62 protein-coding genes and 1 pseudogene (1 of these 63 only partly in view) are annotated in these 55569 nt (G+C 65.4%); 8 read left to right on the top strand and 55 right to left on the bottom strand.

What is annotated here, in order from left to right; all coding sequences use genetic code 11:
* The 3 genes from LGN10_RS26635 to LGN10_RS26625 all read left to right on the top strand — a co-directional run.
* Nucleotides 1-655: the 3' portion of an SDR family NAD(P)-dependent oxidoreductase gene (locus LGN10_RS26635; protein ID WP_226225564.1), read on the top strand. Its footprint begins 122 nt before the window's first position; only the last 655 of its 777 coding nucleotides appear in the window; the start codon falls outside the window, past its left edge; the stop codon is at nt 653-655.
* Between the two features lie 127 nt (nt 656-782).
* Nucleotides 783-2045: an MFS transporter gene (locus LGN10_RS26630; RefSeq protein ID WP_226225562.1), complete on the top strand. Its 1263-nt coding sequence runs from the start codon at nt 783-785 to the stop codon at nt 2043-2045.
* A 25-nt stretch (nt 2046-2070) separates the two neighbouring features.
* A complete protein-coding gene (locus LGN10_RS26625) occupies nt 2071-3354 on the top strand; it encodes a D-amino acid dehydrogenase (RefSeq protein WP_226225560.1) in 1284 nt (427 codons plus the stop codon).
* Nucleotides 3355-3454: 100 nt separating this feature from the next.
* Here LGN10_RS26625 and thpR read toward each other — a convergent pair whose 3' ends face one another.
* From thpR to LGN10_RS26600, 5 genes are all read right to left on the bottom strand, one after another.
* Nucleotides 3455-4021, bottom strand: coding sequence for an RNA 2',3'-cyclic phosphodiesterase (thpR, locus tag LGN10_RS26620; RefSeq protein WP_226225559.1), 567 nt, complete (start codon nt 4019-4021; stop codon nt 3455-3457).
* A complete protein-coding gene (locus LGN10_RS26615) occupies nt 4018-5508 on the bottom strand; it encodes an alanine/glycine:cation symporter family protein (RefSeq protein WP_226225557.1) in 1491 nt (496 codons plus the stop codon). Before LGN10_RS26615 ends, thpR begins: the two co-directional genes overlap by 4 nt.
* Nucleotides 5509-5816: 308 nt before the next feature.
* A complete protein-coding gene (locus LGN10_RS26610; protein WP_059640198.1) occupies nt 5817-7283 on the bottom strand; it encodes a glutamate synthase subunit beta in 1467 nt (488 codons plus the stop codon).
* Nucleotides 7284-7368: 85 nt separating this feature from the next.
* Nucleotides 7369-12072, bottom strand: a complete 4704-nt coding sequence (locus LGN10_RS26605) for a glutamate synthase-related protein (protein WP_059577297.1) — start codon at nt 12070-12072, stop codon at nt 7369-7371.
* Nucleotides 12073-12360: 288 nt separating this feature from the next.
* Nucleotides 12361-13074 carry a transposase gene (locus LGN10_RS26600; RefSeq protein ID WP_027783329.1) on the bottom strand — a complete coding sequence of 238 codons (714 nt, stop codon included), beginning with the start codon at nt 13072-13074 and terminating at the stop codon, nt 12361-12363.
* Nucleotides 13075-13267: 193 nt separating this feature from the next.
* Here LGN10_RS26600 and LGN10_RS26595 point away from each other — a divergent pair, with 193 nt between their 5' ends.
* The gene (locus LGN10_RS26595) at nt 13268-13999 is read left to right on the top strand and encodes an OmpW/AlkL family protein (RefSeq protein WP_059577302.1); all 732 of its coding nucleotides are present in this window, start codon (nt 13268-13270) and stop codon (nt 13997-13999) included.
* A 176-nt stretch (nt 14000-14175) separates the two neighbouring features.
* Here LGN10_RS26595 and ugpQ read toward each other — a convergent pair whose 3' ends face one another.
* From ugpQ to LGN10_RS26535, 12 genes are all read right to left on the bottom strand, one after another.
* Entirely contained in the window at nt 14176-14946 is a 771-nt protein-coding gene (ugpQ, locus tag LGN10_RS26590) for a glycerophosphodiester phosphodiesterase (protein WP_060315522.1), read from the bottom strand.
* Between the two features lie 26 nt (nt 14947-14972).
* The gene (locus tag LGN10_RS26585) at nt 14973-16058 is read right to left on the bottom strand and encodes a sn-glycerol-3-phosphate import ATP-binding protein UgpC (protein WP_059640200.1); all 1086 of its coding nucleotides are present in this window, start codon (nt 16056-16058) and stop codon (nt 14973-14975) included.
* Nucleotides 16059-16090: 32 nt separating this feature from the next.
* Nucleotides 16091-16936, bottom strand: coding sequence for a sn-glycerol-3-phosphate ABC transporter permease UgpE (gene ugpE / locus LGN10_RS26580; RefSeq protein ID WP_059577311.1), 846 nt, complete (start codon nt 16934-16936; stop codon nt 16091-16093).
* The gene (ugpA, locus tag LGN10_RS26575) at nt 16933-17817 is read right to left on the bottom strand and encodes a sn-glycerol-3-phosphate ABC transporter permease UgpA (protein ID WP_226225555.1); all 885 of its coding nucleotides are present in this window, start codon (nt 17815-17817) and stop codon (nt 16933-16935) included. The genes ugpE and ugpA overlap by 4 nt, the downstream gene beginning before the upstream one ends.
* A gap of 96 nt (nt 17818-17913) precedes the next feature.
* Nucleotides 17914-19248 carry a sn-glycerol-3-phosphate ABC transporter substrate-binding protein UgpB gene (ugpB, locus tag LGN10_RS26570; RefSeq protein ID WP_059577316.1) on the bottom strand — a complete coding sequence of 445 codons (1335 nt, stop codon included), beginning with the start codon at nt 19246-19248 and terminating at the stop codon, nt 17914-17916.
* A gap of 88 nt (nt 19249-19336) precedes the next feature.
* Nucleotides 19337-20545 carry a deoxyguanosinetriphosphate triphosphohydrolase gene (locus LGN10_RS26565; protein ID WP_413227164.1) on the bottom strand — a complete coding sequence of 403 codons (1209 nt, stop codon included), beginning with the start codon at nt 20543-20545 and terminating at the stop codon, nt 19337-19339.
* 40 nt (nt 20546-20585) lie between these two features.
* Nucleotides 20586-21665, bottom strand: a complete 1080-nt coding sequence (aroB, locus tag LGN10_RS26560; protein WP_226225554.1) for a 3-dehydroquinate synthase — start codon at nt 21663-21665, stop codon at nt 20586-20588.
* Nucleotides 21662-22216, bottom strand: coding sequence for a shikimate kinase AroK (gene aroK, locus LGN10_RS26555; protein WP_059577324.1), 555 nt, complete (start codon nt 22214-22216; stop codon nt 21662-21664). Before aroK ends, aroB begins: the two co-directional genes overlap by 4 nt.
* A 40-nt stretch (nt 22217-22256) precedes the next feature.
* On the bottom strand, nt 22257-23882 hold the full coding sequence (gene pilQ / locus LGN10_RS26550) for a type IV pilus secretin PilQ (protein WP_124658853.1): 1626 nt from the start codon (nt 23880-23882) through the stop codon (nt 22257-22259).
* Entirely contained in the window at nt 23879-24745 is an 867-nt protein-coding gene (locus LGN10_RS26545; RefSeq protein WP_226225552.1) for a pilus assembly protein, read from the bottom strand. Before LGN10_RS26545 ends, pilQ begins: the two co-directional genes overlap by 4 nt.
* Nucleotides 24742-25404: a fimbrial protein gene (locus LGN10_RS26540; protein WP_226225575.1), complete on the bottom strand. Its 663-nt coding sequence runs from the start codon at nt 25402-25404 to the stop codon at nt 24742-24744. Before LGN10_RS26540 ends, LGN10_RS26545 begins: the two co-directional genes overlap by 4 nt.
* Nucleotides 25404-26327 carry a competence protein ComA gene (locus tag LGN10_RS26535; protein ID WP_226225574.1) on the bottom strand — a complete coding sequence of 308 codons (924 nt, stop codon included), beginning with the start codon at nt 26325-26327 and terminating at the stop codon, nt 25404-25406. The genes LGN10_RS26540 and LGN10_RS26535 overlap by 1 nt, the downstream gene beginning before the upstream one ends.
* A gap of 220 nt (nt 26328-26547) precedes the next feature.
* On the opposite strand from LGN10_RS26535, the gene LGN10_RS26530 reads away from it, so the two are divergent.
* Complete coding sequence (locus LGN10_RS26530; protein WP_059640220.1) at nt 26548-28941, top strand: penicillin-binding protein 1A; 2394 nt, start codon at nt 26548-26550, stop codon at nt 28939-28941.
* An 80-nt stretch (nt 28942-29021) separates the two neighbouring features.
* On the opposite strand, the gene cyaY is transcribed toward LGN10_RS26530, so the two are convergent.
* Complete coding sequence (cyaY, locus tag LGN10_RS26525) at nt 29022-29348, bottom strand: iron donor protein CyaY (protein ID WP_226225551.1); 327 nt, start codon at nt 29346-29348, stop codon at nt 29022-29024.
* Between the two features lie 36 nt (nt 29349-29384).
* Between cyaY and lptM the strand changes: the two genes are divergently transcribed.
* Entirely contained in the window at nt 29385-29663 is a 279-nt protein-coding gene (lptM, locus tag LGN10_RS26520; RefSeq protein WP_081066463.1) for an LPS translocon maturation chaperone LptM, read from the top strand.
* Between the two features lie 81 nt (nt 29664-29744).
* On the opposite strand, the gene msrQ is transcribed toward lptM, so the two are convergent.
* The 5 genes from msrQ to LGN10_RS26495 all read right to left on the bottom strand — a co-directional run bounded on the left by msrQ (nt 29745) and on the right by LGN10_RS26495 (nt 35887).
* The gene (gene msrQ, locus LGN10_RS26515; protein WP_059577342.1) at nt 29745-30431 is read right to left on the bottom strand and encodes a protein-methionine-sulfoxide reductase heme-binding subunit MsrQ; all 687 of its coding nucleotides are present in this window, start codon (nt 30429-30431) and stop codon (nt 29745-29747) included.
* A 20-nt stretch (nt 30432-30451) separates the two neighbouring features.
* Nucleotides 30452-31447 (bottom strand): protein-methionine-sulfoxide reductase catalytic subunit MsrP, encoded by a 996-nt coding sequence (gene msrP / locus LGN10_RS26510; RefSeq protein ID WP_226225550.1) that lies wholly within the window; start codon nt 31445-31447, stop codon nt 30452-30454.
* A gap of 159 nt (nt 31448-31606) precedes the next feature.
* On the bottom strand, nt 31607-32797 hold the full coding sequence (gene ccsB / locus LGN10_RS26505; RefSeq protein ID WP_059577345.1) for a c-type cytochrome biogenesis protein CcsB: 1191 nt from the start codon (nt 32795-32797) through the stop codon (nt 31607-31609).
* Nucleotides 32798-32801: 4 nt separating this feature from the next.
* Complete coding sequence (locus LGN10_RS26500) at nt 32802-35015, bottom strand: cytochrome c biogenesis protein ResB (RefSeq protein WP_059577348.1); 2214 nt, start codon at nt 35013-35015, stop codon at nt 32802-32804.
* 218 nt (nt 35016-35233) lie between these two features.
* A complete protein-coding gene (locus LGN10_RS26495) occupies nt 35234-35887 on the bottom strand; it encodes a c-type cytochrome (protein WP_059640224.1) in 654 nt (217 codons plus the stop codon).
* 214 nt (nt 35888-36101) lie between these two features.
* On the opposite strand from LGN10_RS26495, the gene yihA reads away from it, so the two are divergent.
* Both yihA and hemB read left to right on the top strand, forming a co-directional pair.
* Nucleotides 36102-36761, top strand: a complete 660-nt coding sequence (gene yihA, locus LGN10_RS26490) for a ribosome biogenesis GTP-binding protein YihA/YsxC (RefSeq protein WP_059640226.1) — start codon at nt 36102-36104, stop codon at nt 36759-36761.
* 253 nt (nt 36762-37014) lie between these two features.
* Nucleotides 37015-38013: a porphobilinogen synthase gene (hemB, locus tag LGN10_RS26485; RefSeq protein ID WP_059640228.1), complete on the top strand. Its 999-nt coding sequence runs from the start codon at nt 37015-37017 to the stop codon at nt 38011-38013.
* Between the two features lie 131 nt (nt 38014-38144).
* Here the strand turns inward: hemB and dsbD are convergent, their stop codons facing one another.
* The 32 genes and pseudogenes from dsbD to LGN10_RS26325 form a co-directional block, all read right to left on the bottom strand.
* Complete coding sequence (gene dsbD, locus LGN10_RS26480) at nt 38145-39992, bottom strand: protein-disulfide reductase DsbD (RefSeq protein ID WP_226225549.1); 1848 nt, start codon at nt 39990-39992, stop codon at nt 38145-38147.
* Nucleotides 39985-40311: a divalent-cation tolerance protein CutA gene (gene cutA, locus LGN10_RS26475; RefSeq protein ID WP_059640232.1), complete on the bottom strand. Its 327-nt coding sequence runs from the start codon at nt 40309-40311 to the stop codon at nt 39985-39987. The genes dsbD and cutA overlap by 8 nt, the downstream gene beginning before the upstream one ends.
* 202 nt (nt 40312-40513) lie before the next feature.
* Nucleotides 40514-40909: a 50S ribosomal protein L17 gene (gene rplQ, locus LGN10_RS26470; protein ID WP_006477175.1), complete on the bottom strand. Its 396-nt coding sequence runs from the start codon at nt 40907-40909 to the stop codon at nt 40514-40516.
* Nucleotides 40910-41058: 149 nt separating this feature from the next.
* Nucleotides 41059-42036, bottom strand: coding sequence for a DNA-directed RNA polymerase subunit alpha (locus tag LGN10_RS26465; protein ID WP_006477176.1), 978 nt, complete (start codon nt 42034-42036; stop codon nt 41059-41061).
* 124 nt (nt 42037-42160) lie between these two features.
* Nucleotides 42161-42784, bottom strand: a complete 624-nt coding sequence (gene rpsD, locus LGN10_RS26460; protein WP_059577365.1) for a 30S ribosomal protein S4 — start codon at nt 42782-42784, stop codon at nt 42161-42163.
* Between the two features lie 154 nt (nt 42785-42938).
* A complete protein-coding gene (gene rpsK, locus LGN10_RS26455; RefSeq protein WP_004197937.1) occupies nt 42939-43340 on the bottom strand; it encodes a 30S ribosomal protein S11 in 402 nt (133 codons plus the stop codon).
* Between the two features lie 28 nt (nt 43341-43368).
* Nucleotides 43369-43734, bottom strand: a complete 366-nt coding sequence (gene rpsM, locus LGN10_RS26450; protein ID WP_006400641.1) for a 30S ribosomal protein S13 — start codon at nt 43732-43734, stop codon at nt 43369-43371.
* Between the two features lie 38 nt (nt 43735-43772).
* Nucleotides 43773-43889 carry a 50S ribosomal protein L36 gene (gene rpmJ, locus LGN10_RS26445; protein ID WP_004199844.1) on the bottom strand — a complete coding sequence of 39 codons (117 nt, stop codon included), beginning with the start codon at nt 43887-43889 and terminating at the stop codon, nt 43773-43775.
* Nucleotides 43890-43909: 20 nt separating this feature from the next.
* Nucleotides 43910-44128 carry a translation initiation factor IF-1 gene (infA, locus tag LGN10_RS26440; protein ID WP_004521905.1) on the bottom strand — a complete coding sequence of 73 codons (219 nt, stop codon included), beginning with the start codon at nt 44126-44128 and terminating at the stop codon, nt 43910-43912.
* Between the two features lie 7 nt (nt 44129-44135).
* Nucleotides 44136-45485 carry a preprotein translocase subunit SecY gene (secY, locus tag LGN10_RS26435; RefSeq protein WP_006482915.1) on the bottom strand — a complete coding sequence of 450 codons (1350 nt, stop codon included), beginning with the start codon at nt 45483-45485 and terminating at the stop codon, nt 44136-44138.
* A 42-nt stretch (nt 45486-45527) separates the two neighbouring features.
* Nucleotides 45528-45962, bottom strand: a complete 435-nt coding sequence (rplO, locus tag LGN10_RS26430; RefSeq protein ID WP_006482880.1) for a 50S ribosomal protein L15 — start codon at nt 45960-45962, stop codon at nt 45528-45530.
* A gap of 26 nt (nt 45963-45988) precedes the next feature.
* The gene (gene rpmD / locus LGN10_RS26425) at nt 45989-46171 is read right to left on the bottom strand and encodes a 50S ribosomal protein L30 (protein ID WP_006400644.1); all 183 of its coding nucleotides are present in this window, start codon (nt 46169-46171) and stop codon (nt 45989-45991) included.
* A 15-nt stretch (nt 46172-46186) separates the two neighbouring features.
* Complete coding sequence (rpsE, locus tag LGN10_RS26420; protein WP_006482895.1) at nt 46187-46705, bottom strand: 30S ribosomal protein S5; 519 nt, start codon at nt 46703-46705, stop codon at nt 46187-46189.
* Nucleotides 46706-46719: 14 nt separating this feature from the next.
* Nucleotides 46720-47085 (bottom strand): 50S ribosomal protein L18, encoded by a 366-nt coding sequence (rplR, locus tag LGN10_RS26415; RefSeq protein ID WP_006477183.1) that lies wholly within the window; start codon nt 47083-47085, stop codon nt 46720-46722.
* Nucleotides 47086-47097: 12 nt separating this feature from the next.
* Entirely contained in the window at nt 47098-47628 is a 531-nt protein-coding gene (gene rplF, locus LGN10_RS26410) for a 50S ribosomal protein L6 (RefSeq protein ID WP_006477184.1), read from the bottom strand.
* Between the two features lie 18 nt (nt 47629-47646).
* On the bottom strand, nt 47647-48042 hold the full coding sequence (gene rpsH, locus LGN10_RS26405; RefSeq protein ID WP_006477185.1) for a 30S ribosomal protein S8: 396 nt from the start codon (nt 48040-48042) through the stop codon (nt 47647-47649).
* Nucleotides 48043-48056: 14 nt separating this feature from the next.
* Nucleotides 48057-48362 (bottom strand): 30S ribosomal protein S14, encoded by a 306-nt coding sequence (gene rpsN / locus LGN10_RS26400; protein ID WP_006482884.1) that lies wholly within the window; start codon nt 48360-48362, stop codon nt 48057-48059.
* Between the two features lie 7 nt (nt 48363-48369).
* Nucleotides 48370-48909 carry a 50S ribosomal protein L5 gene (gene rplE, locus LGN10_RS26395; protein WP_006482882.1) on the bottom strand — a complete coding sequence of 180 codons (540 nt, stop codon included), beginning with the start codon at nt 48907-48909 and terminating at the stop codon, nt 48370-48372.
* 16 nt (nt 48910-48925) lie between these two features.
* Complete coding sequence (rplX, locus tag LGN10_RS26390) at nt 48926-49234, bottom strand: 50S ribosomal protein L24 (RefSeq protein WP_006477187.1); 309 nt, start codon at nt 49232-49234, stop codon at nt 48926-48928.
* 9 nt (nt 49235-49243) lie between these two features.
* Complete coding sequence (gene rplN, locus LGN10_RS26385) at nt 49244-49612, bottom strand: 50S ribosomal protein L14 (protein ID WP_006482918.1); 369 nt, start codon at nt 49610-49612, stop codon at nt 49244-49246.
* 309 nt (nt 49613-49921) lie between these two features.
* Nucleotides 49922-50194 carry a 30S ribosomal protein S17 gene (gene rpsQ / locus LGN10_RS26380; protein ID WP_006477189.1) on the bottom strand — a complete coding sequence of 91 codons (273 nt, stop codon included), beginning with the start codon at nt 50192-50194 and terminating at the stop codon, nt 49922-49924.
* Nucleotides 50191-50385, bottom strand: coding sequence for a 50S ribosomal protein L29 (gene rpmC / locus LGN10_RS26375; RefSeq protein ID WP_006400652.1), 195 nt, complete (start codon nt 50383-50385; stop codon nt 50191-50193). Before rpmC ends, rpsQ begins: the two co-directional genes overlap by 4 nt.
* A 9-nt stretch (nt 50386-50394) precedes the next feature.
* Nucleotides 50395-50811 carry a 50S ribosomal protein L16 gene (gene rplP, locus LGN10_RS26370; RefSeq protein ID WP_006482873.1) on the bottom strand — a complete coding sequence of 139 codons (417 nt, stop codon included), beginning with the start codon at nt 50809-50811 and terminating at the stop codon, nt 50395-50397.
* 2 nt (nt 50812-50813) lie between these two features.
* The gene (gene rpsC / locus LGN10_RS26365; RefSeq protein ID WP_006482899.1) at nt 50814-51614 is read right to left on the bottom strand and encodes a 30S ribosomal protein S3; all 801 of its coding nucleotides are present in this window, start codon (nt 51612-51614) and stop codon (nt 50814-50816) included.
* 11 nt (nt 51615-51625) lie between these two features.
* Nucleotides 51626-51955 (bottom strand): 50S ribosomal protein L22, encoded by a 330-nt coding sequence (gene rplV, locus LGN10_RS26360; RefSeq protein WP_004199272.1) that lies wholly within the window; start codon nt 51953-51955, stop codon nt 51626-51628.
* A 12-nt stretch (nt 51956-51967) separates the two neighbouring features.
* Nucleotides 51968-52243 (bottom strand): 30S ribosomal protein S19, encoded by a 276-nt coding sequence (gene rpsS / locus LGN10_RS26355; RefSeq protein WP_004199273.1) that lies wholly within the window; start codon nt 52241-52243, stop codon nt 51968-51970.
* A 10-nt stretch (nt 52244-52253) separates the two neighbouring features.
* Nucleotides 52254-53081, bottom strand: a complete 828-nt coding sequence (gene rplB, locus LGN10_RS26350) for a 50S ribosomal protein L2 (RefSeq protein ID WP_034209733.1) — start codon at nt 53079-53081, stop codon at nt 52254-52256.
* Nucleotides 53082-53083: 2 nt separating this feature from the next.
* On the bottom strand, nt 53084-53398 hold the full coding sequence (gene rplW / locus LGN10_RS26345; protein ID WP_004199275.1) for a 50S ribosomal protein L23: 315 nt from the start codon (nt 53396-53398) through the stop codon (nt 53084-53086).
* On the bottom strand, nt 53395-54015 hold the full coding sequence (rplD, locus tag LGN10_RS26340) for a 50S ribosomal protein L4 (protein ID WP_006477192.1): 621 nt from the start codon (nt 54013-54015) through the stop codon (nt 53395-53397). Before rplD ends, rplW begins: the two co-directional genes overlap by 4 nt.
* The gene (gene rplC / locus LGN10_RS26335) at nt 54015-54665 is read right to left on the bottom strand and encodes a 50S ribosomal protein L3 (RefSeq protein ID WP_006482922.1); all 651 of its coding nucleotides are present in this window, start codon (nt 54663-54665) and stop codon (nt 54015-54017) included. Before rplC ends, rplD begins: the two co-directional genes overlap by 1 nt.
* 178 nt (nt 54666-54843) lie before the next feature.
* Nucleotides 54844-55155 (bottom strand): 30S ribosomal protein S10, encoded by a 312-nt coding sequence (gene rpsJ, locus LGN10_RS26330; RefSeq protein WP_004199280.1) that lies wholly within the window; start codon nt 55153-55155, stop codon nt 54844-54846.
* 287 nt (nt 55156-55442) lie between these two features.
* Nucleotides 55443-55569, bottom strand: a pseudogene (locus tag LGN10_RS26325) (elongation factor Tu); the annotation flags it as partial.

Below are 55569 nucleotides of genomic sequence, written 5' to 3'. Positions count from 1 at the left end.
CGGCGCGGACGATGCGGCACGCGCGCGACTCGCAGACGTCGCCCATGCGTGCACGGCGGCCGGCGCGGAATGCCTGACACTGACCGGCGATCTCGGCGAGCCGGGTGTTGCCGCCGCGCTCGTCGACGCAACCGCCACGCGCTTCGGCGCGCTCGACCAGCTCGTCGCGAACGCCGGTTTCGCCGCACGGCAATCCTTTTCCGATCTTTCCGCGGACGCGCTCGCGTCCGCCTTCGCGGCGATGCCCGGCGCGTTCTCCGCGCTCGCGGGCCGCGCGCGGCCGCTGCTCGAAGCGTCGGCCGCGCCGCGGATCGTCGCGGTCAGTTCGTTCGTCGCGCACCGCTACCGCGCCGATGCGCCGTTCGCGGCCACCGCCGCCGCGAAGGCCGCGCTCGAATCGCTGGTGCGTAGCGCGGCCGCCGAATTCGCCGCGCACGGCATCACCGTCAACGCGGTCGCGCCGGGTTTCACGCGCAAGGATCACGGGCCGAGCGCCGGCAACGCCGCCGCGTGGGCGCAGGCCGAACAGGCGACGCCGCTCGGCCGGATCGCCGATCCCGGCGACGTCGCCGCGCTGATCGCGTTCCTGCTGTCGGACGCGGCGCGGCAGATCACCGGCCAGGTCATCCACGTCGACGGCGGCCTGACGCTCTGACGCGTCGCCCTTCCGTCCGCCCTTTCCGCACGAACCCGAAGCCGCCTTTTTGGCGGGCAGGATCGCGCCCGTAAAATAGCCGCGACGCGGCAGCGCGTGACCAGACGAGGCGACAGGGGCGGCAAGCATGCAGGCATTCCAGTGGTTCAACGAACTATCGACGCGCGAACGCCGGACGCTGTATGCCGGCTTCGGCGGCTATGCGGTCGATGCGTTCGACTTCATGATCTATTCGTTCCTGATTCCGACGCTGATCGCCACCTGGGGCATGACGAAGAGCGAGGCCGGGATGATCGCGACGAGCTCGCTGATCTCGTCGGCGATCGGCGGCTGGGTCGCCGGCATCCTCGCCGACCGCTACGGCCGCGTGCGCGTGCTGCAGTGGACGATCGCGACGTTCGCGCTGTTCACGTGCCTGTCCGGCTTCACGCATTCGTTCTGGCAGCTTCTTGCGACGCGCACGCTGCAGGGTTTCGGTTTCGGCGGCGAATGGTCGGTCGTGACGATCATGATGGCCGAGACGATCCGCTCGCCCGAGCATCGCGCGAAGGCCGTCGGCACCGTGCAGAGCAGCTGGTCGTTCGGCTGGGGCGCGGCCGCGATCCTCTACTGGGCGTTCTTCGCGCTGCTGCCCGAGCAGGTCGCGTGGCGCGCGTGCTTCTGGATCGGCATCGTGCCCGCGCTGTGGATTCTCTACATCCGCCGCAACGTCAGCGATCCCGACATCTACACGGCCACGCGCCGCGCGCGCGACGAAGGCCGCGTGTCGGGCCATTTCCTCGAGATCTTCTCGCCGCCGCACCTGCGTGCGACGCTGTTCGGCAGCGCGCTGTGCACCGGCATGCTCGGCGGCTACTACGCGATCACGACGTGGCTGCCCACCTATCTCAAAACCGTGCGCCACCTGTCGGTATTCAACACGAGCGGCTATCTGGTCGTGCTGATCGTCGGTTCGTTCGTCGGCTACGTGGTCGGCGCGATCCTGTCCGACCGGCTCGGCCGCCGCGCGTCGTTCATCCTGTTCGCGGTCGGCTCGTTCTCGCTCGGCATGGCGTACACGATGCTGCCGATCACCGATACCGCGATGCTGCTGCTCGGCTTCCCGCTCGGCATCGTCGTGCAGGGCATCTTCGCGGGCGTCGGCGCGTATCTGTCGGAGCTGTATCCGGGCGCGATCCGCGGCTCGGGCCAGGGATTCTGCTACAACCTCGGCCGCGGGCTGGGCTCGTTCTTCCCGATCCTCGTCGGCGCGCTGTCGCAGTCGATGTCGCTCGTGAAGGCGATCGGCCTCGTCGCGGGCGGCGGCTACCTGCTCGTGATCGTCGCGGCGCTCGTGCTGCCGGAAACGCGCGGCAAGTCGCTCGCCGACGATCCGGCCATCGCGTCGTGAGCCCCCGTTTCGTTCCGGACACCGCATGCACGCGATCGTTCTCGGCGCCGGCGTGATCGGCGTCACCACCGCCTGGCACCTGCGCGAAGCGGGCTGCGACGTCACCGTGATCGAACGCGAGGCCGACGTCGCGCAAGCGACGAGCCTCGGCAACGCGGGCGTGATCGCGCCCGGCTACGTGACGCCGTGGGCCGCGCCCGGGATGCCCGGCAAGATCCTCAAATATCTGTTCAAGCCCGCGTCGCCGCTGATCTTCAGGCCCACGCTCGACGCCGCGCAGTGGCGCTGGATCGCGCGCTGGCTGCGCGAATGCGAATTCGAGCGGTTTCGCGTGAACAAGCAGCGGATGCAGCGCATCGCGTATTACAGCCGCGCGTGCCTGCATGCATTTCGCGAACGTCATCCATTCGACTACGGCGCGAGCCGCGGCTACCTGCAACTGCTGCGCGGCGCCTTCGACGTCGAGATGGCGCAGCCCGCGCTGAAGGTGCTGCGCGACGCCGGCATCGCGTTTCGCGAACTGGATGCCGCCGGCTGCACCGCGATCGAACCGGGCCTGCGCTGGGCGCGGCAGGCGCCCGTCGGCGGTATCTACCTGCCCGACGACGAAGCAGGCGACTGCGCGCGCTTCACGCGCGAATTGCGGGCGCTGTGCGAAGCGAACGGCGTGACGTTCCGGTTTCGCACCGCGATTCGCGCGCTCGATGTCGCGGGCGGCAAGGCGCGCGGCGTGCGGGTCGACTCGCTCGACGCAGACGCCGCCGCCCGGCGCGATGCGCTGCTCGCCGCCGACGCGATCGTCGTCGCGCTCGGCGTCGACAGCGCGGGCCTGCTGCGGCCGCACGGCATCGACGTGCCGCTGTATCCGGTGAAGGGCTATTCGGCCACGCTCGCGGTCGTCGACGATGAAAAGGCGCCGTGCGCCGCGCTGATGGACGAATCGCTGAAGACCGCGATCACGCGCTTCGGCCCGACGCTGCGCGTCGCCGGCACCGCGGAGCTCGGCAACCGCCGGCTGGCATTGCGGCAGCAGGCGCTCGACACGCTGATGAAGGTGCTCGACGACTGGTTCCCGCACGCGGCCGATCGCGCGTCGGCGCGTTTCTGGGTCGGCCGCCGGCCGATGACGCCCGATGGCCCGCCGCTGCTCGGCGCGAGCGGGATCGACGGCCTCTGGCTCAACGTCGGCCACGGCTCGACGGGCTGGGCGATGTCGATGGGGTCGGGAAAGGTGGTCGCGGATCTCGTCACCGGACGGACGCCGGAGATCGATCTGGCCGGGCTGACGCTCGCGCGCTACGGGCGCTAGCCCGGACCTCGGGCAGCATTGGCGACGCGATGCCGCGACACGCCTGGCTGCGACATCACCGCAAGCGTGACCGGCCCGCGCGAGGCATCGCCGGTCCGGCTCAACCCGCCGCCGCGCCGTCCGCCCGTGCAATCGGCACCGACACGATCGGCCGATTCGACACACCTTCGTGCGACAGCCGGCTTTCGAACAGGGTGAGCGCGTCGAACCGCAACGCGACCGGCCGTTTCACCGCACCGCCGTGCGCCGGCTGTCCGAGCGCATCGTGCGGCAGCCGCGCGAGCGTCACGTGCGGGCGGAACGGCCGCCGGTCGGCCGGCACGCCAAGCTCGCGCAGCGTCGCCGACAGCCCGGCATTCAACGCCGCGCACGCCGGTTCGGCGGCCAGTTCCGCGACGATCAGCCGTGCGCGCGGCAGGCTCGGCCACCACGCGATCCGTTCGACCGGCATCGACGGCAGCGCATGCTCGGCCGCGAGCGCCGGCAAGCAAGCGGCCAGCGCGTCGCACCGCGCCCGTTCGATCGCGCCGACGAACGCGAGCGTCATATGCAATTGCGCAGGCAGCGGGCGCCGCGCGCCATGGGTGACCGGCAACGCGTGCAGCGCGTCGCGCGATGCCGCATCGGGCATCAGCGCGACGAACACGCGCAGCCGGTCGCCGTTCATGACTCGTTCGCCACCGCGCGCGGCGCGCGCGCCACATCGGCCGACGCCGGACGCTGCGGCAACGGGCCGTGCTCGCCCCACACGTCGGCCGGCAGCACGCGCGCGAGTTCGGGGATCGTGTTGCGCGTGAACACCGGATCGGCGACGCCTGCCGCACGCTGGCGGCGATAGTCGGCCCACGCGGCGTGCGCGTACTTGCCAAGCGCGAGGATCGCGATCAGGTTGATGATCGCCATCAGCCCCATGCTCGTATCGGCCATCGCCCATACGAGCGGCAGTTGCCCGACGCTGCCGAACATCACCATGCCGAGCACGGCGATGCGGAACAGCGGCAGCACGCCGCGCCGCTTCGTGATGAATTCGACGTTGCCTTCCGCATACGCGTAGTTGCCGATCACCGACGAGTACGCGAAAAAGAAAATCGCGACGGCCATGTAGATGCCGCCCCAACCGCCGACGTGGCTCGAGATCGCGCGCTGCGTGAGCGCTGCGCCCTCCATCCCGGTGCCGAGCGCGTACTGGCCCGACAGCAGGATCACGAACGCGGTCGCGCTGCAGATCACGATCGTGTCGACGAACACGCCAAGCATCTGAATCAGCCCCTGCACGACCGGATGCCGCACGCTCGCGGTCGCGGCCGCGTTCGGTGCACTACCCATGCCGGCCTCGTTCGAGAACAGCCCGCGTTTCACGCCCATCGCGACCGCCTGGCTGACCGCATAGCCCGTCAGGCCGCCCGCCGCCTGCTCGAGCCCGAACGCGCTCTTCACGATCAGCGCGATCACGCCCGGCACCAGCGCCGCGTGCGTCGCGACCGCGTATACGGCCAGCGCGAGGTAGCCGATCGCCATCACCGGCACGATCACCTGCGCGACCGACGCGATGCGGCGAATGCCGCCGAAGATGAGCGGCGCGGTGAGCAATACGAGGCCGAGGCCGACCGTCTCGCGGCTCCAGCCGAATGACGTGTGAAACGCATCGGCGATCGCATTGGCCTGCACCGCGTTGAACACGAAGCCGAACGCGAGGATCAGCGACAGCGAGAACAGCACGCCGAAGCCGCGCGAGCGCAGGCCCGTCTGGATGTAGTACGCGGGGCCGCCGCGATAGCTGCCGTCCGGGTGCGACACCTTGAAGATCTGCGCGAGCGTCGCCTCGACGAACGCGGACGACATCCCGACGAGCGCGGTCATCCACATCCAGAAGATCGCGCCCGGCCCGCCGACCGTCAGCGCGACCGCGACGCCGGCGATGTTGCCGGTGCCGACGCGGCTCGCGAGCCCGGTCGCGAACGCCTGGAACGACGAGATGCTGCCCGGCTCGCCCTTGCTGCCGACCAGCTTCACGCTCAGGAGCAGCGCCTTCAGCTGGATCATCCGGAACCGCAGCGTGAACCACGCGCCCACGCCGAGCAGCAGCGCGATCAGCACGTAGTTCCACAACACGCCGTTGACGGCGTCGATCAGCCCTTGCACGAATGCTTCCATCCAGAATCCTTGTAAATAGGGTCAGTCATGTGCGGCGACCGCGCGAATGCGGCCGGAGGGGCGACATGATATGACAGTTTTCAAGGATTATTACAAAATGAAAGAAATTGAGATGACGAAAAATCGACGCCGGATGTCATCAGATTAGGCGACGCTATGGGCAAATGACGAGGAGGGCCGGCATCGCGGACAAGCGCGCGGCCGGCCTCGGAAGCTGAAGAACATCGGCCCCGCCATGCGCAGACCATAAAAAAAACCGGGCGCCCTCTCGGACGCCCGGCTTTCACGAAACCCGCTCGCGCTTCGACTCAGCGCGGCAGTTCCGAATGCCCCATCAGGTACGCATCGACCGAGCGCGCGCACTGGCGGCCTTCGCGGATCGCCCACACCACGAGCGACTGGCCGCGACGCATGTCGCCTGCCGCGAACACCTTGTCGACCGACGTGTAGTACGAACGATCGCCTTCGGTCGCCGCGCGCGCATTGCCGCGCGCATCCTTCGCGACGCCGAACGCGTCGAGCACCGGCGCCGCCGGCTGCGTGAAGCCCATCGCGAGCAGCACGAGGTCGGCCTTCATCTCGAACTCGGAACCCGGCACTTCCTGCATCTTGCCGTCCTTCCACTCGACGCGCACCGCGATCAGCTTCTCGACCTTGCCGTTCTTGCCTTCGAGACGCTTCGTCGCGACCGCCCAGTCGCGCTCGCAGCCTTCCTCGTGCGACGACGACGTGCGCAGCTTGATCGGCCAGTACGGCCACACGAGCGGCTTGTTTTCCTCTTCCGGCGGCTGCGGCAGGAGCTCGAACTGCGTGACCTGCTTCGCGCCGTGACGGTTCGACGTGCCGACGCAGTCCGAACCCGTATCGCCGCCGCCGATCACGATCACGTGCTTGCCCTTCGCCAGCAACTGGTCGGGGAGCTTGTCGCCTGCGTTCACGCGGTTCTGCTGCGGCAGGAAGTCCATCGCGAAATGCACGCCCGCGAGCTCGCGGCCCGGCACCGGCAGGTCGCGCGGCGTTTCCGAACCGCCGGCGATCACGACCGCGTCGAATTCTTCCTTCAGCGTGTCCGGCGAAATGGTTTCCTTCGCGAGGCTGCCGATCGACTCGGGCAGCGGATCCTTGCCGATGAACACGCTGGTGCGGAACGTCACGCCTTCCGCCTCCATCTGACGCATGCGGCGGTCGATCAGCCACTTCTCGAGCTTGAAGTCGGGAATCCCGTAACGCAGCAGGCCGCCGATGCGATCGTTCTTCTCGAACACCGTCACGTCGTGACCGGCACGCGCGAGCTGCTGCGCGGCGGCGAGGCCTGCAGGGCCCGAACCGACGACCGCCACCTTCTTGCCCGTCTTGTGCGCGGCCGGCTGCGGCTTCACCCAGCCTTCCGCCCAGGCCTTGTCGATGATCGCGTGCTCGATCGACTTGATGCCGACCGGGTCGTCGTTGATCCCGAGCGTGCACGCGGCTTCGCACGGCGCCGGGCAGATGCGGCCCGTGAACTCCGGGAAGTTGTTGGTCGAGTGCAGGACTTCGATCGCCTGCTGCCAGTCCTGGCGGTAAACGAGATCGTTGAAGTCCGGGATGATGTTGTTGACCGGGCAGCCGTTGTTGCAGAACGGGATGCCGCAATCCATGCAGCGCGCGCCCTGGACCTTCGCGTCCGCGTCGGTCAGTGCCGCGACGAATTCCTTGTAGTGCTTCACGCGCGTGAGCGGTGCTTCGTACGCCTCGTGGCGGCGTTCGAACTCCAGAAAACCGGTTGCCTTGCCCATAAGGTGCTCTTCTGTTCGGTGTATCAGGTGGGGGAGCCGCGCGCGGCCGTCAGGCGCGCGCGGCATTCGCTATGTCGTTCGTCGCTCAGGCGGCCAGCACTTCCTTCGCCGCCTTCTTCGCACCGATCTCGCCCAGCGCGCGCTTGTATTCGTGCGGGAACACCTTCACGAACTGGCGGCGCGCCGCGTCCCAGTTTTCCAGCAGCGACTTCGCGCGCGGCGAACCCGTGAACTGGAAATGACGCTCGACGAGCCCCTTGAGCAGCGCTTCGTCCGTCGTGCCTGCGTGCCAGAGCGCGCGGTCGACCGTGCGTTCCTGCTCGGCCTGCTGCAGCACCGGCTCGAGCGCGACCATCGACTTGTTGCACTTCGCCGCGAACGTGCCTTCCGGATCGTAGATGTACGCGAGACCGCCCGACATGCCGGCCGCGAAGTTGCGCCCGGTCTCGCCGAGCACGACGACCGTACCGCCCGTCATGTATTCGCAACCGTGGTCGCCCGTGCCCTCGACGACCGCCGTCGCACCCGAGTTGCGCACGCAGAAGCGCTCGCCGGCCACGCCGCGGAAGAAGGCTTCGCCTTCGATCGCGCCGTACATCACCGTGTTGCCGCAGATGATGTTTTCCTCGGACTTGCCGCGGAAGTCGTTGGTCGGACGGATGATGATCCGGCCGCCCGACAGGCCCTTGCCGACGTAGTCGTTGCCGTCGCCGACGAGGTCGAGCGTCACGCCCTTCGCGAGGAACGCGCCGAAGCTCTGGCCGGCCGTGCCCTTCAGCTGGATGTGCACCGCGTCGTCGGCCAGGCCGTCGTGGCCGTGCTGCTTCGCGATCACGCCCGACAGCATCGCGCCGACCGTCCGGTTCACGTTGCGCACCGGCTGGATGAACGACACGTGCTCGCCGTTCTCGATCGCGGCCTTCGCCTTCTCGATCAGCACGTGGTCGAGCGCGCGTTCGAGGCCGTGATCCTGCACGTCGACGTGACGGCGCGCGACGTCCTCGCATTCTTCCGGCTGGTAGAACACGCGCGAGAAGTCGAGGCCCTTCGCCTTCCAGTGCTCGATGCCCTTGCGCGTATCGAGCAGGTCGGCGCGGCCGATCAGGTCGTCGAACTTCGCGATGCCGAGCTGCGCCATGATCTCGCGCACTTCCTCCGCGACGAAGAAGAAGTAGTTCACGACGTGCTCGGGCTGGCCCTTGAACTTCGCACGCAGCACCGGGTCCTGCGTCGCGACGCCGACCGGGCACGTGTTCAGGTGGCACTTGCGCATCATGATGCAGCCCTCGACGACGAGCGGCGCCGTCGCGAAGCCGAATTCGTCCGCGCCGAGCAGCGCGCCGATCACGACGTCGCGGCCCGTCTTCATCTGGCCGTCGGCCTGCACGCGGATGCGGCCGCGCAGGCGGTTCAGCACCAGCGTCTGCTGCGTTTCGGCGAGGCCGAGTTCCCACGGCGTGCCCGCGTGCTTGACCGACGACAGCGGCGACGCGCCCGTGCCGCCGTCATGGCCGGCGATCACGACGTGATCGGCCTTCGCCTTCGCGACGCCGGCCGCGACCGTGCCCACGCCCACTTCCGACACGAGCTTCACGGAGATGCTCGCGCTCGGGTTCACGTTCTTCAGGTCGTGGATCAGTTGCGCCAGATCCTCGATCGAGTAGATGTCGTGGTGCGGCGGCGGCGAGATCAGGCCGACGCCCGGCACCGAGTAACGCAGCTTGCCGATGTATTCGGACACCTTGTGGCCCGGCAGCTGGCCGCCTTCGCCCGGCTTCGCGCCCTGCGCCATCTTGATCTGGATCTGGTCGGCCGACGCGAGGTACTCGGCGGTGACGCCGAAGCGGCCCGACGCGACCTGCTTGATCTTCGAGCGCAGCGAATCGCCGTCCTTCAGCGCAATGTCGCTGACGATCTCGTCGCCGATCACCGACTTCAGCGTCTCGCCCGCCTTGATCGGAATGCCGCGCAGTTCGTTGCGATAGCGCTTTTCGTCCTCGCCGCCTTCGCCGGTGTTCGACTTGCCGCCGATCCGGTTCATCGCGACCGCGAGCGTCGCGTGCGCTTCGGTGCTGATCGAACCGAGCGACATCGCGCCCGTCGCGAAGCGCTTGACGATCTCCTTCGCCGGCTCGACGTTTTCGATCGGGATCGCCCTGGTCGGCTCGACCTTGAACTCGAATAGGCCGCGGAACGTCATGTGACGCTTGGTCTGGTCGTTGATCAGGTGCGCGTATTCCTTGTACGTCTGGTACGAGTTGCTGCGCGTCGCGTGCTGCAGCTTCGCGATCGAATCCGGCGTCCACATGTGGTCTTCGCCGCGCACGCGGTACGCGTACTCGCCGCCCGCGTCGAGCATGTCGCGCAGCACCGGGTTGTCGCCGAATGCGTCGCGGTGCAGGCGGATCGCCTCTTCCGCGACTTCGAACAGGCCGATGCCGCCGACCTTCGACGCCGTGCCCTTGAAGTACTTCTCGACGAGGTCGCTCGACAGGCCGAGCGCTTCGAAGATCTGCGCGCCCGTGTACGACATGTACGTCGAGATGCCCATCTTCGACATCACCTTCTGCAGGCCCTTGCCGACCGCCTTCGTGAAGTTGTAGACGGCCTTCTCCGGCGACAGGTCGCCCGGCAGCCCCTCGGCCATCTTCGCGAGCGTTTCCATCGCGAGGTACGGGTGCACGGCTTCCGCGCCGTAGCCCGCGAGCAGTGCGAAGTGGTGCGTTTCACGTGCGGAGCCCGTCTCGACGACGAGGCCCGTGCTCGTACGCAGCCCTTGCTGGACGAGGTGCGTGTGGATCGCCGACGTGGCGAGCAGCGCCGGAATCGCGACGTGCTCGGCATCCGTCTTGCGGTCCGACACGATCAGGATGTTGTAGCCCGACTTCACCGCGTCGACGGCTTCCGCGCACAGCGACGCGAGGCGCGCCTCGATGCCTTCCTTGCCCCACGCGACCGGGTAGCAGATGTTCAGCTCGTATGCGCTGAACTTGCCGCCCGTGTACTGGTCGATCGCGCGGATCTTCGCGATGTCCTTGAAATCGAGCACCGGCTGCGACACTTCGAGCCGCATCGGCGGGTTGATGTTGTTCGTGTCGAGCAGGTTCGGCTTCGGGCCGATGAACGACACGAGCGACATCACCATGTTCTCGCGGATCGGGTCGATCGGCGGGTTCGTCACCTGCGCGAACAGTTGCTTGAAGTAGTGATAGAGCGTCTTGTTCTTGTTCGACATCACCGCGAGCGGCGAGTCGTTGCCCATCGAACCGACGGCTTCCTCGCCCTGCTGCGCCATCGGCGCCATCAGGAACTTCAGGTCTTCCTGCGTGTAGCCGAACGCCTGCTGGCGGTCGAGCAGCGCGGCGCCCTGCGTGCGGCCGGCCGCGACTTCCTCGGCCTTCGGCTCGATCTCGTCGAGCTTGATGCGCACGGCGTCGATCCAGCTCTTGTACGGCTTCGCGTTCGCGAGGTTGTCCTTCAGTTCCTTGTCGTCGATGATGCGGCCGTGTTCCATGTCGATCAGGAACATCTTGCCCGGCTGCAGGCGCCACTTCTTGACGATCTTCGATTCGGGGATCGGCAGCGTGCCGGCTTCCGACGCCATGATGACGAGGTCGTCGTCGGTCACGATGTAGCGCGCCGGGCGCAGGCCGTTACGGTCGAGCGTCGCGCCGATCTGGCGGCCGTCGGTGAACGCGATCGCAGCCGGGCCGTCCCACGGCTCCATCATCGCGGCGTGATATTCGTAGAACGCGCGGCGGTTCTCGTCCATCAGCGTGTGCTGTTCCCACGCTTCCGGGATCATCATCATCACCGCGTGCACGAGCGGGTAGCCGGCCATCACCAGCAGCTCGAGACAGTTGTCGAACGAGGCGGTGTCCGACTGGCCCGGGTAGATCAGCGGCCACAGCTTCGGCAGATCGTCGGCCAGCACGTGCGACGCGATCGCGCCGGTACGCGCGTTCAGCCAGTTCACGTTGCCCTTCACGGTGTTGATCTCGCCGTTGTGCGCGATCATCCGGTACGGGTGAGCGAGTTCCCACGCCGGGAACGTGTTGGTCGAGAAGCGCTGGTGCACGAGCGCGAGCGCGGACACGACGCGCTCGTCCTGCAGGTCGCGGTAGTACACGCCGACCTGGCCGGCCAGCAGCAGGCCCTTGTAGACGACCGTGCGCGCCGACATCGACGGCACGAAGTATTCCTTGCCGTGCTTGAGCTTCAGCGCCTGGATGCGGTGGCTCGCCGTCTTGCGGATCACGTACAGCTTCCGCTCGAGCGCGTCCGTCACCATGATGTCCTTGCCGCGGCCGATGAAGATCTGGCGGATCAGCGGCTCGCTCGCCTTGACCGTCGGCGAGATCGGCATCGCATGGTCGACCGGCACGTCGCGCCAGCCGAGCACGACCTGGCCTTCGGCCTTCACCGTGCGCTCGAGCTCCTGCTCGCACGCGAGACGCGACGCGTTTTCCTTCGGCAGGAAGATCATCCCGACCCCGTATTCGCCGGCCGGCGGCAGGTCGACGCCCTGCTTCGCCATTTCCTCGCGATAGAACGCGTCCGGAATCTGGATCAGGATGCCTGCGCCGTCGCCCATCAGCGGATCGGCGCCGACCGCGCCGCGGTGATCGAGGTTCTCGAGGATCTTCAGGCCCTGCTGGATGATCTCGTGGCTCTTCTTGCCTTTGATGTGAGCGACGAAGCCGACGCCGCAGGCGTCGTGTTCGTTTTGCGGGTCGTACAGACCTTGTGCGGCGGGCACCGCGGCGAGCGGCTGCTGGTGGTCGTTCATGGGGACACCGTCGTAAAGGGGGCCTGGAGGCCGTTGAACCGTTTTCTTGTTGCCGTCGATCCCGCTTCCCGAGGGAGACGGCGCGGCCGACAGTGGTTGGGCAAGCTTCGCCCGGGCCACCGGAATTCGGAATATACGCGACGAATCAAGGGAATAGCAACAAAAACCGCTTGATCGAACCCCAATTAAACCAATGCCTCGATCCGGTGCCGTTTTATTGGGGACGTATCGTTTTGGTGCAAAAAGAAGCGGCGCCCGCAGCGCCGCTCCTGGCCCGCCTTTCCGGCATTACTGCTGGATCGGCGGCGTGTTCTCGCGCACCTTTCTGGGGCGTCCGCGCGGCAACGGCGAGACGCGCCGGTTGGCGGTGCGCGCCGCCCACTCGCGGTAATTCTCGCCGCCGAGCACCCAGCCCTTCAGCGTCGCCTGCTGCAACTGGTCGGCCTGCCGCTCGTCGAGCGGCTGCTCGCACAGCTCCTTGTACGCGCGCTGGCGGTCGAACGGCGTGTTGCCGAGCGCCCAGTAGAGCGGATGGTCGGTGATCAGGCTGTCGACGGTGAGCCCGACGTGATGCCGGTAGCTCGACCAGCGATAGGCCTCGGGCGTCGCGACGAGCTGCGAACGCACCGGGCTCATCTCGACCACGCGGCTCGCGAGGAGGAAATAGCGCTCGCCTTCAATCACCGTCGCGCGATAGCGGCCTTCCCACAGGGTGCCGCGCCGCGAATAGCGCCGGTTGAAATGCGCGACGTAGCGACGGCCGACGGCCTGCATCGCCTTCGGCAGGCTGGCCTCGTCGCTGGGGGTCACGAGCAGTTGCACCTGGCGCGGCAGCAGCACGTAGGCATGCACCGACAGGTGATGATCGCGTGCGGCGGCCTTCAGGCAATCGATGAAGAGTTCGTAGTCCTGGTCGTCGACGAACGCGGGTTGCTGATCCAGGCCGCGCAGTATCACGTGCTGCGGCTGGTCGGGAACGTAGAGTCGTGCTAACCGTGCCATGCTGAATGTCCGTTTGAACGCGTTAGGAAATACCCGGAGGTCCGAAAATGCGCACCTGCGTAGAATGCCTGTCCTGTCAGGGCGCGGAAGCGTACGGTCGTGCGAATCCTAGGGTGAAAACTCTAACTTACGAGCTTGTTTGGTTTTAAACGCAGTCGTCATAATGAGCACGCCTTTGATCGGAGGAGACACAATGAAACGAAAACTGGCCATTACGGGGGCCGCAGCGCTCGCATTCACGTTAGCGGGCGGTCCGGCACACGCACAATCCGCAGGCGATTTCTACGTCAGCACCGGCTGGCTGCACCTTTCGCCGCAGGACAGCAGCGACCCGCTGTTCGTCTATGGCGTAGGCGGCACGCCCATCAACCAGTCGATTCCCAATACCGGCGCCGGCATCAACGACGCCGATACGCTCGGGCTCGCAGCTGGCTACTTCGTCACCGACCATATCTCCACCGAGCTCGTCATGGGGATACCGCCGAAGTTCGACATCACCGGCAAGGGTCAGTTCGAAAGATTCGGCGTGCTCGGCCGTGCGTACCAGTGGAGCCCCGCCGTACTGCTTCGCTACCACTTCAACGACGCCAACGCGAAGTTCCGTCCGTATGTCGGCATCGGCGCGACGTACGTCTGGTTCACCGGCGCGAAGATCACGAACGGCAGCTTCGAGAACGGCGTGCTCGGCGGCCCGACCAGCGCGACGACCAGCAACCAGTGGGCGCCCGTCTTCAACGCCGGCTTCACGTACAACTTCACGAAACACTGGTTCGCCGGCCTGTCGCTCTCGTACATCCCGGTCAGCGTGACCGCGACCTTCACGACGGCCCGCCGCACGCCGGTCGGCACGCTGACGGAAACGTCGAAGGCCCACATCTCGCTGAACCCGATCGTCACGTACCTGAACGTCGGCTATCGCTTCTAAGCGTAGTCGAATATTTGGGGAATGGTTAATCCTGCTGCAATTTGTAGCGGAATTTTCCTGGCGTAACGTCTCCACGATGCAAAACGCCCCGGCGGGCATCCCGCCAGGGCGTCGTTTTTTCGCGTCGGGCACGTTTCGGGCAAGGGTTTCACCGGGCACCGCCGCCGCCCCGGCCGTCAGACGACGTCGATGTCGTCCAGCGCATCGGGCGCGATCAGGTCGATACGGTCCGTGCAGACGGCATCGACGCCCCAGCGCGCAAGCTCGCGCGCCCGTTCGAGGTCGTTCACCGTGTAAACCAGGATGCGCAATCCGGCGCGCTTGATCGCGCGCACGAGCGGTTCGTCGAGCCGGGTGTGGTCTGCGTGCAACGATACGCAGTCGAGCGCGTCGATCACCTGCGCGCGCCAGTCGTCCGGCACGACTTCGTAGAGCATCCCGCGCGGCAGCGTGGGCGCGCTCGCGCGTGCCTGTCGCAGCGCGTCGAACGAGAACGACGACAGCAGCGGCGCCACGGCGGCGCCGCGCCAGTATGCGGCCGCGTCGGCCGCCACGCGTTGCCCGGTTTCGCGCTCGCGCCCCGGGCACGGCTTGATCTCGACGTTCGCGGCCAGCCCGTGCGCGATGCAGCGCGCCGCCGCCGCCTCGAGCGTCGGCATCCGCTCGCCCGCGAAGCGCGCATCGCGCCACGCGCCCGCGTCGAGCGCGGCCAGCGCCGCATAACGCATGCCTGCCGCCGCGCCATGGCCGTTCGACGTCCGGTCGACCGTGTCGTCGTGCAGCAGGAAGGTCACGTCGTCGGCCGACAGCTTCGCGTCGAACTCGACCATCCGGTGACCGCGCCGCGCGCCCTCGTCGAGCGCGGCCAGCGTGTTCTCCGGCGCGAGCGTGCCACCGCCGCGATGGGCGACGACGCGCGGATAGGGCCAGTCGGTACGGATCGTCATCGTCGGTCTCCGTCGGTCCAACGGTTTCAGCCGGCACGCCTGCCGGTCTCGGGATCGAAGAAATGCAGCCGGTGCGCGGGCAGCGCGGCCGCCAGCGCCGTGCCGCGCGCGGGGCGGTCCGCGTGCGGCAGGCGCACCGCGACGTCGTGATCGCCCCAGCGGCCGTGTGCGAGATTGTCCGCGCCGAGCAGTTCGCACGAATCGACCGGCAGCGTCGCGTGCGCCGCGCCCGGCTGCGGCGTCATGTGTTCGGGACGCACGCCGAGCACCCAGTCGCGCCCGGTGGCGATCTCGCTGCCGATGCCGGGCGCGCCGGCGACCGGCAAAGCCGGACCGCCGCCCGCGACGGTGAAGGTCGCGCCGTCTTCCGACAGCCGGCCATGCAGCAGGTTCATCGCGGGCGAGCCGATGAACCCCGCGACGAACACCGTCGCCGGCTTCTCGTACACGTCGACCGGCGCGCCGATCTGCTCCGCGTAGCCGCGGTTCATCACGATCACGCGCTGCGCGAGCGTCATCGCCTCGATCTGGTCGTGCGTCACGTACACGCTCGTCGTCGCGAGCCGCGCATGCAGCCGCTGGATCTCGAGCCGCATCTGCACGCGCAGCTTCGCGTCGAGGTTCGACAACGGCTCGTCGAACAGGAATACCGACGGCTCGCGCACGATCGCGCGCCCCATCGCGACGCGCTGCCGCTGGCCGCCCGACAGTTCGCGCGGCCGCCGCGCGAGCAGCGGCTCGAGCTCGAGGATCTTCGCGGCCGCGGCCACCCGCGAATCGATCGTCGCGCGCTCGATCCCGCGAATCTTCAGCCCGTAGCCCATGTTCTGCGCGACCGTCATGTGCGGGTACAGCGCATAGTTCTGGAACACCATCGCGATGTCGCGGTCCTTCGGCTCCAGCGCGTTGACGACCCGGTCGCCGATCGCGATCTCGCCGTCGGTCACGCTCTCGAGCCCCGCGATCATCCGCAGCAACGTCGACTTGCCGCAGCCCGACGGGCCGACCAGCACGATGAATTCGCCGTCGGCGATCTCCACGTCGATGCCGTGCAGCACGTGCTGCTTGCCGTCGTAGGATTTCCTGACGCCCTTCAAGCTCAGCGCAGCCATACCTGGTCCTTCTCCCGGTTACCGTCGGTCGTTCATTTCTCGGAATCGACGAGGCCGCGCACGAACCAGCGCTGCATCGCCAGCACGACGACGAGCGGCGGAACCATCGCCAGCAGCGTCGCCGCCATCACGTATTGCCATTCGGTCGCGGCGTCGCCGCTCGCGATCATCGTCTTGATGCCCACCACGGCCGTCGACAGCGACGCTTCCGTCGTGATCAGGATCGGCCACAGATACTGGTTCCAGCCGTAGATGAACGTGATCACGAACAGCGCCGCGATACTCGTCTTCGACAGCGGCAGCACGACGTCCCAGAAAAAGCGCAGCGGCCCCGCGCCGTCGATGCGCGCGGCATCCATCAGCTCGTCCGGCAGCGTCATGAAGAACTGGCGGAACAGGAACGTCGCGGTCGCCGATGCGATCAGCGGCAGCGTGAGCCCCGCGTAGGTGTTCGTCAGGTGCAGCGTCGACACGACCTGCACGGTCGGGAAGATCCGCACTTCCACCGGCAGCATCAGCGTGACGAAGATCAGCCAGAACGCCGTGTTGCGAAACGGAAAGCGGAAATAGACGATCGCGTACGCGGACAGGATCGACACCGCGATCTTGCCGACCGCGATCCCGAGCGCCATCGCGAAGCTGTTCACGAGCAGGCGGCCGAACGGCGCCGTCGTGCCGCCGCTGCCGTGCCCCCAGATGTACGCGACGTTCTCGAACAGGTGCGTGCTCGGCACGAGCGACAGCGGCACCGTGAACACTTCCTGCGCGTTCATCGTCGCCGCGCAGAACGCGACGTAGACAGGGAACACGATCAGCACGACGCCGGCGATCAGCACCGCGTGGCAGAACAGGTCGAAGCCCTTGCGATTTTCGATCATGCGTATTGCACCCTGCGTTCGACGAAGCGGAACTGGATCACCGTGAGCGCGACGACGATGATCATCAGCACGACCGACTGCGCGCCCGAGCTGCCGATGTCGAGCCCCTGGAAGCCCTCCGCGAAGATCTTGTAGATCAGCGTCTTGGTGCTCTGCGCCGGACCGCCGCCGGTGGCCGCGTCGATCACAGGGAACGTGTCGAAGAACGCGTAGACGAGGTTCACGACCAGCAGGAAGAAGCTCGTCGGCGACAGCAGCGGCAGCACGATGTTGAAGAAGCGCCGCACCGGCCCCGCGCCGTCGATCGCCGCCGCCTCGATCAGCGAGCGCGGGATCGCCTGCAGCCCCGCGTAGAAGAACAGGAAGTTGTAGCTCACCTGCTTCCACACCGACGCCAGCACGACGAGGAACATCGCCTGCTCGCCGTTCAGCGCGTGGTTCCAGACGATGCCGCGCTTCGCGAGCGCATAGGTGATCAGGCCGATGCTCGGGTTGAACAGGAACGCCCACAGCACGGCCGCGATCGTCGGCGCGACCGCGTACGGCCAGATCAGCAGCGTGCGGTACGCGCGCGCGCCGCGGATCACGCGGTCGGCGCAGGCGGCCAGCAGCAGCGACACGACGAGGCCGCTCACCGTGACGAGCGAACTGAACACGAGCGTCGTGCGGAACGAATCGAGATACAGCGGATCGGCGAACAGGTGCGTGAAGTTCGCGAGGCCGACGAATTCGCTCGACGTGCCGAACGCGTCCTGCATCTGCGTGGACTGCCACAGCGCGACGCCGGCCGGCCACAGAAAGAACACGGCGGTGATCGCGAGCTGCGGCGCGATCAGCAGGTACGGCACGGCGCTCGTACCGAAACGGGAACGGGATTGCATCGCGGATATCCGGTCAGGCGAAACGGAAGGGAAAACGCGCCGCCGGACGGCACGCGCTCACGCGCGGCGCCGCCGGCGGCACGACGCGATGCGTGCTCAGCCGCCCGACTTCTCGAAGCGGCGCAGCAGCTCGTCGCCGCGCGACGCGGCCGAATCGAGCGCGTCCTTCGGCGACTTCTTCTGCGCCCAGACCTGTTCGAACTCCTCGTCGACGATCGTGCGGATCTGCGGCATGTTGCCCAGCCGCAGTCCCTTCGTGTACGGCAGCGGCGGCTTGTTCAGCATCTGCTTGATCGCGGTTTCGGCGCTCGGGTTCTTCGCGTAGAAGCCCTGCTGGCGCGTCAGGTCGTATGCGGCGGTCGTGACCGGCAGGTAGCCCGTGTCCTGGTGCCACTTCGCGGCGACGGGCGGCGAAGCCAGGTACGCGAGGAATTTGGCCACACCCTTGTAGGTCGCCGGATCCTTGCCGGCCAGCACCCACAGGCTTGCGCCGCCGATGATCGCGTTCTGCGGTGCGCCCTTCACGTTCGCGTCGTACGGCATCATCCCCGTGCCGTAGCTGAACTTCGCGAACTTCTGCACGTTCGCGAGCGCGCCCGACGACGTCGTCAGGATCCCGCAGTCGCCGCTGTAGAACTTCGCCGACGCTTCGTCCTTGCGGCCCGCGTACGTGAACGTGCCGTCCTTCGCCATTTGCTGGAGAAACGAAAGATGCGCGACCTGCTGCGGCTTGTTGAACTCGAGCACGGCATCGGTGCCGTCGAAGCCGTTGTTGCGGCTCGCGAACGGCAGCCCGTGCCACGCGCTGTAGTTTTCGAGCTGGATCCAGCCCTGCCACCCGGTCGTGAAGCCGCACGCCATGCCCGACTTGCGCAGTTTCTCGGCGTCGGCCTTCACGTCGGCCCACGTCTTCGGCGGCTGGTTCGGGTCCAGCCCGGCCTTCTTGAACGCGTCCTTGTTGTAGTACAGCACCGGCGTCGAGCTGTTGAACGGCATCGAGACGAGGTGGCCCGTCTTCGCGTCGCTGTAGTAGCTCGCGATGGTCGGCACGAACGCCTTTTCGTCGAGCGTCACGCCGGCCTGCTTGAACACGTCGTACACCGGCACGACCGCCTTCTTCGCCTGCATCATCGTCGCCGTACCGACTTCGTAGACCTGGAGGATCGCCGGCGCGTTGCCGCTGCGATAGGCCGCGATGCCGGCCGCGAGCGCCTGGTCGTAAGTGCCCTTGAAGACCGGCACGATCTTGTAATCGCTTTGCGACGCGTTGAACTGGTCGGCGATCGCGTTGACCCGCTCGCCGAGCGCGGCCTCCATCGCATGCCAGAACTGGATTTCCGTCGCGGCGAGCGCGACGTGCTGCGCGCCGAACAGCAGCGCGCCGCCGAGCGCGATCGAACGAACCAGTGTCCCCGCAGGCTTCTTCTTCATCGACCTCTCCTATGAAAACGTTACCAACAGCGTGTGCAACATTCCCGTCGCCATTGAACCGGCGAAGTCTAGTGATCGTTTATGACAGTCAGTTGTCGTTGATGACGAACAGCCGCTGATATTCCTTCAGCGCGAAGCGGTCGGTCATGCCGGCGATGTAGTGCGCGACGAGACGCGGCTGCTGCGCCGCGTCGTCGGACTGATACGGCGGCGGCAGCAGGCGCGGATCGTCGATGAACGCGTCGAACAGCCCCGTGACGACGCGTTGCGCCTTGCTCGCCATGCGCATCACCTTGTAGTGGCGATACAGGTTCTTGAACAGGAAGCGCTTGAGGGCCGCCGCCTGCGCGGCGACCTCGGGGCTATGCGACACGAGCGGCGGCGCGGCGCGCACGTCGTCGAGCGACGCGGGCGCGACGCGGGCGAGATTGCGCGTGGTCTCGTCGATCAGGTCGACGATCAGCGTGTTGATGATGCGGCGCACCGTCTCGTGCACGAGACGGCGGCCTTCGAGGTGCGGGAATTCGGCGAGCGCCGCTTCGTAGTGGCGCTGCCACAGCTCGACTTCCGCGAGCTGCTCGATCGTGATCAGCCCCGAGCGCAGGCCGTCGTCGACGTCGTGGTTGTTGTAGGCGATCTCGTCGGCGATGTTCGCGAGCTGCGCCTCGAGCGATGGCTGGCGGCCCCGCAGGAAGCGCTCGCCGAGCGCGCCGAGCTTGCGCGCATTCTCGCGCGAGCAGTGCTTCAGGATGCCTTCGCGCGTCTCGAAGCACAGGTTCAGCCCGTTGAACGCGCCGTAGTGCTCCTCGAGCTCGTCGACCACGGCGAGGCTCTGCAGGTTGTGCTCGAAGCCGCCGTGCTCGCGCATGCACGCATTCAGCGCGTCCTGCCCGGCATGGCCGAACGGCGTATGGCCGAGATCGTGCGCGAGCGAGATCGCTTCGACGAGATCCTCGTTCAGTCGCAGGTTGCGTGCGACCGAGCGCGCGATCTGCGCGACTTCGAGGCTGTGCGTGAGGCGGGTGCGGAACAGGTCGCCTTCGTGATTGACGAAGACCTGGGTCTTGTATTCGAGCCGGCGAAACGCGGTCGAATGGACGATGCGGTCGCGATCGCGCTGGAACTCGGTGCGCGCCGCCGGCGGCGGTTCAGGATGGCGGCGGCCGCGCGACTGCGACGCGTGCGCGGCATACGGAGCGAGATGGGCTTCCAGCGCCGCGAGCGTCGGCGGCTCGGCCACCGGCGCGGCGGATGCGCGGCTGGCTTCGGGCAGTGTGCTGCTGGATGTCTCGCTCACGTCTCCTCCATGTCGGCGGCGCCGGCGAATCCGGGCGCCGTTAGCCGGTCGTCTGCGCCAGTGTAGCGAATACCGCTTCGTCCGGCGCCTGCGTGATCAACGTATCGCCGAATCGCTTCAGCAGGATGAACTTGATCGCGCCGGCCTCGGCCTTCTTGTCGACGCGCATCAGATCCATGTAGCGCGCGTCGCCGAGCGCGGGCCCGCGGGTCGGCAGGTGCGCGGCCGCGATCACCGCATCGAGACGTTGCCGCGACGCTTCGTCGAGGAGGCCGAGCCGCACCGACAGGTCGCCCGCCATCACCATCCCGCAGCCGACCGCCTCGCCGTGCAGCCATTCGCCGTAGCCGAGCCCGGCCTCGATCGCATGGCCGAACGTGTGGCCGAAGTTCAGGATCGCGCGCAGGCCGCCTTCGCGCTCGTCGGCCGCGACGACGCTCGCCTTGATCTCGCATGAACGCTTCACCGCATGCGCGAGCGCCGCGGGTTCGCGACGGTTCAGCGCATCGACGTTCGCCTCGATCCAGTCGAAGAACTCGGCATCGGCGATCGCGCCCGTCTTGATGACTTCGGCGACGCCGGCCGCCAGTTCGCGATCGGGCAGCGTCGTCAGCGCGCCGATGTCCGCGATCACGGCCTGCGGCTGGTAGAACGCGCCGATCATGTTCTTGCCGAGCGGATGGTTGATGCCCGTCTTGCCGCCGACCGACGAATCGACCTGCGACAGCAGCGTCGTCGGCACCTGGATGAACGGCACGCCGCGCATGTAGCACGCGGCGGCAAAGCCGGTCATGTCGCCGACCACGCCGCCGCCGAGCGCGACGAGCGTCGTCCTGCGATCGGCGTGATCCGTCAGCAGGCCGTCGAAGATCAGGTTCAGCGTTTCCCAGTTCTTGTACGCCTCGCCGTCCGGCAGCACGACCGTCGACACGCGCTTGCCGAGCGGCGCGAGCGCCGCGCGCAGCGCGTCGCCGTAGAGCGGATCGACCGTCGTGTTCGTGACGATCGTGACGGACGAACCCTTGATGTGAGGCGAGAACAGCTCGGTGCGGCCGATCAGGCCGGCGCCAATATGAATCGGATAGGCGCGGTCGCCCAGATCGACGTTGACAGTAATCATGCTTGTAGCGGCTTGGCGATGACGCCGGCCAGTTCGAGTTGCATCAGCACCATGTTGACGAGGCCGTTGACCGACGGGCGGCCGGTCTCGATGACGAAATCCGCGCATTCGCGGTACAGCGGGTCGCGCACTTCATACAGCGCTTCGAGACGCCCCTTCGGATCTTCCGTCTGCAACAGCGGGCGGTTCTTGTCCTTGCGCGTGCGCAGCCACAGATCGTGCGGATTGGCGCGCAGGTAGACGACGATGCCGTGGCTTTTCAGGCTGTCGCGATTTTCCGGGCGCAGCACCGCGCCGCCGCCCGTGGCGAGCACGATGTTCTCGCGCTGCGTGAGATCGGCGATCACCTGCGTTTCACGATCGCGAAACCCGGCCTCGCCCTCCAGCTCGAAGATCACCGGAATGCGCGCGCCCGTACGGGCCTCGATTTCGTGGTCGGAGTCGAAGAACGTCCTGTCGAGACGACGCGCGACCGCACGGCCCACGGTGGTCTTACCCGCTCCCATAAGGCCGACGAAAAATACGTTTGCATGTGGGTCCCGCGCTTGCAACGGCTTCCTCTGCTTCAATCTTGCTGGTGTGTGGCGCAGCTTACTGGCAAAGCGGCTGCCTTGTCGAGCCTGCGCCGGCGGCTTCCGGCCCCGTTTTTTCGGCATCCGCGCCGCCCGCGCCGGGTGCGCCGCAACGCGCGTCGACGACGGTCGGCGTGATGAAGACGACCAGTTCGTGGCGCTGGTCGCGCTGCGCGCGGTGCCGGAAAAGCGCGCCCAGAAGCGGTATTTTGCCCAAGAGCGGCACCCGCGTCACATCGTTCCGGTTCAGTTGCTCGTAGATGCCGCCGATCGCGACCGTCCCGCCATTCTCGACTTCGACGCGCGTCTGCACGTGCTTCGTATGGATCGCGGGGCCCGCCGCGGTCGGCTCCCCGACGCTGTCCTTCGTCACGTCGAGATCGAGCACCACGCGCCCATCCGGCGTGATCTGCGGCTCGACCTCCAGCTTGAGCGTCGCGCGGCGGAACTGCACGCCGCTCATGCCATTACCGACCTTCGCCTGGTACGGGAGCTCGGAACCCTGCTCGACGATGGCCTTGACGCGGTCGGCCGTCACCACCCGCGGACGCGAAACGATCTGGCCCCGGCCCTGCGCCTCCAGCGCGCTCAGCTCGATGTCGAGTACGCGGCTGAGCGGCGCGGCGAACAGCGTGAAGCCGGCGGTGGCCGCGTCGAAGCCGCCGAGCGGCCGCGCGGCGAGATCGAGCGCGTTGCGCGTGTCCGCCGTGAAAGGCATGCCGTCGGCCGGCGACGGCCGCCCCTGCGCACGCAGCGCGACACGCGCGCCGAGGCTGCGCGAGAAACCGTGCTCGCCTTCGACGATGCGGGCCTCGATCCGGACCTGCCGCGACGGTCGGTCGATCGCATCGATCAGGCCGGCGATCTGCGCGATGCGCGGCGCGAGATCGGTCACGAACAGCAGGTTCGTGCGCGGATCGGCCGCCGCGGCGCCGCGCTTCGACAGCAGGCGTTGGCCGGTCGCGCCGGCCAGCAGCCGTTGCACGTCCTGCGCGCGCGGATAGTGCAGCACGAACGTACGGCTCGCGAGCGGCTCCAGATCGGCGGCCCGCGCGTGCATATCGAAGCGCTCGCGTTCGCGCGCAGCCAGCTCGGCTGCCGGGGTGACCCAGATCACGTTGCCGCGCCGGGACATCGCGAGCCCGTGCGTGTCGAGCAGCGTATCGAACGCGTCGCGCCAGCCGACATTGTTCAGACGTAACGTCACGGTGCCCCGCACCTGCTCGCCGACGACGATGTTGAGCCCCGTGAACCGCGCGATCGCGTCGAACGCAGCCGCGAGCCCGACGCCCTGCAGATTCAGCGAGATCCGCCGTGCGTCGTCCGCATCGCCCGGTTGCCGGGCCGCGGCGTCGCTCATCCGGGCTGGCGGCGCCAGCGGGATCGGCGGTCCCTCCAGCGCGGGGCCCGGTGCAGCGGTTTCCGTCTGCAGCGCCGCACGCGCCGCCTGTTCCAACGGCGGCGGGCCGGCGTCCTGCGCGACCGCGCCGTCCATGCCGTCAGCCACCTGCGGCGGCAAGCCCGGCACCGGCACATCCGTCGATCCGGCAGGCCACACCGCCGGCAGCGGCGGCAACGACGCGCTTGCGCCGGCCGCCATCATTCCGGCCCAGATGGCAAGCGCCCCACAACGGTACTTCGTCACGGCCGGCCTCCGTCGTCCAGGACGAGCCGCTGCGATCCGTCCGCCGTCGCGAGCATCACGGCCGCGCGCTCGACGCGCACCACGCGCGCGGCCCCCAACACCTCGCCCGGCGCAACGGTCGTGAACGTGCCGTCGCCGTCGTCGAACAAAGCGAGACCGGCACGCGCATCGCGAATCGTGCCGGCAAGGCGCGCGGCGTGCCCCGCCGCCTCGGCCAGGCCAGCCTCGCCGAACGGATCGGCGCCGGGCGCAACGGCGCGAACCGGCGTGTTGCCGTCCGCGGCCGATGTCGCCGGCAGCGCCGGAAACACGTCGATGGACATGTCCACCCGCTCCGCCGACACGCCACGCTCGATACGCAGCGCCGACGGAACGGCCAGCACCGGAAAGCGCGCCAGCCCGCCAACCAGATGCAGCAGCGCACTGAAACCGCCATCCGCGGCGATATGCACGGTGCGCCTGCCGTCCGGTGCCGCGCCATCGGCGCGCTGCGGTTCGATCGACACGCCGTGCAGCCCGCTGGACGCGGCCAGATCGGCCAGTTCCAGCATCAGCGCGGCCCACTCCGGCGCCGGCGGCAAACGATCGTCGCGCGTCGACGCATGATGCCCGTCGCGCCGTTGTGCGGCGGATGCAAGCATGCGTTGCGCGTCGGCCGCACGCGCCTGCGCCGCGGCAAGCAACGCGCGACTACGGGCAACCCCGCTCCAGTCGGCCGCATTTACCAGATGAATGCCGCCCGCCAGCACGGCCGCGAATACCAGCACGCAACCGGCGGCATGCACGGCCGCCGGCGACATGCGCGACACGCGGCCCGGCGCGGCGCCTTCGAGCGGTACCGGCCGATGCACGAGCGCCGTCATGCGTCGCCTCCCGATACCTTTCGCGACGACGTCGCGTCGTGCCAGCGCAACTGCACGGAGAACCGAAAAGACATCCCGGCCGCCGAAGCCGGCCCATCCGACGCCGGCTTCAACGTGTCTATATCGATCCGCCAGTCGCGCTGCTCGCGCGCCATCGCAGCGAGCCACCGCGCAGCCGCCCGGTAACTCGCGGCGCGCGCATCGAGCACGGCGCCGGTGGACGTCATGCGCAGCGCGTCGAGCCGGACATGATCGGCACGCACCTGCTTCAGGGTCGTCAGCAACCCCGCCACGCGCCGGTAGGGCGCGGCCAGCGCCGCCGCCTGCGCGTCGCGCCGCGCGACGGCGGCGGCGGCATGGGCGGCGCGCGTCGCGGCAGCCACCTGTGGCTGCAACTGCCGCAGCCGCGCCTCCACGCCGGCGCGCTCGGCGTCCACGCGCCACCGCGACAGCACGGCAGCGCCCGTCCACAGCCCGGCGCCGAGCACGCCGAGCAGCATCGCCACACTGAACTGCGCGGCCCGGCGGCGCCGCAACGCCTGCGCCAACCGCTCGCGGTACGGCAGCAGATTGAAGTCGCCGAGTACCGCCTGTACCGCCTGTACCGCCTGCCCGGCCGCACCCCCCGCGCCCTCGTTTGCCGCCACGTGACCGGCCATCATTCCCACACCCCGCGCAACGCCAGCCCGAACGCGACGGCAAACGCCGGGCCGCCCCGCACGCCGGCGCGCACGCACGGCTGCCCGTCCCAACCCGTGCAGTCGAACGGAACCACAGCCGTGCCGAGCACATCGCCAATCTCTGCGACGGACGTATCGAAGCGGGCGATACATCGCTCGTCCCCGGCGACGAGTACGCAATGGACGGCCCCGAACGAGCGCCGGCGCAACGCGTCGGGAAGCGCTTCCGGCAACGTGCCGGACAGCGTCAGCACCGGGATGGCCGACGGGCCCTCGATCCGCCAGCCGCGCACGCCTGCGTCGCAGAACCACAGCACGGCATAGGCGCGCTGCGCATCGGGTTCGAACTGCGCGGCATAGCGCAACGCACGCAGCACGGCGGCCGACTCGCCGTCGATCACCGTCAGGTCGATACCGGCCTGCGCGGCCACGTCGATCCGCCGCTCGAGCAGCGCCAGCGGCGCCACCGCCACCGCGATCTCGCCGGACCGCACGCCGCCGTAGTGCCGCCAGTCGAACGCGAGACTGTCCGGCGCCAGCCCCGAGAGGCGTTCGGCGGCCTGCCGCGCGGCGTCCGCGATGTCGCCGCGCCCGGCCAGATCGAGCGTCGCGGTGCGCATCTCGTTATCGTGCAGCGCCATCACGCCGCGCGCGTCGCACCGCACATCGGACGCCGACAGCCGCGACACGGCCGCCGCCAGCGATCGCGCGACCGCTGCCCAGCGCGCGTCTTCCGGCCCATCCGCCAGCCCGACCGGTTCCCGCTCGAGCCCCTCGACGCACACCTCCGTGCCCCTGCCGCGCCCGCTGACCACGGCGACCCTCACCTCATGCGCGCCGACGTCGATTCCCGTCGACCGGTGCCTGCCCTGTACAAACCGCGCCCCCCATCGTCCTGCCATCCCAGCCTCCCGAGATCGTCGCGGCCCACGCCGCGTTTCCGAGACCTGATTCTGCAAAGCGGCGCGCGCCGCCGACAGTCGGCCAAACGGCCAGAATGGGTTCGCGGCGGCCGTGCACGGACTATGCTGACGGCACGCCGATCCGCGGCTTTCCGACGGGCGGCCCCCGCGTCAGGGCCGGTCTTACCGGGCAGCTATAATCGCGGGACTGTTTTCCGGTATGCCTATGCAATCCACGACTCCTACGTCCCCGCCTCCCGCTCCGGAGCCGAAGAAGCGGCCCTGGTGGCTCAAAGTCCTGCTCGGCTTCGCCGCGATGTGCGTGGCCCTCGTCGTGGCCGGCGGCCTCGTGCTCGGCTACGCGCTCGTCGTGGCCTGGCCGAACATGCCGTCGCTCGACGCGCTGACCGACTACCGCCCGAAGGTGCCGCTGCGCATCTATACGTCCGATCACGTGCTGATCGGCGAATTCGGCGAGGAGCGCCGCGACGTCGTCCATTTCAAGGACGTGCCCGACTCGCTGAAGAAGGCGATCCTCGCGATCGAGGACGCGCGCTTCTACGATCACGGCGGCGTCGACCTCACCGGCATCATCCGCGCCGGCTTCGTCGCGCTGACGAACGGCCACGCGTCGCAGGGCGCGAGCACGATCACGATGCAGGTCGCGCGCAACTTCTTCCTGTCGAGCGAGAAGACCTACACGCGCAAGATCTACGAGATGCTGCTCGCGTACCGGATCGAGCGCGCGCTGACGAAGGATCAGATTCTCGAGGTCTACATGAATCAGATCTATCTCGGCCAGCGCGCGTACGGCTTCGCGAGCGCCGCGCGGGTCTATTTCGGCAAGGACCTGAAGGACATCACGCTCGCGGAAGCCGCGATGCTCGCGGGGCTGCCGAAGGCGCCGTCCGCGTACAACCCGGTCGTCAACCCGAAGCGCGCGAAGGTGCGCCAGGAATACATCCTCCAGCGGATGCTCGAGCTGAACTTCATCACGCGAGAGCAGTACGACGAAGCCTCCGCGCAGCCGCTCGTCGTCAAGGGGCCGGGCCGCGATTTCAGCGTGCACGCCGAGTACGTCGCCGAAATGGTCAGACAGATGATGTACGCGCAGTATCGCGAGGAAACCTATACGCGCGGCTTCAACGTCGTCACGACGATCGATTCCGCGGACCAGCAGGTCGCATACACCGCGCTGCGCAAGGGCATCATGGATTACGAGCGCCGCCACGGCTATCGCGGGCCGGAGGGCTTCATCGAGCTGCCGGCCGGTGCCGACGATCGTGAACAGGCGATCGACGACGCGCTGCTCGAGCACCCCGACAACGGCGAGCTGATCGCCGCGGTCGTGACGGCCGCGAGCCCGCGCCAGATCACGGTCGCGTTCATCGACGGCAGCAATGCGACGATCGACGGCGACAACCTGCGCTTCGCGTCGAGCGCGCTGTCCGCCAACGCGCAGCCGAACCGCCGCATCCGCCCCGGCGCGATCGTCCGCGTGGTGAAGAGCGATGCCGGCAAGTGGTCGATCACGCAGTTGCCGCAGGTCGAAGGCGCGTTCCTGTCGATCGTCCCGCAGGACGGGGCGATCCGCTCGCTCGTCGGCGGCTTCGACTACAACAAGAACAAGTTCAACCACGTCACGCAGGCGTGGCGGCAGCCCGGTTCGTCGTTCAAGCCGTTCATCTACTCCGCGTCGCTCGACAAGGGCCTCGGGCCGGCCACCGTGATCAACGACGGCCCGCTGTATTTCAGCGCCGCGGAAACGGGCGGCCAGCCGTGGGAGCCGAAGAACTACGGCGGCGGCTTCGAGGGCCCGATGTCGATGCGCACCGCGCTGCAGCGCTCGCGCAACCTCGTGTCGATCCGGATCCTGAACCACATCGGCACGAAATACGCGCAGCAATACATCACGCGCTTCGGCTTCGACGCCGAGCGCCATCCGGCCTACCTGCCGATGGCGCTCGGCGCCGGCCAGGTCACGCCGCTGCAGATGGCCGGCGCGTACTCGGTCTTCGCGAACGGCGGCTACCGCGTCAATCCGTACCTGATCGCCGAGGTCACCGATCAGAACGGCGCGATCGTCGCGCGCGCGCAGCCGCTCGTCGCCGAGCAGAATGCGCCGCGCGCGATCGATGCGCGCAACGCCTACGTGATGAACAGCCTGCTGCAGAGCGTCGCGCAGCGCGGCACGGGCGCGCGGACCAACGTGCTGAAGCGCACCGATCTCGCGGGCAAGACCGGCACGACGAACGACTCGCACGACGCGTGGTTCGCCGGCTACCAGCACACGCTCGCCGCGATCGCATGGATCGGCTACGACAATCCGCGCAGCCTCGGCGATCGCGAAACCGGCGGCGGCCTGTCGCTGCCGGTCTGGATCGACTACATGGGTGCGGCGCTGAAGGGTGTGCCGGAGTTCAAGCCGACGGTGCCTGAAGGCGTGGAGTCGCTCGGCGGCGAACTGTACTTCACCGAGTTCACGCCCGGTCACGGCTTCGTGTCGACGGTCGGCGTGCCGCAGGCGCCGGCCGCGCAGGACGTCGACGAAGCGGTGCCGCACGTCGACGAACAGGAAAAGCAGGACATCATGAACCTGTTCCGCGGCCACTGACGCGCGGCCGCACCCATGAAAAAAGCGCCCGCGGGCGCTTTTTCTTTTGGTACGACGCTCGGAGCGCAGCGCCCCGGCCGTCACGCGCTGAACGTGATCGGCAGGCCGGCCTGCTGGGTCGCGTATTCGCTGAGCGCCGAGAAGAACTCGGTGCCCGTGCGCGTATCGCGCCACGCGCCGTCGACGAAACGGTAGTGAAATCCGCCCGCCTTCGCCGCGATCCACACTTCCTTCATCGGCGGCTGCAGGTTGACGATGATCTTCGAGCCGTTCTCGAACGTCAGCGTCAGCACGCTGCCGTTGCGCTCCAGATCGATGTCGTGATCGCCGTCGTTCGCGACGTCCACGGTACGCTCGACGGCCGCCAGCACGGCCTCGGCACGGGCCAGGTATTCAGTATCGGACATGCTAAACTCTATCGGTTAAATTGTTCAGGGACGATCATGCGAGTCGTTTTCCGGATGAGCGCGATTGTAGCGGCTTTGGCGATTCTTGCCGGCTGCGGTCAAAGCGGCGCGCTCTATCTGCCCACCGTGCCTCCGATGCCCAAGCCGATCCAGCAGCAGAACACGCCGCCGTCGGATGTGAAACCGACCGACGAAAACGCGTCGTCCGATGAGACGCCCGATACGTCCGGCTCGCCGCTCACGCTGTCGCCCGAGTTGTCGAGCAGCGCATCGACCATGCCAGCCCCGGCATCGGGCCCGGCCGCCACGAAGTAACGACGCGATGCCGCCCGCGCGGCGCTCGCAACAAGGCGATGACTTCCCGGTCATCGCCTTTTGTTTTTCCGGGCCGCACCATCACGCACGCACGCGCCGCCATCCCCACGCAACCAGCCGCCAGCCGAGCAGCACGGCGACGATCGCCGCGTAGAGCTTCGGCTGCGCGAGATCGTGCTTGCCGGCACGCATCCACCAGAAATGCAGCACGCCGAACAGCGCGATCGCGTAGATCGCTTTGTGCAGCGTCGCCCAATGGCGACCGAGCCGGCGCACCATCGCGCGCGGCGACGTCGCGGCGAGCGGAATCAGCAGCACGAACGCCGCGAAGCCGACCGTGATGAACGGGCGCTTGCCGACGTCCTTGAGGATCTCGACGACGTCGAACCACTTGTCGAACCACAGGTAGGTCGTGAAATGCAGCGTCGCGTAAAAGAACGCGAACAGCCCGATCATCCGGCGAAAGCGCAGCAGCGGTGCGAAGCCCGTCATGCGCCTCAGCGGCGTGACGGCAAGCGTGATGCACAACAGGACGAGCGTCCACAAGCCCGTCGAGCGCGTGATGAACTCGAGCGGGTTCGCGCCGAGCCGGTCGGTCAGCCCGAGCAGCACGAGGCGCGCGAGCGGATAGAGGCCGGCCGCGAACACCAGCACCTTGGCCGGTGCGAGCCAGCGCGACGCGGCGGGACGGACCGCGCCGGCCCGCGCCGTGCGTGCATCGGGCCCGGCGCTTGCCGCACGCGCGGGCGTGAGCGTCGAAGGAGGCATGTCGTTTCTCACCGTCGCACTCAGAAGTTCTTCTTCAGGTCCATGCCCTGATACATCGACGCGACCAGGTCGCCGTAGCCGTTGAACATCAGCGTCTTGCGCTTCGGCGTGAAGAAACCGTCCTCGCCGATGCGCCGCTCGGTCGCCTGGCTCCAGCGCGGATGATCGACGTTCGGGTTCACGTTCGAATAAAAGCCGTACTCGTTCGCGGCATACGTGTTCCAGCTCGTCTTCGGCTGCTTGTCGACGAAGCGGATCTTCACGAGCGATTTCGCGCTCTTGAACCCGTACTTCCACGGCACGACGATTCGCACCGGCGCACCGTTCTGGTTCGGCAACACCTGCCCGTAGACGCCCATCGTCAGCAGCGTCAGCGGATTCATCGCCTCGTCCATGCGCAGCCCTTCCGAGTACGGCCAGTCGAGCACGGGCGTCGACAGGCCCGGCATCTGCGACGGATCGGCCAGCGTGACGAACTGCACGTATTTCGCGTTGCCCGTCGGCTGCACGCGCTTGATCAGCTCGGACAGCGGCACGCCGATCCACGGGATCACCATCGACCAGCCCTCGACGCAGCGCAGCCGGTACACGCGCTCCTCGAGCGGCGCGAGCTTCAACAACTCGTCGAGATCGAATACCTTCGGATGCTGCACCTCGCCCTCGACACTCACACGCCACGGACGCGGCCGCAGCGTGCCCGCGTTCTGCGCCGGGTCGCTCTTGTCGGTGCCGAATTCGTAGAAGTTGTTGTAGGACGTGATGTCCTTGAACGGCGTGACCTTGTCGATCGCGACGAATTTCGGGTTCGTTTTTGCCGCGAGCTTCGCCGCCCGCGCGTCGGGGGACGCATACGCGGCAAGCGCCGCGCCGCTCGCGCCGAACAGGCCGCCGGCGGCCGCGAATCCGGCCGCCTGCAATACGCGCCGCCGGTTCTCGAATGCCGCGCGCGGCGTGATCTCGCTCGGCGCGATGTCCGCGCCGGTCAGTACGTTACGCAAAGGGCGTTTGATCCACATCGTCCAGTTCCTCCCGCATGCGCGGCGCGCATGCTTCATCAGCGTTCGACCCGGCCCGTCGCGCGCCGTTCGACGCCTCGATCGCCCGCTCGTTACAAAAGAAAACCGCCGGGCACGCGGTGCACCGGCGGTTTGATAGTCGGACGAACGGCGAAAATCTTACAGCTTGCCGTAGCTGTGCAGGCCAGACAGGAACATGTTGACGCCGAGGAACGCGAACGTCGTGACCAGCAGGCCCGTGAGCGCCCACCACGCGGCCACCGCGCCGCGCAGGCCTTTCATCAGCCGCATGTGCAGCCACGCCGCGTAGTTCAGCCACACGATCAGCGCCCAGGTTTCCTTCGGGTCCCAGCTCCAGTAGCCGCCCCACGCTTCGGCCGCCCACAGCGCGCCGAGAATCGTCGCGATCGTGAAAAACGCGAAACCGACCGCGATCGACTTGTACATCACGTCGTCGAGCACTTCCAGCGTCGGCAGGCGATCGGCGAGGATGCCGCGTTCCTTCATCAGGTACGCGACCGACACCATCGCCGACAGCGCGAAGCTGCCGTAGCCGATGAAGTTCGCCGGCACGTGGATCTTCATCCACCAGCTTTGCAGTGCCGGCACGAGCGGCTGGATCTGCTGCGCATCGCGCGCGACCGAGTACCACATCAGGAAGCCGACCGCCGCGCTGATGACCAGCAGCACGAACGCGCCGAGCGAACGCGTGCCGTAGTGGCCTTCGTAATACAGATAAAGCAGCGCGGTGATCAGGCTGAACAGGACGAACACTTCATACAGGTTCGACACGGGGATATGCCCGACGTCCGCCCCGATCAGGTAGGACTCGTACCAGCGCACCATCAGCCCCGTGAAGCCCATCAGCACGGCGACCCACGTGAGCTTCTGGCCGATCGCGGCGCCCGTTTCCGAGCGCGCGAGCAGGCCGATCCAGTAGAAGATCGTCGCGAGCACGAACAGCGCGCTCATCCACAGGATCGCCGACTGGCTCGACAGGAAGTACTTGAGGAAGAACGCCGAATCGGCGCGCGCGAGATCGCCCTGGTAGATCTGGATCGACAGCAGCGACAGCACGGCGATCGACGCCATCATCAGCCGCGCGGGCTTCCAGCGCCAGCCGAGCGCGACGAGCGCCGGCACGGTGCCGATCATCACCGCCTTGTCGTAGTAATCCATGTGCGCGTTGTAGTGCACGAGCGCATAGCCCGCGCCCGCCACCAGCGCCAGGGCGAACAGCCAGTCGAACAGCGACAGGCGCGCGAGGAACGGACGGTCGTCGAACAGCGGCGACGATGCCGACGCCGGAGCCGACGCCGTACGGGAAGAGGAAACTTGCGTGAGATCCATGATCTTACCGGGTGGAATTCTCGGAATCGGAACCGCCGCCGGCAGGCGGGCGGGCCGTCGAAGCCGCACCGGCGGGCGCGGCGTCGCGAGGTGCGGCGCGCAAGGCGGCGCCGGCCGCGTCGCGCGTCTGCACGAATTCTTTCTCGAAATCGAAGGTCTTGCGGGCCGTGGACATTGCCATCACCACATCGACGCCCGAACCGGCGTCCTTCAGCCAGAACCAGAGTCGCCGCTCGCGTACGTAGAACATCGAGAAGATGCCGGCGACCAGCAGCAGGCTGCCAAGATACACCAGATTCTTGCCGGGCGCGCGCGTCAACTGAAATACCGAAGCTTGCACCTGCTTGAACGAGTCGAGCTGCAAATAGACCGGCGATCCATACAGGAAGCTGTCGGATAGCGCGTTGATCGCGTTCTGCACGAAGCGGATCGTGTCGGTGCCCTGCTGCGCGGCCGGCTCGCCGGCGCGCTCGCGCGCGATCTGCCACACCTCCCACATCGAGCCCTCGAGCATCCGCAGCAGCAGGCTCGCGGCCTTCTCCTGCTCGCCCTTCGGCACCGAGCGGTCGATGAACGTCGCCACCGCCTGGAAGCCGCCGACCGGCTGGCCGTCCGCCCCGCGGCCGACGCTGTCGTCGCTCGCCGCAAAAAGGGTCAGCACCTTCGATGCGCTGTCCTGCAGACGGCCGCGCAGCGACGCATCGCCCGGCAGCGAACGCTGCGCGAAGCGCGCGGCGGCTTCGGTGCGCACGGCCGGATCCTCGAGCGCGGCGCGCAGGCGCATCCATTCGCCGATCGAGTCCTGGCTGTCGGCCGGGATCCGCATGTAGCGGAACGGATCGTTCGGGCTCGCGCGCACGCCGGCGAGGAACACGCGCTCGCCGTTCATGTCGACGGGCAGCATGTAGTTGTTGAATTCGCGCGCCTGGCCGTCCTTGCCGCGGATCTTGTACTGCACCGACGGGCCGATGTTGTGAAGCTGCGTCGGCTTCGACGTCTTCGCGCCCGAGCCGAGTCGCTCGTCGAACACTTCCTTCAGCGAGCTGGTCGTCGCGACGCCGCGTACGTCCGGCTTGCCGTTCGCGTCGGCCATGTTCTCGACGTTGATCGCGCGGAAGTCGGAGAACTCGATCGTCTCGCCGTCGGCGCCCGGGACCTGCAGCGGCGCCGAACTGCCGATCGTGCCCTTCACGGGGACGGTCGCCGCACGGCTGCCCGTCATCGGATAGGCCGTCATCTGCATCTGCGAGCCGCCATCCTGGAAGCTCGACTGGTAGATCGACACGCCCTTGTACGTAAACGGCTTGTTGACCTCGACCCGCGCCGGGATCTTCCGGCCGGTCTCGCGATCGATCACGACGATGTCGCTCGCGAACAGCTTCGGCATGCCCGTCGTGTAGTAATCGACGATGAACTTGTCGAGCTGGATCGAGAACGGCAGGTCCTGGATCAGCGAGCCGCTCGGCTGGTTCAGGATCGCGGTCGACACGAACTGGCCCTCCGGCACCCACGCATAGCCGCGGAACGTCGGGTTCGACGCGGACAGCCGATGGTCGGGCGAGATCTCGCTGATCGTCGCGCTCGTGTTGACCGGGCTCTTGCCGAACATCAGCATCTGGAATTTGATCGGCAGGTTGCTGTCGAGCAGGCCGCCGATACAGATCACGACGATCGCGAGGTGCGCGGAGATGTAGCCCCACTTGGTCATCGCGCCGCGCTTCGCGGAAATCAGCGTCGCGCCGTCGGTTTCACGCACGACGTGCTTGTAGCCGGCCTTCGCGACGAACGTGGCGAGCGTCGCGGCGACGCTCGCGCGCGTGCCGGACGCCGTGTACTCGGCCTTGTGGTGGAATGCGCGCAGGCTGCCTTCGCGGACCTTGTCCTTCCAGCTCTTCGCGTCGGCGAGCATCTTCGGTGCGTTGCGGATCACGCACAGCGAGATCGACACGACGAGGAAGATCAGGATCAGCATGAACCACCACGCGCTGTACACGTTGTACAGGCCGAGCGAGCGGAAGATGTCCGCCCAGAACGGCCCGAACTGGTTCACGTAGTTCGGATACGGATCGTCCTGGGTCAGGACCGTGCCGATGATGCTCGCAATCGACAACACCACCAGCAGCGCGATCGCGAAGCGCATCGAGCTCAGCAGCTCGACCGCGCGTTTCGACGCACCGTGACTCGACTTCGACTGCAACCCCGACGTGGTAACGCTCATTCAAACTCCGACTAAGGGGACACGGCCCCCACGCTTACTATGTTCGCTTCGGGGGCGCAGCCCCGATCGCCTGCCAGCCCTTCCATTCCGGCTCGGCCCGGCGAGTGCCGACAAAAAAGAAGGGCGAGGCCACCGCAACGACGCGGCGCCCCACCCTTTTCTTGTTCTGACTCCGGCCGCCCTTCGGGCGCCCGGTCATTCCATTCGCGGCGGACCGCTCAACGCAGGCCCGCGATGTAATCCGCGACGGCCTTGATCTCGGTATCCGACAGCCGCGACGCGATCTGATGCATCGCCTCGTTGTTGTTGCGCGCGCCGGCACCCTGCTGGAACGCGGTCAACTGCGCGACCGTGTAATCGGCCCATTGCCCCGACAGACGCGGGTACTGGACCGGGATCCCCTGCCCCGTCGGCCCGTGGCAGCTCGCGCAGGCGGGGACACCCTTTTCCGCGATGCCGCCGCGATAGATCTTCTGGCCGATCGGCACGGTCGCCGCATCGCGCGCGGTACCGAGCTTCGTCGTCTGCGACCCGTAGTACGCGGCGACATTGCGCATGTCGTCCGCGCTCAACGCGCTCGCGAATCCGACCATCACCGCGTTGTTACGCGCCGGCCCCTTCGCGCCCGGCTGCGTCTTGAAGTCGTTCAACTGCTTGACCAGATATTCGGGATGCTGGCCGGCAAGCTTCGGGAAACTGCCCGACGCGCTGTTGCCGTCGGCGCCGTGACACGACGCGCAAACCTGCCCGGCAATCGCCTTGCCGCGGTCCAGATCCGGTTTGGCCGCATCTGCCGCGTTTGCCTCCGCTACGAAACCTACGAACCCTGCTGCAACCTGAAGCACCATCAGAGACTTGCACAGTCGATTCATTCGCACACCCTGTTTCGTCTTGTGGGAATTTGAGGTTCTGCAAAAAACGACGGCGTTCAGTCTACCGCAGAAGCCACATAAAAGCGCGAGGCAGGCGCCCGGTGGCCTTCGGTAAAACCGCCGTATTGTACAATATCGCGCTGAAAGCTCCCGCGCCTATCGGGGCTACCCCGCCTCCACCAAGCGGCTCGCGCCGCCCGTCCTTCCGGTTCCCATGGCCTTTCTGCTCCATCAAGCCCGCTTCTACACGACCGTCAACCATCTGCGCGACCTGCCGCCGACGGTCCAGCCGGAAATCGCGTTCGCGGGCCGCTCGAATGCCGGCAAGTCGACGGCGATCAACGTGCTGTGCAACCAGAAGCGGCTGGCCTTCGCGTCGAAGACGCCCGGCCGCACGCAGCATATCAACTACTTCTCCGTCGGCCCGGCCGCCGAGCCCGTCGCGAATCTCGTCGACCTGCCCGGCTACGGCTATGCGGAAGTGCCCGGCGCCGCGAAGGCGCACTGGGAGATGCTGCTGTCGTCCTATCTCGCGACGCGCTCGCAGCTCTGCGGTCTGATCCTGATGATGGATTCGCGCCGCCCGCTCACCGAGCTCGATCGCCGGATGATCGAGTGGTTCGCACCGACCGGCAAGCCGATCCACACGCTGCTGACGAAGTGCGACAAATTGACGCGCCAGGAAAGCATCAACGCGCTGCGCAACACGCAAAAGGGGCTCGACGCGTATCGCGACCAGGGTGTGAAGGGCAAACTGACGGTCCAGCTGTTCTCGGCGCTGAAGCGCACGGGGCTCGACGAGGCTCATGAACTGATCGAGAGCTGGCTGCGGCCGTCCGTCGCCGACGAAAAAGGCGAGCCTGTAGCACAATGAGCGGGCAACGCGCGGCTGGGATCGGCTGCGTGCACCTGACGGCACCTGCGGATTCGGCCGGCTCATAAAAAAACCCGCCGTTGAACGGCGGGTCAAACAGCCTAATCGAAAAACGACAGGCACCCGCTCAGGGAGGAGAAGCGGGGAGCTGCACGCAACGCGCGCCGCTCGATCGCTATCATATACCAACGATCTCGAAAATGACCTAAGGGTTCCGTAAGGTTCTTCTTGCCCTGATTTCTGCCAAATCGCCATGAGCTTCCATCCGCTTCATCGTCCGCGCCGGATGCGCCGCGACGACTTCTCCCGCCGCCTGATGCGCGAAAACCGCCTGACCACCGACGACCTGATCTACCCGGTGTTCGTCGTCGAAGGCACCAACGAACGCCAGCCCGTCCCGTCGATGCCCGGCGTCGAACGCGTGTCGGTCGATCTGCTGATGCACGTCGCCGAGCAATGCGTCGAACTCGGCGTGCCCGTGCTGTCGCTGTTCCCGGCCATCGAGCCGTCGCTGAAGACGCCGGACGGCCGCGAGGCGGCCAACCCGGAAGGCCTGATCCCGCGCGCGGTGCGCGAGCTGAAGAAGCACTTCCCCGAACTCGGCGTGCTGACCGACGTCGCGCTCGATCCGTACACGAGCCACGGCCAGGACGGCGTGCTCGACGAGAACGCCTACGTGATCAACGACGACACGATCGAGATCCTGGTCGACCAGGCTCGCGCGCAGGCTGAAGCCGGCGTCGACATCGTCGCGCCGTCGGACATGATGGACGGCCGCATCGGCGCGATCCGCGAGATGCTGGAAAGCGACGGCCATATCCATACGCGGATCATGGCCTACTCGGCGAAGTTCGCGTCGGCGTTCTACGGCCCGTTCCGCGACGCGGTCGGTTCGGCGTCCAATCTGGGCAAGGGCAACAAGATGACCTACCAGATGGACCCGGCGAACAGCGACGAAGCGCTGCGCGAAGTCCGCCTCGACATCGACGAAGGCGCCGACATGGTGATGGTCAAGCCCGGCATGCCGTATCTCGACATCGTGCGCCGCGTGAAGGACGAGTTCCGCTTCCCGACCTACGTGTACCAGGTGAGCGGCGAGTACGCGATGCTGAAGGCGGCCGCGATGAACGGGTGGCTCGACCACGACAAGGTCGTGCTCGAATCGCTGCTCGCGTTCAAGCGCGCGGGCGCCGACGGCGTGCTCACGTACTTCGCGCTCGATGCCGCGCGTCTGCTGAAAGCGCAACGCTGATCGCGCACCGGCACGCATCTGCAAAAAACGGCGGAACACCAAGGTGTTCCGCCGTTTTTTGTTTACCGTCGATCGCGGTTGTCAGCCGGCCCGATTCTTCTCTTCCGCGATTCGCCTCCGGCGGGCCATCGTCATACCGTCGGAACGGCTGCCCGGTCGAGGCTGCGCAGGAACGTGTCGGCCGCCTGATAGCCGACCACGCGGCCGATCTCGTTGCCATTGCGATCGAAGAAGATGATGCCCGGCGGCCCGAACAGGTTGAAGCGCTTGAGGAGCGCCTGATCGTCCGCGTTGTTCGCGGTGACGTCCGCGCGCACGAGGTGAAGCCGCGCGAGCCGCGCCTGCACGCGCGCGTCGGTGAACGTCAGATGTTCCATCTCCTTGCAGCTCACGCACCAGTCGGCGTAGAAGTCGAGCATCACGGGCTGGCCTGATGTCTTGAGCAACGCATCGAGTTCGCCAATGGAGCGCACCGGCGCGAACACGGGGCCATCCTGCGCGGCAGCCGCGCCGGCCGTCGCCGCGCCGCCGGACGCCACCGTACGCGCCGCCAGCACGGCCAGCGGCTTGACGGGATCGGTCGAGCCCGCGGCCAGGCCGACGAGCAGCGTCGCGGCCCAGATCGCGAGCGCGGCCCCCACGCCGCGGCCCAGGCGGCGCCAGATCGACGCAGCGCCGGCATTCGGCGTGAACAGTCCGAGCGCCGCGGCCGCGATCAGCAGCCACAACGCCGCGAGCACCATCTTCAGCCCGCTCGCCAACACCGGCCACACGATCCACAGCGCGGCCGCGAGCAACACGATGCCGAAGAACACCTTCACGCCGTCCATCCACGCGCCCGCGCGCGGCAGCACCGTGCCGGCCCCGACGCCGACGACCAGCAGCGGCACGCCGAGCCCCAGCCCCATCGCGAATAGCGCGGCACCGCCGAGCAGCGCATTGCCCGTGTGCGCGATGAACGCGAGCACGGCGAACAGCGGCGCCGTCATGCACGCGCCGACGACCAGCGCCGACAACGCACCCATCGCCGCGACCGCGACGAAGTGGCCGCCCTGGCGCGCGCTCGATGCGTCGGCCGCGCCGTTCTGCCAGCGCGCTGGCAGCGCGATGTCCCTGCCCGAGATCAGCGACACCGCGAACACGGTCAGCAGCACGCCGAATGCGCCGAGCACCCACGGGTTCTGCAACCACGCGCCGAGGCTCTGGCCGATCAGCGCGGCGGCGATGCCGAGTACCGTGTAGACCAGCGCCATGCCGATCACGTAGGTCAGCGACAGCGCGAAGCCGCGTGCGTGCGTCGCGCGCGTGCCCTGGCCGATGATGATCGCGGACACGATCGGAATCATCGGGTACGAACACGGCAGCAGGCTCAGCACGACACCCGCGACGAAGTAGAGCGCGACGATCGTGAAGAAGCCGTGGCCTTCGAGCAGCGACTGCGCGAAATCGGCGCTCGTGACCTTGTCGAACCAGCTACCCGCGGCAGCCGTGTCACCGGACGACGATGCGGCGCCGAGCGCGGCGCCGTCGACCTTCACCACGTGCTCGGCCGGCGGATAGCAGATCCCTTCGTCCGCGCACCCTTGCGACGTCACCGCGAGTTCGAACGGCCCGGCCGCCTGCTTCACCGGCACGTGAACGACCACTTCGTCACGATAGGTCTCGACGTCCTTCTGGAACGTCTGGTCGAACTTCACGTGGCCGGCCGGGTACTGCGGCTCGCCGAGCGTCGCCTGGCCGCTCTTCACCGCGAACGCGAAGCGCTCGCGGTACATGTAGTAGCCGTTGGCGATCTTGAAGCGGACGTCGACCTGTCCCGGCGATTCGCTCGCGCTGAACTTGAACGCAACCGACGGATCGAGGAAATCGTCGGCCGCGCGCGCGGCGGACAGGCCGCCCAGCACGAGCACGAACGACAACAGGACCGCAAGAAACCGCAGCGCGCGCACGCGCACCGAAAGCGCCATACCGTTAAACATGAAATTGACGTTGAGTTTCGCTGGTCACCCATTGGCCATACGCGGCCGATGCCGTCGTCTGCCACGAGACGATTTCGGGCGTCTCGTACGGGTGATGCGCGAGAATAAATCGCTCCAGTTCGAGCGCCCGGATGGGGCTCGTCTTGAACAGCAACTGGATCTCGTCGGCCGTTTCGACCTTGCCCTGCCAGTGATAGCGCGACTTGATCGTGCCGAGCTCCGACACGCACGCCGCAAGCCGCGCGTCGAGCGCGCCGTCGGCGAGCGCCGCGGCCGTCGCCGCATCGGGGACCGTCGTCAGCATCAGCACCACTATCATCCGCGCTCTCCTCGCTGGTCTGCCGGCTCCTGCCCGCACCCCGTTACCCGTTCAGGAACCGCGCCGGTTGCCCGTATCGTAGCGCAGCCCGCGCGACGCTGCCGGCACCGGCCTGCGACAATCGATCGCAGCCGGCATCTCGAAAACAAAAAGGGCCAAGCAATTGCTCGGCCCCTTTCAGATACTGCTGCGTACCGGAAGCTTACTCAGCTTCTTGCACGTTTTCCGTTTCGTCGACTTCCGGACGGTCGAGCAGTTCGACCAGTGCCATCGGTGCGTTGTCGCCCACGCGGAAGCCGAACTTCAGCACGCGCAGGTAGCCGCCCGGGCGGTTCGCGAAACGCGGGCCGAGCACGTCGAACAGCTTCGCGACCGAGTCACGATCGCGCAGGCGGTTGAACGCCAGGCGACGGTTTGCCAGCGACGGCTTCTTGCCGAGCGTGATCAGCGGCTCGACGACTTTACGGAGTTCCTTCGCCTTCGGCAGCGTCGTCTTGATGACTTCGTGCTCGATCAGCGAGTTGGACATGTTACGGAGCATAGCCAGACGGTGGCTGCTCGTGCGGTTCAGTTTCCGCAGACCATGACGATGGCGCATTTCAGTTTCCTTGATTCAAAGTTTTGATCCAGCTCTTCTATCGCACCTCGGAGGGTGCACGGGCCGGTAACGAAAAAAAGCAAGATGCGGATTTTAAAGGAAAATTCGCATCTTTGCCAACTACAGCTATAGCAGGGCTACAACCGGGCTTACTTGTCGAGACCAGCCGGCGGCCAGTTCTCGAGCTTCATGCCCAGCGTGAGACCGCGCGAAGCGAGCACTTCCTTGATCTCGTTGAGCGACTTGCGACCGAGGTTCGGCGTCTTCAGCAGCTCGTTTTCCGTGCGCTGGATCAGATCGCCGATGTAGTAGATGTTCTCGGCCTTCAGGCAGTTCGCCGAACGAACCGTCAGCTCGAGATCGTCCACCGGACGCAGCAGGATCGGATCGATCTGCGGTGCACGCGACGGCGCTTCGGCTGCCGTTTCCGTGCCTTCCAGCGCCGCGAACACGGACAACTGGTCGACCAGGATGCGGGCCGACTGGCGGATCGCTTCTTCCGGCGTGATCACGCCGCTCGTCTCGATGTTCATCACGAGCTTGTCGAGGTCGGTACGCTGCTCGACACGTGCGCTCTCGACAGCGTAGCTCACGCGGCGGACCGGCGAGAACGATGCGTCGAGGACGATGCGGCCGATGATCTTGGCCGTGTCTTCGCCGTAGCGACGGACGTTGCCGGGCACATAGCCGCGACCCTTTTCGATCTTGATCTGAACGTCGAGCTTGCCACCCTTCGACAGGTGCGCAATCACGTGATTCGGATTGATGACTTCGCAATCGTGAGCCAGCTCGATATCGCCGGCCGTCACGACGCCTTCGCCTTCCTTGCGCAGCGTAACCGTCACTTCGTCACGGTTATGCAGCTTGAACACCACGCCCTTCAGGTTCAGCAGCAGGTTGACGACGTCTTCCTGCACGCCATCCAGCGTCGAGTACTCGTGCACCACGCCCGCGATCGTGACTTCGGTCGGCGCGTAGCCCACCATCGACGACAGCAGCACGCGGCGAAGCGCATTGCCCAAGGTGTGGCCGTAACCGCGTTCAAACGGTTCCATGACCACCCTCGCGTGGTTCTCGCCCAGCGATTCCACGGCGATGATCTTGGGTTTCAGCAAACTGGTTTGCATGGGCTTTCCTTTTCAATACCCTCGGCTCGTTACACCGATAAGGCTGACCGGTAACAACCAGAAAATAAACAGCCGAGGCCCCTCCTTGCGCAACGCAATCGGGGTACCTCGGCCGTCAATCGGATTAACGCGAATACAATTCGACGATCAGGCTTTCGTTGATGTCGCCTGCGATTTCAGCGCGTTCCGGCATTTGCTTGAACGTGCCTTCGAACTTCTTCGCATCGACTGCAACCCAGCTCGGCATGCCGCCTTGCTCGGCCAGCGACAGCGCTTCGACGATACGCGCCTGCTTCTTCGCCTTTTCGCGGATCGCGATGACGTCACCCGCCTTCACTTGCTGCGACGGGACGTTTGCGACGACGCCGTTCACGGTGATCGACTTGTGGCTCACCAGCTGACGCGCTTCAGCGCGGGTCGAGCCGAAACCCATGCGATACACGACGTTGTCGAGGCGCGATTCGAGCAGTTGCAGCAGGTTTTCACCCGTGTTGCCCTTGCGGCGATCGGCTTCAGCGAAGTAACGACGGAACTGACGTTCCAGCACGCCGTAGATACGCTTGACCTTCTGCTTTTCGCGCAGCTGCGTACCGTAGTCGGACGTACGTGCGCCCGAGGTACGGCCGTGCTGACCCGGCTTGCTGTCGAGCTTGCACTTGTCGGCGAGCGAGCGGCGCGCGCTCTTCAGGAACAGGTCGGTGCCTTCACGGCGGGACAGCTTGGCTTTGGGGCCGATATAACGTGCCACTTTGCATTCCTTTATCAATCAGTCACGCGGATCGGAATCCGCGCTAGTCCGCTCCCTTTGGGGCGAACGGTGGGCTTAGTCAATCAAAAAAGCAACGCCCGTCGACGCTGAGCGGCGACAGGCAATGCGCTAGCACGAGCGTGCCAGCACATCCTTAGATACGACGACGCTTCGGCGGGCGGCAGCCGTTGTGCGGAATCGGGGTGACGTCCGAAATCGCGGTGATCTTGATGCCGAGGCCGTGCAGTGCGCGCACTGCCGACTCGCGACCCGGGCCCGGGCCCTTGATCCGCACTTCCAGATTCTTCACGCCGTATTCCATCGCGACGCGGCCAGCCGACTCGGCTGCGACCTGAGCAGCGAACGGCGTCGATTTGCGCGAGCCCTTGAAGCCCTGACCGCCCGACGTCGCCCATGCCAGAGCGTTGCCTTGGCGATCGGTGATCGTGATGATCGTGTTGTTGAACGACGCGTGAACGTGAACCACGCCTTCAGCGACGTTCTTCTTAACCTTCTTGCGAACGCGTTGCGCCGCGGTGTTCGAAGCCTTAGCCATTACGTTTTCCTGTAACTGTCAGTTCCGCTTACTTCTTCAGCGCTTGCGCTGCACGACGCGGACCCTTGCGGGTACGTGCGTTCGTACGCGTACGCTGACCGCGCATCGGCAGGCCCTTGCGATGACGGACGCCGCGGTAGCAACCGAGGTCCATCAGGCGCTTGATGTTCATCGTCACTTCACGGCGCAGATCGCCTTCGACGACAAACTTGCCTACTTCTTCACGCAGCTTTTCCAGGTCTGCGTCGGTCAGATCCTTGACCTTCTTCGAAAAATCGACGCCAGCTGCCACGCAGATGCTGCGCGAACGGGTGCGGCCGATACCGAAGATAGCCGTCAGGCCGATCTCGGTATGCTGGTGATTCGGGATGTTAACCCCTGCGATACGAGCCATTGTTTTTCCTCAAACAAAAAGCGCAAACAAACGCGCGGTCAGCCTTGGCGCTGCTTGTGGCGCGGATCCGAGCTGCAGATCACGCGAACGACGCCTTTGCGCTTGATGATCTTGCAATTGCGGCAAATGCGCTTAACCGATGCCATCACTTTCATGATAATACCCTTTTTTCAAATCACTTCGCCCGGAACACGATCCGCGCACGAGACAGATCGTAAGGCGTCAATTCAACCGTCACCTTGTCGCCCGGCAGGATGCGGATGTAGTGCATCCGCATCTTCCCGGAAATATGCCCCAACACGACATGGCCGTTTTCCAGCTTCACGCGGAAGGTCGCATTCGGGAGGTTTTCAATCACCTCACCCTGCATCTGGATTACATCGTCTTTGGCCATAGTCCTTTCAACGCATCGGGATGTTGCCGCCCTTGAAGTTTGCCTTCTTGAGCAGCGACTCATACTGTTGCGACATAACGTACGACTGCACCTGCGCCATAAAGTCCATCGTGACGACGACAATGATCAGCAGCGACGTTCCACCAAAATAAAACGGCACGTTCCAGCGCAGCACCAGGAATTCCGGCAGCAGACACACGAAGACGATGTAGATCGCACCGGCCAGCGTCAGACGCGTGAGGATGCGGTCGATATATCGCGCGGTCTGATCGCCCGGACGGATGCCCGGAACAAACGCGCCGCTCTTCTTCAGGTTGTCCGCGGTCTCCCTGCTGTTGAACACCAGTGCGGTGTAGAAGAAGCAGAAAAACACGATCGCCAGCGTGTACAGCAGCACATAGACCGGCTGGCCCGGCTTCAGCGCTTCCGCAACGTTATGCAACGTATTGGAAATCCAGCTTCCCGTCGGCTGACCGGTACTGAACCAGCCGAGAATCGTTGCCGGGAACAGAATGATCGACGATGCGAAGATCGGCGGAATCACGCCCGACATGTTCAGCTTCAGCGGCAGATGCGACGACTGCCCGCCGTAGATCTTGTTGCCGACCTGGCGCTTCGCGTAGTTCACGAGGATCTTGCGCTGACCGCGTTCGATGAACACGACCAGGTAAGTCACCGCGGCGATCAGAACGACGATGATGATCGCCGAAATGATGCTCATCGAACCCGTACGCACCAGTTCGAACAACCCACCCACGGCATTCGGGAACCCTGCTGCGATCCCGCCGAAGATGATGATCGAGATACCGTTGCCCAGACCACGCTCGGTAATCTGCTCGCCGAGCCACATCAGGAACATCGTGCCCGTTACCAGCGTCACGACCGTCGTCAGACGGAACAGCATGCCGGGATCGGTGACGAGGCCCGGCTGATTTTCCAGCGCAGCCGCGATACCGAACGCCTGGAAGGTCGCGAGCACCACGGTGAAATACCGCGTGTACTGCGTGATCTTCCGTTGCCCTGCCTGCCCTTCCTTCTTCAGCGCCTCGAGCTGCGGCGAAACGATCGCCAGCAACTGCATGATGATCGACGCCGAGATGTACGGCATGATCCCCAGCGCAAAGATCGTGAAGCGGGAAAGTGCGCCACCCGAGAACATGTTGAACATGCCCAGGATGCCGCCCGCCTGGCTCTGGAACAGCTTGGCCAGTTGATCCGGATCGATGCCCGGCACGGGAATGTGCGCGCCGATGCGATAGACGATCAGCGCCAGGAGCAGGAACATCGCTCGCCGGCGCAGATCGCCGAATTTCGCCGTGCTTCGACCGGGTTTTGCAAGACTCGGGCTGTTAGCCAAGTACCTTCTCCGATGAATGCAAGTGACGACGCGCTACGCGTGTCACTCGGCGAACGAACCGCCAGCCGCTTCGATCGCAGCGCGCGCACCCTTGGTGGCACCGAGACCCTTCACGACGATCTTGCGCTTCAGTTCGCCCGTCGCGATGATCTTTGCGCTCTTCGTCAGCTCGCCGACCAGGCCGGCTTGCTTCAGTGCGAGCAGATCGATCTCGTCGACCGGCAGCTTCTCGAGGTCGCCCAGGCGCACTTCACCGACGAATTCCTTCGTCAGCGACGTGAAGCCGCGCTTCGGCAGACGACGTTGCAGCGGCATCTGACCGCCTTCGAAACCGACTTTGTGGAAGCCGCCCGAACGCGATTTCTGACCCTTGTGACCACGGCCAGCCGTCTTGCCGAGGCCCGAACCGATGCCACGACCGACGCGACGCTTGGCGTGCTTGGCGCCAGCGGCCGGCTTCAGGTTATTCAATTCCATATCAACTCCTTGATCCGTAGGGCCGCTTACGCGATGACCTTAACGAGGTACGAGACCTTGTTGATCATGCCGCGGACCGCCGGCGTGTCCTGCAGCTCGCTAACCGAGTTGAGTCGGCGCAGGCCCAGGCCACGCACGGTCGCGCGGTGCGATTCGCGGGTCCCGATCAGGCTCTTGACGAGCTGAACCTTGACAGTTTTTTCAGACATGGTGACCACCCGGGCTTAGCCCAAAATTTCTTCGACGGACTTGCCGCGCTTCGCCGCGATGTCTGCCGGGGTCGACTGCTTGCGCAGGCCGTCCAGCGTGGCGCGAACGAGGTTGTACGGGTTCGTCGAACCGTGGCTCTTCGCCACGACGTTCTGAACGCCCATCACGTCGAACACTGCGCGCATCGGGCCGCCGGCGATCACGCCCGTACCTGCCTTCGCCGGAGCGAGGAGGACGGCCGATGCGCCGTGCTTGCCGTGCACTTCGTGTTGCAGCGTGCCGTTCTTGAGCGGCACCTTGAACATGTTGCGGCGAGCTTGTTCCATTGCCTTCTGGACAGCGACCGGCACTTCCTTCGCCTTGCCCTTGCCCATACCGATGCGGCCATCGCCGTCGCCGACCACGGTCAGTGCGGCGAAGCCGAGAATACGGCCACCCTTCACGACCTTGGTCACGCGGTTGACCGAAATCATCTTTTCGCGAAGGCCGTCGTCGCGCTCGTCAGCCTGAACTTTCGCTTGCATCTTTGCCATGACGAATTCCTTCCTTAGAACTTGAGCCCAGCTTCGCGAGCTGCCTCAGCCAGCGCCTTGACGCGGCCGTGGTAGCGGAAGCCCGAGCGATCGAAGGCGACGGATTCGATGCCGGCAGCCTTTGCCTTCTCGGCAATACGCTTGCCGATCAGCGTCGCGGCATTCACGTTGCCGCCCTTGCCCGACTTGTCGGCCAGTTCAGCGCGCACTTCAGCTTCGAGCGTCGACGCGCTGGCGAGCACCTTGGTGCCGCAGGGCGAGAACACTTGAGCGTAGATGTGCGTGTTCGTGCGATGCACGGCGAGACGCGCGACCTGCAGCTCAGCGATCTTGATACGCGTCTGGCGAGCGCGGCGCAGGCGAGATTGAGTCTTATCCATGATTGCGCACCCTTACTTCTTCTTCGTTTCTTTGAGGATCACAACCTCGTCGGCATAACGCACGCCCTTGCCCTTGTAGGGCTCCGGCGGACGGTAACCGCGGACTTCCGCAGCCACTTGACCGACTTGTTGCTTGTTGATCCCCTTGATCACGATTTCGGTTTGCGTCGGGGTTTCAGCCTTGACGCCTTCCGGCATCTGGTGCACCACCGGGTGCGAGAAACCCAGCGACAGGTTCAGCTTGTCGCCTTGCGCTTGCGCACGGTAACCGACGCCAACCAGCGTCAGCTTGCGCTCGAAACCCTTGGTCACGCCGTGCACGGCATTCGCGATGATCGCGCGCATCGTGCCCGACAGTGCATTTGCTTCGCGGCTTTCGTCGACCGGCGACAGATTCAGCGTGCCGTCGTTGTTCGCCACGTTCACGAGCGGATTGATCGCTTGCGTGATGGTGCCCAGCGGGCCCTTGACGGTGATCGCACCGTCGGCCAGCTTGACTTCCGCGCCTTGCAGCGCGATCGGGCTCTTACCTACTCGAGACATGTTTCTCTCTCCTCGGCTTTAAGCGACGTAGCAGATGACTTCGCCGCCGACGCCGGTAGCGCGCGCCTTGCGGTCGGTCATCACGCCCTTCGGCGTCGACACGATTGCCACACCGAGGCCGTTCATGACCTGCGGAATGTCGTTACGGCCGCGGTACACGCGCAGACCAGGCTTCGACACGCGCTCGAGGCGTTCGATGACCGGGCGACCTGCGTAGTACTTCAGCGCGATATTCAGTTCGGACTTCGCACCTTCCGCCTTCACGGCGAAATCGTCGATATAACCTTCGTCCTTCAGGACTTGCGCGATTGCAACCTTGACCTTCGACGAGGGCATCGCGACCGATACCTTCTCGACCATCTGCGCGTTGCGGATGCGAGTCAGCATATCGGCGATAGGATCACTCATGCTCATTTACGTTTCTCCTATTACCAGCTCGCCTTGGTCAGGCCAGGAATCTCGCCACGGAATGCGATTTCACGAATCTTGTTACGCGCGAGGCCGAATTTACGGAACGTGCCACGCGGACGGCCCGTGATCGCGCAGCGGTTGCGCTGGCGGGTCGGGTTTGCGTTGCGGGGCAGTTGCTGCAGCTCCAGGCGTGCTTCGTAGCGCTCTTCTTCCGACTTGCTTTGGTCTTCGACGATCGCCTTCAGCGCTTCGCGCTTTGCTGCGAACTTCGCGACCAGGCGGGCGCGCTTCTTTTCACGTTCGATCAGTGCCAGTTTAGCCACGGTAACCTCAGTTTCTGAACGGGAACTTGAAGCTGGCGAGCAGAGCCTTTGCTTCGTCGTCGGTCTTCGCAGTCGTCGTGATGCTGATGTTCAGCCCACGCAGTGCGTCGATCTTGTCGTAATCGATTTCGGGGAAAATGATCTGCTCTTTCACACCGATGTTGTAGTTGCCACGGCCATCGAAAGCACGACCCGACACACCGCGGAAGTCACGCACGCGGGGCAGGGCAACCGTCACGAAACGGTCGAGGAATTCGTACATCGCGCGGCCACGCAGCGTCACCATCGCGCCGATCGGGTAACCCTGGCGGATCTTGAAGCCAGCGATTGCCTTGCGAGCCTTCGTGACGACCGGCTTCTGGCCGGCGATCTTCGTGAGGTCGCCAACGGCGTTCTCGATGATCTTCTTGTCAGCGATCGCTTCGCCAAGACCCATGTTCAGCGTGATCTTGGTGATGCGCGGCACTTCCATGACCGACTTGTAACCGAACTTCTCGATCAGGCCGGGCACAACCTTTTCTTTGTAAAACTCTTGAAAACGAGCCATTTTTTACTCCGCTGCGTCAGGCGCTCAGTACGGCACCGGTCGTCTTCAGGAAGCGAACCTTCTTGCCTTCCTCGACCTTGATGCCAACACGCGACGCCTTGCCATTCGCGTCGACCAGTGCGACGTTCGAAATATGCAGGGGCATCGTCTTCGCTTCCACGCCGCCCGTCGTACCCTTCATCGGGTTCGGCTTCACATGCTTCTTGACGAGGTTGATACCTTCAACCGTCACATGTTCAGCACCGACAGCCAGCACGACGCCGCGCTTGCCCTTGTCCTTGCCAGTGACGACGATGACTTCGTCACCTTTGCGAATCTTGTTCATCGCGACTCCTTACAGCACTTCCGGCGCCAGCGAAACGATCTTCATGAATCGTTCGCTACGCAGCTCACGCGTCACCGGCCCGAAGATACGGGTGCCGATCGGCTCGAGCTTGTTATTCAAAAGCACAGCGGCGTTGCCGTCGAACTTGATCAGCGAGCCGTCTTGACGGCGCACGCCCTTGGCGGTGCGGACCACCACGGCGTTGTAAATTTCGCCTTTCTTCACGCGCCCGCGCGGCGTTGCCTCTTTGACGCTCACCTTGATGATGTCGCCAATGCCGGCATAACGACGCTTCGAGCCGCCGAGCACCTTGATGCACAGGACTTCACGTGCACCCGTGTTGTCGGCTACTTCGAGCCGAGATTCGGTCTGGATCATGGTTTGTCTTTCCCAACTTAATCCGGATGCACCACCATGATGCATTCGGTCAGTCTTGGTCCCGTCAGCCAATCGGCTGCTTGGGTTGGAACAGCAGCGACGGCAAACGAAACCCGCCATCGCAATTCGGTGAATCTTTCGGACAGGCATGCGCCAGTCCGCTTCCCCCACCAACTTCGCCCGCGACGGGGCTCCCATAAAGAGGGAAGACCGGGATTATAACAAATAATCCCGGTCACGCAAGCAAAAACTTTGCGATTTCAAGCACTTCTTGGCGAAGTGCCTGTTACTGCCTACTGCGCTGCCCGCTTAGATGACACGAGCGGCTTCGACGAGGCGCGACACCGTCCAGGCCTTCGTCTTCGAAACAGGACGCGTTTCCTGGATTTCGACGAGATCGCCTTCGTTGTAGGTGTTCGCTTCATCGTGCGCGTGGTACTTCTTCGAACGCACGACATACTTGCCGTAGATCGGGTGCTTGACGCGGTGCTCGATCAGCACGGTGACGGTCTTGTCCATCTTGTTGCTGACGACCCGACCGACCAGCGTCCGCTTCAGCGAGGTTTTCACGCTATCGTTCATTTCTGGTTCGCCTTCTGAGTCATGACGGTCCGCACACGTGCGATGTCGCGACGAACCTTCTTCAGCTGGCTCGTGTTCGTGAGCTGCTGGGTCGCGAGTTGCATGCGCAGGCCGAATTGCGCCTTCAGCAGGTCCGCCAGCTCCTTGTTGAGCGCGGCCTGGTCTTTCTGGAGAAGTTCGGAAGCCTTCATGTTTTCTCCTTAGGCGCCGAGCTGGCGCACGATGAATGCCGTCTTCAGCGGCAGCTTGGCTGCAGCCAGACGGAACGCTTCGCGTGCCAGTTCTTCGGTTACGCCGTCCATTTCATAGAGCATCTTGCCCGGCTGAATCTCGGCGACGTAGTACTCCGGGTTACCCTTACCGTTACCCATACGCACTTCGGCCGGCTTCTGCGAAATCGGCTTGTCCGGGAAGATCCGGATCCAGATGCGGCCGCCACGCTTGATGTGACGCGTCATTGCACGACGCGCCGCTTCAATCTGACGTGCGGTCAAACGACCGCGACCGATCGCCTTCAGGCCGAATTCACCGAACGACACTGCGTTGCCGCGCGTCGCCTTGCCGGTGTTACGACCCTTCTGCTCTTTACGATACTTTCTGCGTTTCGGTTGCAGCATCGTTATTCTCCAGTCTTGCCGTCTTCGGGCTTGCCGGCGCCACGGCGCGGTGCGCCACGACGAGCACCCGGAGCGCCGCCTTCGCCGTCACGGCGCGGACGACGGTCGCCCGGACGCGCATTGCGACGCGGACGCTTGTCTTCGGCTACTTCTTCCACCACCGGTGCGTCGTTGCGGCCGAGCGTATCGCCCTTGTAGACCCACACCTTGACGCCGATGATCCCGTAAGTCGTCTTCGCTTCCGAAGTCGCGTAGTCGATATCAGCACGCAGCGTGTGAAGCGGCACGCGACCTTCGCGATACCACTCCGTACGAGCGATTTCGATACCGTTCAGACGGCCTGCGCTCATGATCTTGATGCCTTGGGCACCCAGACGCATCGCGTTCTGCATCGCACGCTTCATCGCGCGACGGAACATGATCCGGCGCTCGAGCTGTTGCGTGATCGAGTCGGCGATCAGCTGAGCATCGGTTTCCGGCTTGCGGATTTCCTCGATGTTGACGTGAACCGGCACGCCCATGCGGCGCTGCAGTTCCGTCTTCAGCTGTTCGATATCCTCGCCCTTCTTGCCGATGACCACGCCCGGACGCGAGCTGTAAATCGTGATGCGCGCGTTCTTCGCCGGACGCTCGATGACGACCCGACCGACCGAAGCGTTCTTCAGCTTCTTCTTCAGGTATTCACGAACACCGATGTCTTCCTGCAGCATCGCCGCGAAATTGTTGTTGTTCGCGTACCAACGCGAAGCCCAATTGCGGCTGACAGCCAGGCGGAAGCCAGTCGGATGAATTTTCTGTCCCATCGTATGGCTCCTTAATTCCCGACCGTCACAGTGATGTGACAGGATTGCTTCTCGATGCGGTTACCGCGGCCCTTGGCGCGCGCGGTGAAACGCTTGAGCGATGCAGCCTTGTCGACGTAGATGCTCTTGATCTTGAGCTCGTCGATATCAGCGCCTTCGTTGTGCTCCGCATTCGCGATTGCCGACAGCACAACCTTCTTCACGATGCCAGCCGCCTTCTTCGGCGAGAACGTCAGGACGTTCAGCGCCTTGTCGACCGGCAAACCGCGGATCTGGTCAGCCACAAGGCGCGTTTTCTGCGCCGAGATGCGGGCACCGCGATGAATTGCTTTCACTTCCATCTTGATTGCCCCTTATTTCTTGGCCTTCTTGTCGGCCGCGTGACCCTTGAACGTACGGGTCAGTGCGAACTCGCCAAGCTTGTGGCCGACCATGTTTTCCGAGATGTACACCGGAACGTGTTGACGGCCGTTGTGAACAGCGATCGTCAGGCCGATGAAATCCGGCAGAATCGTCGAGCGACGCGACCAGGTCTTGATCGGCTTTTTGTCGCGCGAAGCTGCAGCCGCCTCAACTTTCTTCAGCAAATGGGCGTCGCAGAACGGACCTTTTTTTACAGAACGTGCCATTGCCTACTCCTTAACGCTTGTGACGGCGCTGGACGATCATCGTCGTCGTGCGCTTGTTGCTGCGGGTGCGGTAACCCTTAGCCGGCGTACCCCACGGGCTCACCGGGTCGCGACCTGCAGCCGTCTTGCCCTCACCACCACCGTGCGGGTGATCAACCGGGTTCATCGCAACGCCACGCACCGTCGGGCGGATACCGCGCCAGCGGTTCGCGCCAGCCTTGCCGATCTGGCGCAGGCTATGCTCTTCGTTGCCGACTTCACCGATCGTTGCACGGCACTCGATGTGCACGCGGCGGATTTCGCCCGAACGCAGACGAACCTGCGCGTAGACGCCTTCACGTGCCAGCAGCATGGCCGACGTGCCAGCCGAACGCGCCATTTGCGCGCCCTTGCCCGGCAGCATCTCGATGCAGTGGATCGTCGTACCGACCGGAATGTTGCGGATCGGCAGCGTGTTGCCTGCACGGATCGGCGCTTCCGAACCCGACATCAGCTGTTGGCCGACGGTCAGGCCCTTCGGGGCGATGATGTAGCGACGTTCGCCGTCTGCGTAGAGCACCAGCGCGATGTTCGCGCTACGGTTCGGGTCGTACTCGAGACGCTCGACCTTTGCCGGGATGCCATCCTTCGTGCGACGGAAATCGACGATACGGTAGTGCTGCTTGTGACCACCACCCTTGTGACGCGTGGTGATACGACCGTTGTTGTTACGGCCGGCGGTCGAGCTCTGCGAGTCGAGCAGTGCCGCGTACGGCTTGCCCTGGTGCAGGTTCTTGTTGACCACCTTGACCATCGCGCGGCGACCCGGCGATGTCGGCTTAACTTTCACGATTGCCATGATTACTTGGCCTCCGCTTCAAAGTTGATTTCCTGGCCGGGCTTCAGGCAAACGTACGCCTTCTTCACGTCCTTGCGGCGGCCCATCGAACGGCCGAAGCGCTTTTGCTTGCCCTTCTGAACCAGCACGTTGACCGAATCAACTTCAACCTTGAACAGCAGCTCGACAGCCGCCTTCACTTCCTGCTTCGTGGCATCCGGTGCGACTTCGAACACGACTTGCTCGTTCTTGTCGGCAACCAGCGTCGCCTTTTCCGAGATCACCGGTGCGAGCAGGACCTGCATCAAACGATGATCGTTCTTGCGAATCTCGCTCATGACAGCAACTCCTCGATCTGGGCGACCGCAGCCTTCGTGACCAGCACTTTCTTGAAGTAGATCAGCGACAGCGGGTCAGCGTAGCGCGGCTCGACAATCGCCACGTGCGGCAGGTTGCGCGAAGCCAGGTACAGGTTCTCGTCGACCGTGTCCGTGATGATCAGAACGGAGTCGAGACCCATGGTCTTGAATTTGTCGGCCAGCAGCTTGGTCTTCGGCGCTTCGAGGATGATGTCCTCGACGACCGACAGACGACCTTCACGGGCCAGCTGCGAGAAGATCGAGCAGAGACCTGCGCGATGCATCTTCTTGTTGACCTTGTGCGAGAAGTTTTCTTCCGGCGAATTCGGGAAGATACGACCACCGCCACGCCACAGCGGGCTCGACGACATACCGGCACGAGCGCGGCCCGTACCCTTCTGGCGCCACGGCTTCTTGGTCGTGTGCTTGACTTGCTCACGGTCCTTCTGTGCGCGGTTACCCTGGCGAGCATTCGCCTGGTAAGCGACGACGACCTGGTGGATCAGCGCTTCGTTGTAGTCACGACCGAACACGACGTCCGATGCGTTGACCACTGCACCTTCCTGACCATTTTCGTTCAGGAGCTTGAGTTCCATTATTTCGCCCCCTTGGTCTTGACGGCCGGCGTCACGAAGACCTTGCCGCCCTTCGCGCCCGGAATCGCACCCTTCACGAGCAGCAGCTTGCGCTCTGCGTCGATACGAGCGATTTCGAGGTTCTGCACCGTCACCGTCACGTCACCCATGTGACCCGTCATGCGTTTACCCGGGAAAACACGACCCGGATCCTGCGCCATACCGATCGAGCCCGGCACGTTGTGCGAGCGCGAGTTACCGTGCGTGGCACGGCCGGAGGAGAAGTTGTAACGCTTGATCGTACCGGCGTAGCCCTTACCGATCGACACGCCTTGCACGTCGACCTTCTGGCCCACTTCGAAAAGATCTGCACCGACCACGGCGCCATTCGACAGCTCGGCTGCCTTGGCCGCGTCAATGCGGAATTCCTTGAGGATTTCACCGGCTTCGACACCGGCTTTGGCGAGATGACCTGCCAGCGGCTTCGTCACGCGCGATGCGCGGCGGGAGCCGAATGCAACCTGCACGGCCGTGTAGCCGTCGGTTTCAACAGTCTTGATCTGCGTCACGCGGTTGTCCGACACGTCCAGCACGGTGACGGGAATCGAATCCCCTTCCGCCGTGAAGATACGGGTCATGCCAACCTTGCGACCTACGAGTCCAAGGCTCATCATTTTCTCCATTCCCGACTGCGATTGGTCGGGGCTGATTTACAAAATGCCGGGCACGCAAGGCCCAGCTTTTTTACGCGAATACGCGAAAAGCCAAGCAGTATAGCCCGACTCTGCGATTTCCGCAAGCAATACAAAGACTTAGCGCCACCCGACACGCCGGGCGGCGCTGGAAGCCTTACTGCAGCTTGATTTCCACGTCGACGCCAGCCGGCAGGTCGAGCTTCATCAGCGCGTCGACGGTCTTGTCCGTCGGATCGACGATGTCCATCAGGCGCTGGTGGGTACGGATTTCGAGCTGATCGCGCGACGTCTTGTTGACGTGCGGCGAACGCAGGATGTCAAAACGCTGAATGCGCGTCGGCAGCGGCACCGGGCCACGGACGATTGCGCCAGTCCGCTTCGCGGTATCGACGATTTCGGCGGCCGATTGATCGATCAGACGATAGTCGAAAGCCTTCAGGCGAATGCGGATTTTCTGTTGCTGCATGACAATTCCTTGAAAAGAGCGAGGCGATGTTGCATCGCCGGACACTAAAAGAACGTGAAACATGACGCCAGCGGGGAGCGAAGCATCAGGTTCCGGACGGTACTTCCACTGCTAAGCCCGCGATTCTACACGAAAATTCGCGGTGGTGGTGCGCGTTTGTCAATGCAGCGCTTCGTACGCCACAAGGAAAAACCGGGTGCCAGATCGAACTGGACACCCGGTTTCGACGGTACGCAGCTGCTTACCGCGGAATCGCGGACCCCGGAGGGATCCGCGGATCGTCGATATTACTCGATGATCTTGGCGACGACGCCGGCGCCGACGGTACGGCCGCCTTCGCGGATCGCGAAGCGCAGACCTTCTTCCATCGCGATCGGAGCGATCAGCTTCACCGTGATCGACACGTTGTCGCCC

The organism is Burkholderia sp. AU32262 (assembly GCF_020419985.1).
GTDB classification, from domain to species: Bacteria; Pseudomonadota; Gammaproteobacteria; order Burkholderiales; family Burkholderiaceae; genus Burkholderia; species Burkholderia semiarida.
The sequence above is the reverse complement of the archived record's forward strand: the minus strand, read 5'-3'. Positions and strand labels throughout refer to the sequence as shown.

Coding starts and splice junctions, on each gene's coding strand:
- LGN10_RS26630 (WP_226225562.1), top strand. CDS start 783: ATGCAGGCATTCCAGTGGTTCAACGAACTATCGACGCGCGAACGCCGG.
- LGN10_RS26625 (WP_226225560.1), top strand. CDS start 2,071: ATGCACGCGATCGTTCTCGGCGCCGGCGTGATCGGCGTCACCACCGCC.
- thpR (WP_226225559.1), bottom strand. CDS start 4,021: ATGAACGGCGACCGGCTGCGCGTGTTCGTCGCGCTGATGCCCGATGCG.
- LGN10_RS26615 (WP_226225557.1), bottom strand. CDS start 5,508: ATGGAAGCATTCGTGCAAGGGCTGATCGACGCCGTCAACGGCGTGTTG.
- LGN10_RS26610 (WP_059640198.1), bottom strand. CDS start 7,283: ATGGGCAAGGCAACCGGTTTTCTGGAGTTCGAACGCCGCCACGAGGCG.
- LGN10_RS26605 (WP_059577297.1), bottom strand. CDS start 12,072: ATGAACGACCACCAGCAGCCGCTCGCCGCGGTGCCCGCCGCACAAGGT.
- LGN10_RS26600 (WP_027783329.1), bottom strand. CDS start 13,074: ATGGCACGGTTAGCACGACTCTACGTTCCCGACCAGCCGCAGCACGTG.
- LGN10_RS26595 (WP_059577302.1), top strand. CDS start 13,268: ATGAAACGAAAACTGGCCATTACGGGGGCCGCAGCGCTCGCATTCACG.
- ugpQ (WP_060315522.1), bottom strand. CDS start 14,946: ATGACGATCCGTACCGACTGGCCCTATCCGCGCGTCGTCGCCCATCGC.
- LGN10_RS26585 (WP_059640200.1), bottom strand. CDS start 16,058: ATGGCTGCGCTGAGCTTGAAGGGCGTCAGGAAATCCTACGACGGCAAG.
- ugpE (WP_059577311.1), bottom strand. CDS start 16,936: ATGATCGAAAATCGCAAGGGCTTCGACCTGTTCTGCCACGCGGTGCTG.
- ugpA (WP_226225555.1), bottom strand. CDS start 17,817: ATGCAATCCCGTTCCCGTTTCGGTACGAGCGCCGTGCCGTACCTGCTG.
- ugpB (WP_059577316.1), bottom strand. CDS start 19,248: ATGAAGAAGAAGCCTGCGGGGACACTGGTTCGTTCGATCGCGCTCGGC.
- aroB (WP_226225554.1), bottom strand. CDS start 21,665: ATGATTACTGTCAACGTCGATCTGGGCGACCGCGCCTATCCGATTCAT.
- LGN10_RS26545 (WP_226225552.1), bottom strand. CDS start 24,745: ATGACGGCGCTCGTGCATCGGCCGGTACCGCTCGAAGGCGCCGCGCCG.
- LGN10_RS26540 (WP_226225575.1), bottom strand. CDS start 25,404: ATGGCCGGTCACGTGGCGGCAAACGAGGGCGCGGGGGGTGCGGCCGGG.
- LGN10_RS26535 (WP_226225574.1), bottom strand. CDS start 26,327: ATGGCAGGACGATGGGGGGCGCGGTTTGTACAGGGCAGGCACCGGTCG.
- LGN10_RS26530 (WP_059640220.1), top strand. CDS start 26,548: ATGCCTATGCAATCCACGACTCCTACGTCCCCGCCTCCCGCTCCGGAG.
- cyaY (WP_226225551.1), bottom strand. CDS start 29,348: ATGTCCGATACTGAATACCTGGCCCGTGCCGAGGCCGTGCTGGCGGCC.
- lptM (WP_081066463.1), top strand. CDS start 29,385: ATGCGAGTCGTTTTCCGGATGAGCGCGATTGTAGCGGCTTTGGCGATT.
- msrQ (WP_059577342.1), bottom strand. CDS start 30,431: ATGCCTCCTTCGACGCTCACGCCCGCGCGTGCGGCAAGCGCCGGGCCC.
- msrP (WP_226225550.1), bottom strand. CDS start 31,447: ATGTGGATCAAACGCCCTTTGCGTAACGTACTGACCGGCGCGGACATC.
- ccsB (WP_059577345.1), bottom strand. CDS start 32,797: ATGGATCTCACGCAAGTTTCCTCTTCCCGTACGGCGTCGGCTCCGGCG.
- LGN10_RS26500 (WP_059577348.1), bottom strand. CDS start 35,015: ATGAGCGTTACCACGTCGGGGTTGCAGTCGAAGTCGAGTCACGGTGCG.
- LGN10_RS26495 (WP_059640224.1), bottom strand. CDS start 35,887: ATGAATCGACTGTGCAAGTCTCTGATGGTGCTTCAGGTTGCAGCAGGG.
- yihA (WP_059640226.1), top strand. CDS start 36,102: ATGGCCTTTCTGCTCCATCAAGCCCGCTTCTACACGACCGTCAACCAT.
- hemB (WP_059640228.1), top strand. CDS start 37,015: ATGAGCTTCCATCCGCTTCATCGTCCGCGCCGGATGCGCCGCGACGAC.
- dsbD (WP_226225549.1), bottom strand. CDS start 39,992: ATGTTTAACGGTATGGCGCTTTCGGTGCGCGTGCGCGCGCTGCGGTTT.
- cutA (WP_059640232.1), bottom strand. CDS start 40,311: ATGATAGTGGTGCTGATGCTGACGACGGTCCCCGATGCGGCGACGGCC.
- rplQ (WP_006477175.1), bottom strand. CDS start 40,909: ATGCGCCATCGTCATGGTCTGCGGAAACTGAACCGCACGAGCAGCCAC.
- LGN10_RS26465 (WP_006477176.1), bottom strand. CDS start 42,036: ATGCAAACCAGTTTGCTGAAACCCAAGATCATCGCCGTGGAATCGCTG.
- rpsK (WP_004197937.1), bottom strand. CDS start 43,340: ATGGCTAAGGCTTCGAACACCGCGGCGCAACGCGTTCGCAAGAAGGTT.
- rpsM (WP_006400641.1), bottom strand. CDS start 43,734: ATGGCTCGTATCGCAGGGGTTAACATCCCGAATCACCAGCATACCGAG.
- rpmJ (WP_004199844.1), bottom strand. CDS start 43,889: ATGAAAGTGATGGCATCGGTTAAGCGCATTTGCCGCAATTGCAAGATC.
- infA (WP_004521905.1), bottom strand. CDS start 44,128: ATGGCCAAAGACGATGTAATCCAGATGCAGGGTGAGGTGATTGAAAAC.
- rplO (WP_006482880.1), bottom strand. CDS start 45,962: ATGGAATTGAATAACCTGAAGCCGGCCGCTGGCGCCAAGCACGCCAAG.
- rpmD (WP_006400644.1), bottom strand. CDS start 46,171: ATGTCTGAAAAAACTGTCAAGGTTCAGCTCGTCAAGAGCCTGATCGGG.
- rpsE (WP_006482895.1), bottom strand. CDS start 46,705: ATGGCAAAGATGCAAGCGAAAGTTCAGGCTGACGAGCGCGACGACGGC.
- rplR (WP_006477183.1), bottom strand. CDS start 47,085: ATGGATAAGACTCAATCTCGCCTGCGCCGCGCTCGCCAGACGCGTATC.
- rplF (WP_006477184.1), bottom strand. CDS start 47,628: ATGTCTCGAGTAGGTAAGAGCCCGATCGCGCTGCAAGGCGCGGAAGTC.
- rpsH (WP_006477185.1), bottom strand. CDS start 48,042: ATGAGCATGAGTGATCCTATCGCCGATATGCTGACTCGCATCCGCAAC.
- rplE (WP_006482882.1), bottom strand. CDS start 48,909: ATGGCTCGTTTTCAAGAGTTTTACAAAGAAAAGGTTGTGCCCGGCCTG.
- rplX (WP_006477187.1), bottom strand. CDS start 49,234: ATGAACAAGATTCGCAAAGGTGACGAAGTCATCGTCGTCACTGGCAAG.
- rplN (WP_006482918.1), bottom strand. CDS start 49,612: ATGATCCAGACCGAATCTCGGCTCGAAGTAGCCGACAACACGGGTGCA.
- rpsQ (WP_006477189.1), bottom strand. CDS start 50,194: ATGAACGATAGCGTGAAAACCTCGCTGAAGCGGACGCTGGTCGGTCGG.
- rpmC (WP_006400652.1), bottom strand. CDS start 50,385: ATGAAGGCTTCCGAACTTCTCCAGAAAGACCAGGCCGCGCTCAACAAG.
- rplP (WP_006482873.1), bottom strand. CDS start 50,811: ATGCTGCAACCGAAACGCAGAAAGTATCGTAAAGAGCAGAAGGGTCGT.
- rpsC (WP_006482899.1), bottom strand. CDS start 51,614: ATGGGACAGAAAATTCATCCGACTGGCTTCCGCCTGGCTGTCAGCCGC.
- rplV (WP_004199272.1), bottom strand. CDS start 51,955: ATGGAAGTGAAAGCAATTCATCGCGGTGCCCGCATCTCGGCGCAGAAA.
- rpsS (WP_004199273.1), bottom strand. CDS start 52,243: ATGGCACGTTCTGTAAAAAAAGGTCCGTTCTGCGACGCCCATTTGCTG.
- rplB (WP_034209733.1), bottom strand. CDS start 53,081: ATGGCAATCGTGAAAGTTAAGCCGACATCGCCGGGTCGCCGCGCGATG.
- rplW (WP_004199275.1), bottom strand. CDS start 53,398: ATGAGCGAGATTCGCAAGAACGATCATCGTTTGATGCAGGTCCTGCTC.
- rplD (WP_006477192.1), bottom strand. CDS start 54,015: ATGGAACTCAAGCTCCTGAACGAAAATGGTCAGGAAGGTGCAGTGGTC.
- rplC (WP_006482922.1), bottom strand. CDS start 54,665: ATGAGCCTTGGACTCGTAGGTCGCAAGGTTGGCATGACCCGTATCTTC.
- rpsJ (WP_004199280.1), bottom strand. CDS start 55,155: ATGCAGCAACAGAAAATCCGCATTCGCCTGAAGGCTTTCGACTATCGT.